This is a genomic window from Streptomyces sp. 142MFCol3.1 (genome assembly GCF_000424945.1).
In the GTDB taxonomy this organism is placed as follows: domain Bacteria; phylum Actinomycetota; class Actinomycetes; order Streptomycetales; family Streptomycetaceae; genus Streptomyces; species Streptomyces siamensis.
In genome coordinates this window covers 1-57,671 of record NZ_AUKV01000017.1, presented here as the reverse complement: position 1 = coordinate 57,671, position 57,671 = coordinate 1, and the positions used below count along the sequence as shown (strand labels likewise).

47 protein-coding genes, 1 tRNA gene and 2 pseudogenes (1 of these 50 running past the window's edge) are annotated in these 57,671 nt (G+C 70.8%); 25 read left to right on the top strand and 25 right to left on the bottom strand.

Annotated elements, in window-relative coordinates; translation table 11 throughout:
• From H305_RS0124705 to H305_RS0124695, 3 genes are all read left to right on the top strand, one after another.
• Window positions 1-125, top strand: partial view of a bifunctional FO biosynthesis protein CofGH gene (locus tag H305_RS0124705; protein ID WP_028802755.1) — the 3' end only. The gene continues 2,491 nt to the left of window position 1, outside the view; only the last 125 of its 2,616 coding nucleotides appear in the window; the start codon falls outside the window, past its left edge; it ends in the stop codon at window positions 123-125.
• 102 nt (window positions 126-227) lie between these two features.
• Window positions 228-3,539, top strand: coding sequence for a tetratricopeptide repeat protein (locus H305_RS0124700; protein ID WP_037765213.1), 3,312 nt, complete (start codon window positions 228-230; stop codon window positions 3,537-3,539).
• Between the two features lie 192 nt (window positions 3,540-3,731).
• Window positions 3,732-4,847, top strand: coding sequence for an ADP-ribosylglycohydrolase family protein (locus H305_RS0124695; protein ID WP_028802753.1), 1,116 nt, complete (start codon window positions 3,732-3,734; stop codon window positions 4,845-4,847).
• A gap of 16 nt (window positions 4,848-4,863) precedes the next feature.
• Here H305_RS0124695 and H305_RS0124690 read toward each other — a convergent pair whose 3' ends face one another.
• Window positions 4,864-6,438 (bottom strand): sodium:solute symporter family protein, encoded by a 1,575-nt coding sequence (locus H305_RS0124690; protein ID WP_028802752.1) that lies wholly within the window; start codon window positions 6,436-6,438, stop codon window positions 4,864-4,866.
• 346 nt (window positions 6,439-6,784) lie between these two features.
• On the bottom strand, window positions 6,785-7,570 hold the full coding sequence (locus H305_RS0124685) for an SDR family oxidoreductase (protein ID WP_028802751.1): 786 nt from the start codon (window positions 7,568-7,570) through the stop codon (window positions 6,785-6,787).
• A gap of 151 nt (window positions 7,571-7,721) precedes the next feature.
• Here H305_RS0124685 and H305_RS0124680 point away from each other — a divergent pair, with 151 nt between their 5' ends.
• On the top strand, window positions 7,722-8,585 hold the full coding sequence (locus H305_RS0124680; RefSeq protein ID WP_028802750.1) for a hypothetical protein: 864 nt from the start codon (window positions 7,722-7,724) through the stop codon (window positions 8,583-8,585).
• 151 nt (window positions 8,586-8,736) lie between these two features.
• On the opposite strand, the gene H305_RS0124675 is transcribed toward H305_RS0124680, so the two are convergent.
• The 3 genes from H305_RS0124675 to H305_RS0124665 form a co-directional block, all read right to left on the bottom strand.
• The gene (locus H305_RS0124675; protein ID WP_028802749.1) at window positions 8,737-8,946 is read right to left on the bottom strand and encodes a DUF397 domain-containing protein; all 210 of its coding nucleotides are present in this window, start codon (window positions 8,944-8,946) and stop codon (window positions 8,737-8,739) included.
• A 292-nt stretch (window positions 8,947-9,238) separates the two neighbouring features.
• The gene (locus tag H305_RS0124670; protein WP_028802748.1) at window positions 9,239-10,096 is read right to left on the bottom strand and encodes a helix-turn-helix domain-containing protein; all 858 of its coding nucleotides are present in this window, start codon (window positions 10,094-10,096) and stop codon (window positions 9,239-9,241) included.
• 335 nt (window positions 10,097-10,431) lie between these two features.
• Complete coding sequence (locus H305_RS0124665) at window positions 10,432-11,187, bottom strand: GOLPH3/VPS74 family protein (RefSeq protein ID WP_028802747.1); 756 nt, start codon at window positions 11,185-11,187, stop codon at window positions 10,432-10,434.
• A gap of 218 nt (window positions 11,188-11,405) precedes the next feature.
• Here H305_RS0124665 and H305_RS0124660 point away from each other — a divergent pair, with 218 nt between their 5' ends.
• Together H305_RS0124660 and H305_RS0124655 are read left to right on the top strand one after the other, a co-directional pair.
• Entirely contained in the window at window positions 11,406-14,147 is a 2,742-nt protein-coding gene (locus H305_RS0124660) for a serine hydrolase (protein WP_078629231.1), read from the top strand.
• Between the two features lie 221 nt (window positions 14,148-14,368).
• Complete coding sequence (locus tag H305_RS0124655) at window positions 14,369-16,210, top strand: membrane protein (RefSeq protein ID WP_028802745.1); 1,842 nt, start codon at window positions 14,369-14,371, stop codon at window positions 16,208-16,210.
• Between the two features lie 37 nt (window positions 16,211-16,247).
• Here the strand turns inward: H305_RS0124655 and H305_RS0124650 are convergent, their stop codons facing one another.
• From H305_RS0124650 to H305_RS0124640, 3 genes are all read right to left on the bottom strand, one after another.
• Entirely contained in the window at window positions 16,248-17,096 is an 849-nt protein-coding gene (locus H305_RS0124650) for a MerR family transcriptional regulator (protein ID WP_028802744.1), read from the bottom strand.
• A 116-nt stretch (window positions 17,097-17,212) separates the two neighbouring features.
• On the bottom strand, window positions 17,213-17,713 hold the full coding sequence (locus H305_RS0124645) for a glutathione peroxidase (RefSeq protein WP_028802743.1): 501 nt from the start codon (window positions 17,711-17,713) through the stop codon (window positions 17,213-17,215).
• Between the two features lie 34 nt (window positions 17,714-17,747).
• On the bottom strand, window positions 17,748-18,713 hold the full coding sequence (locus H305_RS0124640) for an ArsR/SmtB family transcription factor (protein ID WP_028802742.1): 966 nt from the start codon (window positions 18,711-18,713) through the stop codon (window positions 17,748-17,750).
• A gap of 294 nt (window positions 18,714-19,007) precedes the next feature.
• On the opposite strand from H305_RS0124640, the gene H305_RS47005 reads away from it, so the two are divergent.
• Together H305_RS47005 and H305_RS0124630 are read left to right on the top strand one after the other, a co-directional pair.
• Window positions 19,008-20,252: an MFS transporter gene (locus tag H305_RS47005; RefSeq protein ID WP_051370918.1), complete on the top strand. Its 1,245-nt coding sequence runs from the start codon at window positions 19,008-19,010 to the stop codon at window positions 20,250-20,252.
• 138 nt (window positions 20,253-20,390) lie between these two features.
• A complete protein-coding gene (locus tag H305_RS0124630) occupies window positions 20,391-21,896 on the top strand; it encodes a flavin-containing monooxygenase (RefSeq protein ID WP_051370916.1) in 1,506 nt (501 codons plus the stop codon).
• Window positions 21,897-22,145: 249 nt separating this feature from the next.
• On the opposite strand, the gene H305_RS55040 is transcribed toward H305_RS0124630, so the two are convergent.
• Window positions 22,146-22,904 carry a tetratricopeptide repeat protein gene (locus H305_RS55040; protein ID WP_234021039.1) on the bottom strand — a complete coding sequence of 253 codons (759 nt, stop codon included), beginning with the start codon at window positions 22,902-22,904 and terminating at the stop codon, window positions 22,146-22,148.
• A gap of 734 nt (window positions 22,905-23,638) precedes the next feature.
• A pseudogene (locus tag H305_RS55035) lies at window positions 23,639-25,018 on the bottom strand (BTAD domain-containing putative transcriptional regulator); the annotation flags it as partial.
• A 178-nt stretch (window positions 25,019-25,196) separates the two neighbouring features.
• Here H305_RS55035 and H305_RS0124620 point away from each other — a divergent pair.
• The 7 genes from H305_RS0124620 to H305_RS0124595 all read left to right on the top strand — a co-directional run bounded on the left by H305_RS0124620 (window position 25,197) and on the right by H305_RS0124595 (window position 30,819).
• Window positions 25,197-25,748, top strand: a complete 552-nt coding sequence (locus H305_RS0124620; RefSeq protein ID WP_028802740.1) for a hypothetical protein — start codon at window positions 25,197-25,199, stop codon at window positions 25,746-25,748.
• A 177-nt stretch (window positions 25,749-25,925) separates the two neighbouring features.
• Complete coding sequence (locus H305_RS46995) at window positions 25,926-26,405, top strand: SLATT domain-containing protein (RefSeq protein ID WP_037765209.1); 480 nt, start codon at window positions 25,926-25,928, stop codon at window positions 26,403-26,405.
• Window positions 26,406-26,699: 294 nt separating this feature from the next.
• Window positions 26,700-27,467, top strand: a complete 768-nt coding sequence (locus tag H305_RS55030) for a hypothetical protein (protein ID WP_234021038.1) — start codon at window positions 26,700-26,702, stop codon at window positions 27,465-27,467.
• Window positions 27,409-28,575 (top strand): multicopper oxidase family protein, encoded by a 1,167-nt coding sequence (locus tag H305_RS55025; protein WP_234021037.1) that lies wholly within the window; start codon window positions 27,409-27,411, stop codon window positions 28,573-28,575. Before H305_RS55030 ends, H305_RS55025 begins: the two co-directional genes overlap by 59 nt.
• Window positions 28,576-28,933: 358 nt before the next feature.
• On the top strand, window positions 28,934-29,557 hold the full coding sequence (locus H305_RS0124605) for a DUF6230 family protein (protein ID WP_028802739.1): 624 nt from the start codon (window positions 28,934-28,936) through the stop codon (window positions 29,555-29,557).
• A gap of 76 nt (window positions 29,558-29,633) precedes the next feature.
• Complete coding sequence (locus H305_RS53490; RefSeq protein WP_051370913.1) at window positions 29,634-30,113, top strand: DUF6114 domain-containing protein; 480 nt, start codon at window positions 29,634-29,636, stop codon at window positions 30,111-30,113.
• Between the two features lie 61 nt (window positions 30,114-30,174).
• Window positions 30,175-30,819 (top strand): hypothetical protein, encoded by a 645-nt coding sequence (locus H305_RS0124595; RefSeq protein WP_028802738.1) that lies wholly within the window; start codon window positions 30,175-30,177, stop codon window positions 30,817-30,819.
• Between the two features lie 202 nt (window positions 30,820-31,021).
• Here H305_RS0124595 and H305_RS46980 read toward each other — a convergent pair whose 3' ends face one another.
• The 6 genes from H305_RS46980 to H305_RS0124560 all read right to left on the bottom strand — a co-directional run bounded on the left by H305_RS46980 (window position 31,022) and on the right by H305_RS0124560 (window position 36,043).
• Entirely contained in the window at window positions 31,022-31,387 is a 366-nt protein-coding gene (locus H305_RS46980; RefSeq protein WP_158690573.1) for a DUF2502 domain-containing protein, read from the bottom strand.
• Window positions 31,388-32,647: 1,260 nt separating this feature from the next.
• Complete coding sequence (locus H305_RS0124580; protein ID WP_028802737.1) at window positions 32,648-33,226, bottom strand: fasciclin domain-containing protein; 579 nt, start codon at window positions 33,224-33,226, stop codon at window positions 32,648-32,650.
• Between the two features lie 397 nt (window positions 33,227-33,623).
• Window positions 33,624-34,262, bottom strand: a complete 639-nt coding sequence (locus H305_RS46975; protein WP_051370908.1) for a hypothetical protein — start codon at window positions 34,260-34,262, stop codon at window positions 33,624-33,626.
• Between the two features lie 442 nt (window positions 34,263-34,704).
• Window positions 34,705-35,169 carry a hypothetical protein gene (locus tag H305_RS0124570; protein WP_028802736.1) on the bottom strand — a complete coding sequence of 155 codons (465 nt, stop codon included), beginning with the start codon at window positions 35,167-35,169 and terminating at the stop codon, window positions 34,705-34,707.
• Between the two features lie 149 nt (window positions 35,170-35,318).
• A complete protein-coding gene (locus H305_RS56100) occupies window positions 35,319-35,594 on the bottom strand; it encodes a hypothetical protein (protein WP_324608117.1) in 276 nt (91 codons plus the stop codon).
• Between the two features lie 140 nt (window positions 35,595-35,734).
• On the bottom strand, window positions 35,735-36,043 hold the full coding sequence (locus H305_RS0124560; protein WP_028802735.1) for a hypothetical protein: 309 nt from the start codon (window positions 36,041-36,043) through the stop codon (window positions 35,735-35,737).
• A 2,099-nt stretch (window positions 36,044-38,142) separates the two neighbouring features.
• On the opposite strand from H305_RS0124560, the gene H305_RS55015 reads away from it, so the two are divergent.
• The 4 genes from H305_RS55015 to H305_RS0124540 all read left to right on the top strand — a co-directional run bounded on the left by H305_RS55015 (window position 38,143) and on the right by H305_RS0124540 (window position 40,973).
• Entirely contained in the window at window positions 38,143-38,313 is a 171-nt protein-coding gene (locus H305_RS55015) for a helix-turn-helix domain-containing protein (protein WP_028802734.1), read from the top strand.
• Window positions 38,313-39,464 carry a tyrosine-type recombinase/integrase gene (locus tag H305_RS0124550; protein WP_028802733.1) on the top strand — a complete coding sequence of 384 codons (1,152 nt, stop codon included), beginning with the start codon at window positions 38,313-38,315 and terminating at the stop codon, window positions 39,462-39,464. Before H305_RS55015 ends, H305_RS0124550 begins: the two co-directional genes overlap by 1 nt.
• A 235-nt stretch (window positions 39,465-39,699) precedes the next feature.
• Window positions 39,700-40,167, top strand: a complete 468-nt coding sequence (locus tag H305_RS0124545) for a DUF4240 domain-containing protein (protein WP_028802732.1) — start codon at window positions 39,700-39,702, stop codon at window positions 40,165-40,167.
• A 425-nt stretch (window positions 40,168-40,592) separates the two neighbouring features.
• Window positions 40,593-40,973, top strand: a complete 381-nt coding sequence (locus tag H305_RS0124540) for a hypothetical protein (RefSeq protein ID WP_158690572.1) — start codon at window positions 40,593-40,595, stop codon at window positions 40,971-40,973.
• A 156-nt stretch (window positions 40,974-41,129) separates the two neighbouring features.
• Here H305_RS0124540 and H305_RS0124535 read toward each other — a convergent pair whose 3' ends face one another.
• Window positions 41,130-41,387 carry a hypothetical protein gene (locus H305_RS0124535; RefSeq protein ID WP_028802730.1) on the bottom strand — a complete coding sequence of 86 codons (258 nt, stop codon included), beginning with the start codon at window positions 41,385-41,387 and terminating at the stop codon, window positions 41,130-41,132.
• A 1,057-nt stretch (window positions 41,388-42,444) separates the two neighbouring features.
• Between H305_RS0124535 and H305_RS46965 the strand changes: the two are divergent.
• Window positions 42,445-42,660, top strand: a pseudogene (locus H305_RS46965) (tyrosine-type recombinase/integrase); the annotation flags it as partial.
• A gap of 76 nt (window positions 42,661-42,736) precedes the next feature.
• On the opposite strand, the gene H305_RS0124525 reads toward H305_RS46965, so the two are convergent.
• The 5 genes from H305_RS0124525 to H305_RS0124505 all read right to left on the bottom strand — a co-directional run bounded on the left by H305_RS0124525 (window position 42,737) and on the right by H305_RS0124505 (window position 48,100).
• Window positions 42,737-42,812, bottom strand: a tRNA-Arg gene (locus H305_RS0124525).
• A gap of 258 nt (window positions 42,813-43,070) precedes the next feature.
• Window positions 43,071-43,688, bottom strand: coding sequence for a ScbR family autoregulator-binding transcription factor (locus H305_RS46960; RefSeq protein WP_051370906.1), 618 nt, complete (start codon window positions 43,686-43,688; stop codon window positions 43,071-43,073).
• A 459-nt stretch (window positions 43,689-44,147) separates the two neighbouring features.
• Window positions 44,148-44,819: a ScbR family autoregulator-binding transcription factor gene (locus tag H305_RS46955; protein ID WP_051370904.1), complete on the bottom strand. Its 672-nt coding sequence runs from the start codon at window positions 44,817-44,819 to the stop codon at window positions 44,148-44,150.
• A 133-nt stretch (window positions 44,820-44,952) separates the two neighbouring features.
• Window positions 44,953-46,737: an IclR family transcriptional regulator domain-containing protein gene (locus H305_RS0124510; protein ID WP_078629230.1), complete on the bottom strand. Its 1,785-nt coding sequence runs from the start codon at window positions 46,735-46,737 to the stop codon at window positions 44,953-44,955.
• Between the two features lie 85 nt (window positions 46,738-46,822).
• A complete protein-coding gene (locus tag H305_RS0124505) occupies window positions 46,823-48,100 on the bottom strand; it encodes a M6 family metalloprotease domain-containing protein (RefSeq protein WP_028802728.1) in 1,278 nt (425 codons plus the stop codon).
• A gap of 454 nt (window positions 48,101-48,554) precedes the next feature.
• On the opposite strand from H305_RS0124505, the gene H305_RS0124500 reads away from it, so the two are divergent.
• Window positions 48,555-49,199: a TetR/AcrR family transcriptional regulator gene (locus H305_RS0124500; protein WP_028802727.1), complete on the top strand. Its 645-nt coding sequence runs from the start codon at window positions 48,555-48,557 to the stop codon at window positions 49,197-49,199.
• Window positions 49,200-49,441: 242 nt separating this feature from the next.
• Window positions 49,442-50,974, top strand: coding sequence for an MFS transporter (locus tag H305_RS0124495; protein WP_028802726.1), 1,533 nt, complete (start codon window positions 49,442-49,444; stop codon window positions 50,972-50,974).
• Between the two features lie 146 nt (window positions 50,975-51,120).
• On the opposite strand, the gene H305_RS0124490 is transcribed toward H305_RS0124495, so the two are convergent.
• Window positions 51,121-51,624 carry a MarR family winged helix-turn-helix transcriptional regulator gene (locus H305_RS0124490; RefSeq protein ID WP_078629241.1) on the bottom strand — a complete coding sequence of 168 codons (504 nt, stop codon included), beginning with the start codon at window positions 51,622-51,624 and terminating at the stop codon, window positions 51,121-51,123.
• Between the two features lie 171 nt (window positions 51,625-51,795).
• Here H305_RS0124490 and H305_RS0124485 point away from each other — a divergent pair, with 171 nt between their 5' ends.
• On the top strand, window positions 51,796-52,563 hold the full coding sequence (locus H305_RS0124485; protein ID WP_028802724.1) for a dioxygenase: 768 nt from the start codon (window positions 51,796-51,798) through the stop codon (window positions 52,561-52,563).
• 7 nt (window positions 52,564-52,570) lie between these two features.
• On the opposite strand, the gene H305_RS0124480 is transcribed toward H305_RS0124485, so the two are convergent.
• Entirely contained in the window at window positions 52,571-53,095 is a 525-nt protein-coding gene (locus H305_RS0124480) for a GNAT family N-acetyltransferase (RefSeq protein ID WP_028802723.1), read from the bottom strand.
• A gap of 170 nt (window positions 53,096-53,265) precedes the next feature.
• Here H305_RS0124480 and H305_RS0124475 point away from each other — a divergent pair, with 170 nt between their 5' ends.
• The gene (locus H305_RS0124475; RefSeq protein ID WP_028802722.1) at window positions 53,266-54,264 is read left to right on the top strand and encodes a sigma-70 family RNA polymerase sigma factor; all 999 of its coding nucleotides are present in this window, start codon (window positions 53,266-53,268) and stop codon (window positions 54,262-54,264) included.
• Between the two features lie 451 nt (window positions 54,265-54,715).
• Here the strand turns inward: H305_RS0124475 and H305_RS0124470 are convergent, their stop codons facing one another.
• The gene (locus tag H305_RS0124470; protein ID WP_028802721.1) at window positions 54,716-55,717 is read right to left on the bottom strand and encodes a helix-turn-helix transcriptional regulator; all 1,002 of its coding nucleotides are present in this window, start codon (window positions 55,715-55,717) and stop codon (window positions 54,716-54,718) included.
• Window positions 55,718-55,779: 62 nt separating this feature from the next.
• On the opposite strand from H305_RS0124470, the gene H305_RS0124465 reads away from it, so the two are divergent.
• Window positions 55,780-57,330, top strand: a complete 1,551-nt coding sequence (locus tag H305_RS0124465) for an MFS transporter (protein ID WP_028802720.1) — start codon at window positions 55,780-55,782, stop codon at window positions 57,328-57,330.
• The last annotated feature ends 341 nt before the right edge of the window (window positions 57,331-57,671 follow it).

Genomic DNA, 57,671 nt, shown 5'->3' with positions numbered 1-57,671 from the left:
CCGAGGCGGCGGGCCGCCCGGCCAGGCCCCGGACGACGCTGTACGGCGAGGTGCCGGAGGAACGGCAGCGGGCCGCCGCCGCGTCGGACGGGCATCTGCCGGAGTTGTTGCCGGTGCTGGAGTGAGGGCCTGCGGCCGGGCGGACCGACGCGGACGGTGCCCCCGGTCCCCTGAAGGCCGTGCGCCAGAATGAGGGGCGTCGGGCTCGGGGCGAGGGGGCGGCACGGATGGCGCAGACGCGGCGGTCGATGCAGCAGCTGATCGCGCAGCGCAGACGGCAGGGCTTCATCGGACGCGGTGCCGAACGCGCCGCGTTCCGCGAGAACCTGGAACTGCCGCCGGAGGACGAACGGCACCGGTTCCTGTTCCACGTGCACGGCAACGCGGGCGTCGGAAAGACGTTCCTCCTCAGGGAGTTGGAGCAACTCGCCCGGGAACGCGGGGCGCTCACCGCCTACGTCGACGAGTCCGTCGGCAGCGTGCCGGAGGCGATGGCGGCCGTCGCCGAGCACTTCGCACGTCAGGGACACCGCTTCAAGGAACTGGAACGGCTCCTGGCCACTCACCGGGAGCGGCGCCACGAGGCGGCGGCCGCCGCGGACACCGGCCCCGGGCCCGAACCGGCGGACCCCTCGCCCGCCGGCATGGCCGCGGCCCGCGCGACCCTCGTGGGCCTGGGCCTCGTCCCCGGCGTCGGTGCCTTTGCGGGCGCCCTGGACCCGGCCCAGCTGGCGCAGGGCGCCGACCGGTTAAGGGCCGGGCTCAGTGCCCGGTTCCGCAACCAGGAGGACGTGCAACTGGTGCTGTCCCCCGAGCGCGTCCTCACCCCGGTGCTGCTGAAGGAGCTGGCCGAGGCCGCCGCCCACGTCCCCTGGGCGGTCCTGGCCTTCGACACCTACGAGCGCACCGGCCCCTTCCTCGACGGCTGGCTGCACGACGTCATGACCACCGACCGGTACGGCAGCGCCCTGCCCGCGAACATCGTGGTCCTCACCGCCGGCCAGCGGCCCCTCGACCCCGCCCGCTGGAGCGGTCTCGCCGACTTCGTCACGGAGGTGCCGCTCGGCCCGTTCACGGAGACGGAGGCGCGCGGACTGCTCGCCGGCAAGGGCGTGGTGGCCGAGCCGGTCGTCGAGGAGGTGTTGCGGCTCACGGGCGGCCTGCCCGTGCTGGTCTCGACCCTCGCCGAGCAGCGACCCGCCGGGCCCGACGGCATCGGCGACCCCAGCGCCACGGCCGTCGAACGCTTCCTGAAGTGGGAGCAGGACCCGGTGCGCCGGGCCGCGGCCCTCGCCTGCGCACTGCCGCGCCGTCTGGACGCGGACGTGTTCCGCGCCGCGGTGGACTGCCCGGACGAAGAGGCCGACGCGCTGTTCGGCTGGCTGCGGGGGCTGCCCTTCGTCAGCGACCGAGGGGACCGCGTCCAGTACCACGACGTCGTCCGCGCGCCGATGCTGCGGCTGCAACGGCGACGCTCCCCGCGCGGCTGGGCCGACCGCCACGCCCGGCTCGCCGCGGCGTTCGCCGCATGGCGCGGCGAGGTCGCCGCCCGCCTGGAGGAGGACGAGGTCTGGGGCGACGAGGAATGGCGGGAGCTGCGCCTCGCGGAGTCCTACCACCTGCTCTGCGCCGGGCCGCGTGCCGCGGTGCCCGCCGTGCTGCGCGACGTCGTGGACGCCTGTGGCGAGGGCGAGGTGGTGGCACACCGGTGGGCCCGGATGCTCGTCGAGGCGGGCGAGGACACGGACGCGGAAAACCTGGGCCGCTGGGGGCGCGAGCTGCTGGCGGAACTGGAGGACGGCACCCACCGCACGCTGGGACTGCTGCTGAACCGGGGCGGACTCGACGCGCGCGGTCAGGCGGTGGCCAGGATGCTGCGCGGCCTCGGCCACCGCGTGGACCGCGACTTCGCGCGGGCACTCGTCGAGTACGAGGCGGCGATCGAGCTCGATCCCGAACTGGAGCGCGCCTATTACGGCCGCGGCGTCACCCACGCCGAGCTGCACGCGTACGAGGCCGCCCTCGCCGACCTCGACCGTGCCGACGAGCTGCGGCCGGGCAAGGCCCGGATCCTGTTCGTCCGCGGTGACTACCACCGCATCATGGGCCACTTCGAGCAGGCCCTCGAAGACCTGGACCGCGCCGTCGCGATCGACCCCCAACTGGCGGGCGCCTGGGCCTCCCGGGGTGTCACCCGGCACAGCCTCGGCCGTACCGACGCCGCCCTCGCCGATCTGGACCGGGCCGTCGAGCTCGACCCGGAACACGTGTGGGCGCTGGTGCGGCGCGCCCGTGTACGGCGTTCGCGCGAGGAGCACACCGAGCAGCTCGCCGACCTGGACCGGGCGGTCGCACTGGGGCCCGGCCTGGCCTGGGTGGCCTGTGAGCGGGGCGACGCGCTGCGGGTCGCCGGCCGTGCCGAGGAGGCCCTCGCCGACTACGACCGGGCGATCGCCCTCAACGACGCCTACGCGTCCGCCTACGCGAGCCGGGGCGTCGCCCGCAGCGGACTCGGCCGTCACACCGCCGCCCTCGCCGATCTGGACCGCGCCCTGGAGCTCTACCCCTCGTACGCCTGGGCGCTGGTGCAGCGGTCCGCGGTGCACCGTCGGCTCGCCGACCCCGAGCGCTCGTTCGCCGACGCCGACCGGGCCGCGGACCTGTGGCGGAGCAACGCGTGGGTGCTGTGGAACCGCGGGGAGGCACTGCGCTGCCTCGGCCGCTTCGAGGAGGCCCGCACCGACCTGGACCGGGCGCTCGCCCTCGACCCGGACAATCCGTGGGCGGTCGGCTGCCGCGGCGCCGTCCTGCACGAACTGGGGCTCTTCGGTGAGGCGTTGGCCGATCTGGAGCGGGCCGTCGTCCTGGATCCGGACGGTGGCTGGTACCGGATGCGGCGGATCGTCACGCTGCTCGCGGTGGGGCGTGCGGAGGACGCCCGCACGGGTCTGGAGCACTATCTCGGGCGCGGCGACCCGGCCGACGATGCGGCCTGGGCTTATCACACGCTCGCCCGGATCCATCTGCTGGAGGACCGTGCCGGGCGGGCGAGGCAGGCGCTGACGGCGGCCTTCGCGCACGGTCTCGAAGAACCCGGCGGCCTGGAGGAGCTGGCGTGGGCGCAGCGCAGGGCGGGGGAGTGGGCCGCGGCGCGGCGCACGGCCGAGCGGATGGGCGCCGGTCACGCGGCGGGCGGGGCCGTCTGCCTGGCGCTGACAGTGGCCTGCCACGACGGCGCGGACGCGGCGCGGCCGATGTGGCGCGAGGCCGCGCGCCTGGTCCCCGGCCGGGAACAGGCCCCCGGCGCCGCCGAATTCCTGCGCACCGTGATCGACGCGGGTCTGGAGGACTGGCCGGCGCTCGACGACAGTCTGACCCGGCTGCTCCGCGAACCGCGCGAATGGGTCGACCTCGCCTGGCTCGCCGGCCTTCTGCAGGAACTGTCGTCCGCTCCCGGCGCCGCCGTCGCGCGCCTGGCTCCCCGTCTGGCGCGCGTGACGGAGGAACGGGACGCGATCAGGGCGCGGTACGCGGAGTGACGTTCGGGGAGGTGACCGGCACGGCCCGCACGGCCCGGCCGCGTCGGCGGCCGGTGCGTTCATCGCCCAAAGGTGACCAGGAGGGTTCACTCGGCCCACACTTCGCATACCGTTCCGTCCCCTCAACCGACCGTTGGCGTTCGATTACAGTGCTGGACTGTCGGACGTGCGGACGGTGCCTGGGAGGTCTCGGTGGGTGCGACAGCCGGTGCCGTCTGGGGCCGTACCGAGCAGCAGGACTTTCGCAGCAGAGTACGCGGCACGCTGCTGGGGGCGGCCGTGGGCGACGCGCTGGGCGCACCGCTCGACGGGCTCGGCCTGGAGGAGATCCGCGAGGCGTACGGCGCGGAGGGCCTCACCGACCTTGCGTCCGCGTACGGCAGACGCGGCGCCGTCACCCATCTCACGCAACTCACGCTGTTCAGCGTCGACGGGCTGATCCGCGCCCAGGTGCGGCGCGACACGGGTGCCTGGCATCCGCCCACGGACCTGCACCGGGCCTACCGCAGGTGGGCCGCCACCCAGAGCGACTGGGGGCCCGACGAGCGCCGCAAGGACGACGGCTGGCTGGCCCGCGAGGAATGGCTGTACGCGCGCCGTGACCCGGCCAGGTCCTGTCTGCTCGGCCTCGGCGACGACATCATGGGCACACTCGACGCGCCGAAGAACCCCGGTGAGGCCGGACCGGAGGCCGCGGCCCGCTCGGCGCCCTTCGGACTGCTCGTCGGCTGGGAGCCGCAGCTGGTGATGCAGCTGGCCGTGGAGTGCGCCGCGCAGACGCACGGGCATCCGGCGGCCTATCTGGCGGCGGGTGCGTACGCCGTGATCGTGCACGCGCTGGCCCGTGGCGAGAGCCTGGACGCCGGCGTGCAGCGGGCCCTCGGGCTGCTCGGCGCGCGGCCGGGACAACAGCCCGTCACGGACGCGCTCCAGCACGCGCTGGGTGCCGTCCGGCAGGGCATGCCGACTCCGGGGCGGGTGGAGGAACTCGCCGGGAACGCCACCGCGGAGGGGCTGCTCGCGGTCGCCGTGTACTGCGCGCTGGTCGGCGAGGACATCCGCCACGGGCTGCGTCTCGCGGTCAACCACGGGGGCCCGTCCGGTGTCGCCGGGGCGCTCACCGGCGGGCTGCTCGGCGCCCTGCACGGCGAAACGGCCCTCCCCCCGGCCTGGCTGGCCGAGCTGGAGGGCCGTCCCACCGTGCTGGTCCTCGCGGACGACTTCGCGATGGAGATGACCCAGGGGCCCGCGCTGCACGGGCCGGGCGGGTCGTCCCCCGGGTGGCTCGCCCGCTATCCGCGGGGCTGAGCCGCCCCCTGGTCCTTCAGTCCTTCGCCGGGGTGCCCACCACGCCGTCGGCCGCCCCGGCGGGCGCCGGGATCGCCGCCGCCGCGCCGCCGGTGTCGTCGTCCGTGTTGATCTTCTCGATGATCGCGTCCCGCTCCGGGGTGTCCTCGGGCCTCAGGTGGCCGATGAGGATGTACAGGACCAGGGAGATGACCATCGGCACGGCCACCTGGTACTCCAGCTTCACGTCGGTGCGCTGCGAGAAGTCCAGGTTGTAGTTGACGAAGAAGAACGCGAGCAGACCGCAGGCCCAGCTGGTCAGCGCCGCCGTCGGCCCGGACCTACGGAACGGGCGGAGCAGTCCGAGGATGAACGGGATCGCGATCGGGCCCATCAGGCCGGCCACCCACTTGATGACGACCGTGATGATGTCCTTGAAGGTGGGGGAGTTGACCTGGGTGGCCACCGCCATCGAGAGGCCGAGGAAGGCGACGGTGGTGACGCGGCCCGCGATCAGCCCGGCCCGGGTGTCCCAGGCCCGCGCGGCCTTCGACAGCACCGGGACGACGTCCCGGGTGAACACGGCGGCGATCGCGTTGGCGTCCGAGGAGCACATGGCCATCGTGTGCGAGAAGAAGCCGACGACGACCAGGCCCAGCAGGCCGTGGGGCAGGAGCTGTTCGGTCATCAGGCCGTACGCGTCTGAGCCGTCGGGCTTCTGTGCGGTGACGAGCAGCGGCGACAGCCACATGGGGATGAACAGGATGACCGGCCACACGAACCACAGTCCGGCGGACAGGAACGCCGAGCGCGTGGCCTGCTTGGCGCTGCCGGTGGCCATGTAGCGCTGGGCCTGGTTCCACATGCCGCCGTTGTACTCGAACAGCTTGATGAACAGGTACGCGATGAAGAACACGGTGAGGTACGGGCCCGCGAAGCCGTCCGCGTGGCCGTCCAGCTTCGGCGAGTCCAGCGCCTTGGACAGGCCGCCCTGGTCGGAGATCTTGTTCAGCGCGATGACCAGCATGGCGAGGCCCGCCAGCAACTGGATGACGAACTGGCCGAGTTCGGTGAGAGCGTCGGCCCACAGCCCGCCGATCGTGCAGTACACCGCCGTGATGCCGCCGGTGATGATGATGCCCTGGGTGAGCGTGACGCCGGTGAAGACGCTGAGGAGGGTCGCGATGGCGGCCCACTTCGCGCCGACGTCGACGATCTTCAGCAGGATGCCGGACCAGGCGAGTGCCTGCTGCGTCGGTACGTTGTAGCGGTCCTTGAGGTATTCGAGGGGCGAGGCGACGTGCAGGCGCGAGCGCAGCCGGTTGAGCCGGGGTGCGAAGGCCTTGGCGCCTATGGCGACGCCTATGGCGATGGGCAGGGCCCAGGTGACGTACGACGTGATGCCGTACGTGTACGCGATGCCGGCGTAACCGGTGAACATCACCGCGCTGTAGCCCGACATGTGGTGCGAGATGCCCGACAGCCACCACGGCATCTTGCCGCCCGCGGTGAAGAAGTCGCTGACATCGTCCACACGCTTGTGGGACCAGACGCCGATCGCCGTCATCACGCCGAAGTACGCGACCAGGACGGCCCAGTCGAGACCGTTCATGTGCCCCCTCCAGGGGTCCGCCTTGTGAACCTGCTGATACCGGACGGCACTTCGCCAGTACGCGCTGGGGCGGCGCCCCCGTGCGGGAGCGGGGACTTCGGGGATTGAACCGCTGGTCCGACCGGCCGGTCAAGACCTTTCGCGGTCACAGATATGAACGCAGATCAGAAAGCAGAACGATTTTACGTCCACTTTACCCGTCGGGCTGTTGTCGTGCTCGTGACGTGGACCACACGATGAGCGGGCACTTCGCCAGACCGGCGGACCCACGGAGAAGGGCGACCGGACGACAGCCGTACGGGATGCGGGTCCCGTACGCCTGGGAAGGGAGGGTCGACAGCAGTGACTACCGCATGAGTTCGCCGGCGTTCACGAGCAGCGACTGCCCCGTGATCGCCCGCGCCCGGTCGGACGCCAGGAACACCGCGGCGTCCGCCACGTCCCCGTCGGTGGCCAGCTCGGGCAGGGCCATCCGTTCGGTGAGCCGCCGCAGCACGTCCGCCTCGGGCACGCCCTCGGTGTGCGACGTGAACTGCACGTACGCCTCCACGGGCGGCCCCCACATCCATCCGGGCAGTACGGTGTTGACCCGGATCCGGTGCGGTCCGAGTTCCCGCGCGAGCGAGTACATCGCACTCGTCAGCGCGCCCTTCGACGCCGCGTAGGCCGCCTGGCGCACCTGGCTCGGCGCGGCCACCGACGACTGCGTGCCGATGATGACGACCGAGCCGCCCCGCTCCTTCAGTCCGGGCAGGCAGGCCCGGGTCATCCGCAGGGTGCCCAGCAGGTTCACGTCGATGACCGACTGCCAGGTCGCGAAGTCGGCGTCCTGGAGGCCGCCGAAGTAGCTGTCCCAGGCGGCGACATGGACGACCGCGTCGATCCGCCCGAACCGCTCCGTCGCCAGCGCGGCCAGCGCCTCGCACTGGCTCTCGTCCGTGATGTCCGTCGCCCGGTACGCCGTGTGCGAGCCGTCCGGATCGAGCTCCGCCGCCGACTTGGCGAGGTTCGCCTCCGTACGCGCCCCGAGCACCGCGTGGCCCCCGTCGCGCACCACCGCCGCCGCGACCTGATGGCCGAGTCCGGCCCCGACGCCCGACACGACGACGGTCCTGCCCGCGAGCAGTGACATCGCTGCCTCCATGTTCTCCGGATCGGTTCGCCTTCGGGGCGCCCGGGCCCGCGCCCCTTCGGCTCACCCGCCGGCGGTGCCGTGCCTCTGGCGCATTGCCTGACGGAGCGTCAGAGTATGGGCGTCCGGCGGAAGAAGGAAGGGGATCGTCGTGTCGGAGGAGACTCGCAGCGAGACGTACGCCGAACTGGCCGCCCTCGGCCCGTACGGCGTCCGTCCGGGCCATGCCCTGATCACCATGGTCGAACCGCACCCGGGCCACGAGTACGCGTACAACCGCTGGTACGAGGACGACCACTACTACGCCGGAGCGATGGCGATGCCCTGGATGTACGCGGGCCGCCGCTGGGTCGCCACCCGCGACCTCCAACTGCTGCGCTACCCGGAGAAGTCGGCGGTCGCCCAGCCGGTCACCGCGGGCTGCTACCTCTCCACGTACTGGGTCACCGAGGGCCGTTACGACGACCACATGAAGTGGACCGTCGGCATCAACAAGCGGCTCAACCGCGACGGCCGCGTCTACCAGGACCGCACGCACGTCTTCACGGCCTTCCAGGACCACGAGGCCACCGTGTACCGCGACGGCGCCGCGGGACCCCGCGACCATCACGCCCTGGACCACCCGTACGCGGGGCTGGTGCTGGAGGTCGTCGACGCGGAGTGCGCGGAGCGGCGCGCCGAGCTGCTGGAGTGGCTGCGCTCCCGGCACCTGCCCAAGCGTCTCGCGGGCTCACCGGCCGCCATGGTCACCGTCTTCAGCCCGACCCCGCTGCCCGGCGACCGGATGACGTACGTCAAGCAGGTCGAGGGCGTGGACACACGGCTGACGCTGCTGTGGTTCCTGGAGGCGGACCCGCGGGACTGCTGGGAGGAGTACTTCACCGGGCTCGACGCGGAGGTGGCCGCCGCGTCCGCCGACGGCCCGGATCCGGGGGCACTCGGCAGGGTGGAGCTGGTCGCGCCCTTCATCCCCACGGTGCCGGGGACGGACCGGTACGTGGACCGGCTGCGCTAGCCGGCGGGCGGGGTCACCCCACCCGGCGCAGGTGCGGGAGAAAAGAGCCGAGCCCCCTCGGCCAGGACGGCGGGCCGGTCGAGAGGGCTCTGTCGGTGGATCGTATGAAGTTGTGTCGGGTCATGTGTCGGACGTGGCGTGGGGTCGTACCTCAGACGAGGCCGGCGGCCCCACGGCTCACCTCGGCCACGAAGACGTTCCAGGCGTCCGCGGGAAAGGCCAGGGTGGGGCCTGCGGGGACCTTGGAGTCCCGTACCGCCATCGCCGCGGGGACCGGGGACTTGACCTCGACGCAGGCGCCGTTCCCGGTGGAGTAGGAAGACTTGGTCCACGTGTCCGTGGCGCCCTGCTGAATTGCCATGTTCGCTCCAGTAAGCCAGTCGTTCATCTGTGAGTACCTCCGACCACGCGGTACGCGCTGCCACCGCACCACGGGTCCGCTTCGGAATCCGCAGTCCGGTTTGCGCCACGTTGTTGTTCGGTGGCGTGATCGACGCTACTCGCCAACATCGGCTGACGAAGCGACTATTCACTCGACTGGATGGCATATTCCAGTGGGGTCTTCCGCCCCGGCCCGGCGAAGGTGTATCGTCCGGCTCCTTCCCGTCAGGAACCCTCCCCGAGGCCGTCCCCGACGTCCGGAGCCCTCCGCCTCAGCGCGCGTGCTCCTTGGCGATGTCCGCGATGAACTGGCGCGACTGCTCCACGTTCAGGGCCTGGGCCCGCAGGTGCTCGTACATCACGCTGTACTTCTGGACGTCGTTCGCCTTCTCCAGGTACAGGTCGCTCGTCACGCCCTCGATGTACACCACGCTGGAGTCCGCCGCGTCGGGGAACTCCAGGATCGCGTACTGGCCGTTCAGCCCGGGGTGCGCTCCCATGTCGAAGGGGATCACCTGCACCGTGACGTGCGGCAGTTGCGACTGCTCGACGAGGTGCTCCAGCTGGTCGCGCATGAGGGAACGGTTGCCGACGGTACGGCGCAGGGCGGCCTCGTCGAGGACGGTCCACAGACGCAACGGGTTGTCCGGCGCGGAGATTCGTTCCTGCCGTTTCATCCGCACCTGGACCCGCTTGTCGATGTCGCCCGGCGCCGTCTCCGGCAGCGCGCCCGCGATCAGGGCCTCGGCGTACGACCGGGTCTGCAGCAGGCCGGGGACGACCTGCGGGTCGTACACGCGCAGCGAGGCCGCGTCCGTCTCCAGGCCGATGTAGACGCTGTACGGGATGTCGCCGAAGGAGTGCCACCAGCCCTGCTGGCGCGAGTCCTTGGCCATCTGCATCAGCGAGTCGACGATCCGGTGGTCCTCGACCTCGTACACGCCGCACAGGTCACGGACGTCCCGCTGGCTGATGCTGCGCCGTCCGTTCTCCAGCCGGCTGATCTTCGACTGCGACACCAGCAGCCGCTCGGCGACCTCTTCGGCCGTCATGCCCTTCAGCTCGCGGAGCCGGCGCAGTTCCTGACCCAGCCGGCGCCGCCGGACGGTGGGATTGACATTGGACGCCACGGGACGTGCACCTCCGGCTGCAGGCCTGTACTTTGCGTATCTGCTGTTGAGCAGATTGCCACCAAGGTGCTTTCTACCGCTGGGAAACAGCGGATATGCGCTGGGTGCGCGCCAGTTCGGCGGTCCGCCGCGCGGCGGCGCGCCTCCGCGGCCCCGGATGCGGCCGCGCGGGGCGCTGGGGCCGTGTCGTCGTCCGGACGTACGGCCTCATCGCCCCGCGCGAGCCAGCGGCTCCCGAACCGGGTCGTGGGGACTGCGGTGCGGCGCTGAGGTTCTGGCGGTGCTGGTGGTTCCGGCGGTGCTGGTCCTGCTGTGGGGTGCCGTGGGACTGCGGCTCAGTGCACCACGGCGCGCGCCATGGAACCGTGGCGCGGTTGCATCGGAACACCGCGGGCGGGTTCCGGTGCGGACCTGACTCCGGCGGTGGCCGGACGGCCTGCCGGTGCCGGGTTGCGGCGAGGCTGAGCGGCCACGCCGTTCTGGACGTCCATGACCGCGTGGGCCACGAGACCGCCCATGGGGTCATGCCTGATCAGATCCCGCAGCCGGGAGCGGGACGAGCGTCCCTCGTTCCCCGGGTACAGGTGCTTGCCGAGTCCGACCGCGTGGGCCAGCGCGGCGAGCGCCGCGGTCCGCGGGTCCGGCGGTACGCCGGTGCGGATCGCACTGTCCAGCCGGGACCTGATCTCCCGGCTGATCGCCGTGTCCGTCGCCTGGTAGCGAGTCGTCGGCAGCACCCCGCACATCTGGCCGGCCACGGCATGGACCATGCCGCACCTCTCCAGATGCGAGAGGTAGGTCTGGCGCAGCCCCAGCCGGGGTCCGCCAATCCAGTTGACCGCGCGTACGGGTGCTCCGCGGCGGCGAAGCAACTCCAACGCACAGTCCAGTGTCGGATCTCCAGTCGGCCGTGGCGCCACCACGGCGATACGATCCCCGTCTGGGGCTATCCGTCCGGCCAGTGCCAGCTCCACTAGCTGTGCTCCGGCCAGACCGAGGTCGAGCGACTGCGGCTGTGCGGTGGTACCCGTCGTCGGGTCCAACGCCAGCAGCAGAAGCTCCTCCGGAAGTGTTCTGCGGCTCCTGCCCATCCATGCCTCCCCGCGTGGATGAATGACAGGGTGACCCCTCTCACATCGGTCTGTCGAGGGTGCCTGACCGGAATGCAGTGGAACCGGTAGGTATGTCGTTCTCGTCTACCGCAGGGGCCAAGCCCTCACACAGGACACTGGTACATGGTTCGGACAGCGGTGTCCGGGCGGCGGTTCAACGGATGACGGTTCGTTTGGACGCACGGGGCGTGCGTCGCATGGAGGAGGCATCGGTGGCGGGCGAGTCCCCCGACAGGTCGAAGCAGCACGAGTCGTCGGCGCCGTCGGCAGAACCGACGCCGGTGACCCCGGCTGCGGTTCCGGGTCCGGCGCGCGGGGCCGCGTCGAGTCCGTCCACGGCTCCGGCTTCGGCCGACCCACGAGTGGCGATGGCCCGGGAGAGGGCGGCCACGGTACGGGTGGATCAGGCGACGGCGGTGTTCTCCACGAAGGCGGTCACGGCGGAACGGGCGGTGACGGAGGCCGAGTCGTCTCCCGCGCCGGCTCCCGCCTCGGCGGGCACCGTGGACTCCACGGACGCCGCCGACGAGCCCGCCGGGTCCGGCGAGGCCGGGTCCGCGGGTGACGCCCGGCTGCGCGCGGCCGTGGCCGCGTGGGTGGCCGGTACGGACGAGGAGGCGCCGGCGGGAGCCGGTGAGCCCGCCGGGGCCTCGGCCGGTGCGGGGGAGGCGGGGCGTGACACCGCCGACGCCGACGCCGGCGCCGATGACGCCGAGAACGACGGCGCCGACGCGGGCTCCGATGACGCTGCCGCCGCCGGCATTGACGCGGACTCGGGCTCCGGCTCCGAGGCCGACTCCACAGACGCTGACGAAGCGTCAGCGGCGCGTGCCGACGCCGACGCCGACGAGGAGCAGAGCTCCGGGTCCGCCGCCGAGGAGGCCGCGGACACGGCTGCCGACGCCGACACCGCCACCGACGCGTCCGAGGACGAGCCCCGGGACGACGTGGCGTCCGGCACGGCCGCTGCCGACGACACGGCCGAGCCCGAGCCCGAGTCCGAGCCCGAGCCCGAGTCCGAGCCCGAGTCCGAGTCCGAGCCCGAGCCCGAGTCCGAGCCCGAGTCCAAGTCCGGGGCGGACGCCGCCCGCTCGGACGAGACCGTCGCCCCCGGTCGCCCGGTGAGTGGGCCCGAGGACTCCCCGAAGGACTCCGCGGACGCCGAGGACCCCGCGGACGCGAAGCCTGCCGTGGACGCGGAGACCCCGGAGGACGCCAACTCCCCGGCCGACGCCGAGGCTCCCGCCGACTCCACCGAGGCGAAGGCTCCCGCCGACGCGAAGCCTCCCGTCGACCAGCCCACCGCCATCTTCAAGGCGCCGCGGCCGCCCGCCGTGGACCAGCCCACGACGATGCTCAAGCTGGGCGGCGGCACCGACCCGGGCGCCCGCAAGGCCCCCGCGAAGCCCGAGGACGAGCCCGCCGGCAAGGCCCCCGCGAAGCCTGCCGACAAGCCGGCCGCGAAGCCCGCGCCCGCCGCCGAGCGCACCAGCAGGTTCGTCGCGCTCAAGCCCCTGGACGAGCCCGCCCCGACGAAGCCGAAGCCCGCCGAGCCCGGGCCCGGCACCGCCGCCAGGCCCGCCGCGGACGCGACCGCCGCCCTCCCGCAGGTCGGCCCCGAGCGCACCACCCAGCAACCGCTGCCGCCCAAGCCGCCGCTGGACCTCCTGGCGGAGCTGACGAACACGCCGCCACCCCCGCAGACTCCGGTCCGCACGATCGTGCGGCGGGTCAAGATCTGGACCCCGCTGGTCCTGCTCCTCGCGGTGATCTTTGCAGTCGCGCAGGCCGTGCGTCCGCTCCCGGCGCCGTCGCTCGCGCTGACCGCCGACGAGACGTACACCTTCGACGGAGGCTCCCTCGACCTGCCCTGGCCCGGCCAGGGACAGTCGGCGATCGAGGTGGAGGGCGTCGGCAGCCTGGGCACCGACGGCAAGCAGACGCCCGCGCCCATCGCGAGCGTCGCCAAGATCATGACGGCGTACGTGATCCTCCAGGAGCACCCCCTCAAGGGGGACGAGAGCGGCGAGAAGATCACCGTCGACCAGCAGGCCGAGGACGAGTCGAAGCTGCCGGACGAGTCGACCGCCGCGATGTCGAAGGGCCAGCAGTTCACCGAGCGTCAGATGCTCCAGATGCTGATGATCCCGTCGGGCAACAACGCGGCGCGGCTGCTGGCCCGCTGGGACTCCGACAACAAGAGCTTCGTCGCCAAGATGAACGCCGCGGCCGACGAGCTCGGCATGACGAACACGACGTACACCGACCCCAGCGGTCTGCAGAAGACCACGGTGAGCACGGCCACCGACCAGCTCAAGCTGGCCAAGGAGGTCATGCAGAACGACGTGTTCCGCGGCATCGTCGGGATGGCCAGCGCGAAGATCCCCGGCCTCGACAAGCCCATCTACAACAACAACGACCTGCTGGTGCAGCAGGTCGGGGTGATCGGCCTGAAGACCGGCTCGTCCACGCCCGCGGGCGGCAACCTGGTGTGGGCCGCGACCAAGACGGTGAACGGCAAGACCCAGACCGTCTACGGCGCGGTCATGAACCAGAACGCCGGAACCGGCAAGGTCTGGGACAGCCTCCACCTGGCCCTCGTCAACAGCCAGAAGCTGATCGACAAGGTCCAGAAGGGTCTGACCACCGCCAAGGTGGTGAAGAAGGGGCAGATCGTCGGCTATGTGGACGACCAGCTCGGCGGCCGGACCCCGGTCGTCGCCACCAAGGACATGACGGCGATCGGCTGGCCGGGTCTGAAGACCGAGCTGTCGATCGGTGACGGGGGCAAGGCGGTCCCGCACTCCGGCAAGGCCGGCACGGTCGTCGGCGACCTGACGGTCGGCGACGGGTCCAGCCACGCCGTGAAGATCCCCGTGGCGCTCCAGTCGGACCTCGCGGAACCCGGCTTCGGCGCGAAGCTGACGCGCGTCGCCTGAACCGCCGCCGTCACCTGGACGGACGTACCCACCGATGAAGTACCCGCGTACGTGTCGGTGACGTATTCCGGATACGAGCACACGCCCCGCACCCCGCCGACGGCGCCCCACCCGGGCGCCACCCGGCGGGGTGCGTGCTAGCGTCGCGAAGTCGGGGCTGCTCGCCGCGGGCCGCGGGTCCCGGACGAGAACGGAAAACGGGACACGGGGAGTGCCTTGCAGTGGCGACAGCGGAGCCGACACACGCCGACGACGCCGATCCGGGCCCGGGCACGGGTCCGCGAATACCGCTGCGCTCCCGCATATCCGAGGAGGCCCGCGACGACCCCGGCGCCCGGGAGCAGGAGCACGGCACCCGGCTGAGCCGCTTCCTGCGGCACCCCGTCACCCTGGCCACCGTCCTCTCGGGTGTGCTCCACCTCGCCTGGTTCTTCACGTTCGCGAACAGTGGCGGGGATCTGGCGGCGCAGGACGCCTGGGCGGAGTTCGTCGGGCGGCACCCGGACTCCGCTTACAACCTCGCCTGGTACGGCGGGATGCACCCGGTGTCGTACAGCGTGGTGTCGCCGTACCTGATGTCCGTCCTCGGCGTCCGCACGACCATGATGATCGCGGGGACGATATCGGCCGGCCTGCTGATGTTGATCCTGATCCGCAGCCGCGCGGTGCGCAAGCCGCTGTGGCCGGCCCTCGCCGGGATCTTCGCGCTGCTGTGCAACGCCATCTCGGGCCGTGTGACCTACGGCCTCGGCACGGTGTTCGCCCTCGCCGCGACGGCCGTCGTGTTCTGCTGGCCCTACCGCTGGCGCTACAAACGCTGGGCGAAGGCGCTGTGCGCGGCGCCGCTCGCCGCGCTCGCCACCGCCGCCTCCCCGGTGGCCGGCCTGTTCGTGGGCCTGGTCGCGGTCGCACTCTTCCTCCAGAAGCGCCGCCCGGGCGCCTACGCCCTGGGGATCGCCCCGACGATCGTGGTGGCGGTGTCGGCCTGGCTGTTCCCCTTCTCCGGCACCCAGCCGATGACCGTCTACTCGGTCATCCTGCCGTTCCTGTACGCCGGGTTCGTCTTCTTCCTCGTCCCCAAGGAGTGGACGACGGTCCGCATCACTGCGGCCGTGTACGGCACCGCCGTCGTCCTCGTCTGGCTGATCAGCTCGCAGATCGGCTCCAACATCACCCGCCTGGCCATGCTCTTCGCGGGCGTCGCCCTGCTGGCGGCGCTGCCCTTCGCCGTGCCGCGCTCCCGCAAGTGGTACGCGATCGTCGTCGCCTTCGCCGGGTTCACCACCTGGATCGGCGTCAAGTCGGTCGACGACATCGTGCACACGACCCCGGCCGCGTCCTGGGCCCGCGAGCTCGCCCCCCTCGTCAACCAGCTCCAGGTGGTGGGCGCCGAGAAGGGCCGCGTCGAGGTCGTCCCCGCCCGGTCCCACCGCGAGGCGTCCGCCCTCGCCCCCTACGTGAACCTCGCCCGCGGCTGGAACCGCCAGGCCGACATGGAGCGCAACCCGCTCTTCTACGACGACACCCTCAACTCGGCGAACTACCACGAGTGGCTCCAGCGCTGGGCCGTCCACTACGTCGTGCTGCCCAAGGACGAGCCCGACGGCGACGGCGGGGAACGCGAACGCCAGCTCGTCCAGCGGGGCATGCCCTACCTGCGGCAGATCTGGGGCGACGCGAACTGGCAGCTGTTCGCCGTCACCGATCCCGCCCAGCTCGCCGAGCCCGACGCCTTCGTCCAGCGCGCCGAACAGGGCGAGATGACGATCGAGGTGAAGAAGGCGGGCCGCATCCTGATCCGCGTCCCCTACTCGCCGTGGCTGAGCATCGTCGACGACAAGGGCAAGAGCGTGCGGCCCCCGCAGGAGACCGAGGAGTCCAAGCACCGCGAGGACAGCACACCCAAGACGTACGAGAACCTCAACGGCTGCCTGATGCCGACCGAGGAGACCCCGGCGGGCGACAAGTGGACGGAGCTGCTGGCCCCGAAGCCGGGCACCTACCGCCTGGCCGCGCCGTACCAGCTGCCCCGCGGCACGCCCTGCCCGGAGGAAATGCGCTGATCCGGCGGGGTCCCACGCCCCGCCGGCCCGCGCCCCCTCACTTCACGGGGAACGCCACGTCGCACACCGGGTCCTCGGGCCCGGCGGCGTCCCAGTCGGCGAAGTACACCTCCCGGCAGGGGCCGTCGCACGACAGTCCCCGTTCGGCGATCCACGCCTCGACGGCCTCGAAGGCCATGTGGATCTGCGGGTAGGCGACCTGTGCCTTGGGGATCCGGGCGTAGGCCAGACGCTGCGCGGGCTCGACGCGGACCTTGATCTCCCGGATCCGCCCCTGTGCGCGGACCCATGCCCGCGCGGCGTCGGCGTCCGCGACCGGCACACAGGCCTCCACGGGTCCGTCGCTCTCCGTGCTGACCTCGGCGTGGTAGACGACGAAGGGCGGCCCGTCGAACCCTCCGCAGGCGCGGGCGCCCTCCTCCAGCCGCCCCAGCGAGGCGGGAATCCACACCGGCAGCTCGGTGGCCAGCACATGCCGTGTCTCCGCCAGCACCACCCGCTCGGGCACCTCGACGGTCTCGACCACGAACTTCTCGTACATCTGCGAACTCCTCCCGGACAGCCGTCCACGGAGGTACGCGGCGAGCGCCCGCTGAGAGGCGAAGCGTTCCTCGGCCTCGTCCCAGTACGCGCCGAGGAGTGAGGCGGCGGCGGACCCCTCCGCCTCCACCACCTCTGCGATCCGGGCGAGCGGCATGTCGAGCCGGCGCAGCAGCACGACGAGCCGGGCCCGCTCGACCTGACCGACGCGGTAGTAGCGGTAGCCGCTGATCTCGTCGACGTGCGCCGGGGCCAGCAGCCCCAGCCGGTCGTACAGCCTGAGCGCCTTCGCGGACAGCCGGGCCCGAGCGGCGAACGCGCCGATGGTGAGCAGTTCCCCGTCCACGGCGGCACTCCCCCTCTCCCTGGGCCCGGATCGCCCCCTCGTCACCTCCGTCACCGGGCGCCTTTTGCCCGGTGACGAGGACGCTCCCCCCTGCCCCAGGGGCAAGGTCAACGACGTCAGGCAGCGAGCTGCTTCTCCACCGCCGCCACGACCGTTGCCGACTCCGGTTCGGTCTGCGGGGAGAAACGGCCGACGACCGTGCCGTCGCGCCCGATCAGGAACTTCTCGAAGTTCCAGCGGATGTCACCACTGTGGCCCTCGGCGTCCGCGGTGCCCACCAGACCCTCGTAGAGGCCGTGCCGCCCGTCGCCGTTCACCTCGACCTTCTCGGTCATCGGGAAGGTCACGCCGTACGTCGCCGAGCAGAACTCCGCGATCTCCTCGGAGGTGCCGGGCTCCTGGCCCATGAACTGGTTGCAGGGCACGCCGAGCACGGTGAAGCCCTGGTCCGCGTAGCGCTCCTGGAGGCGCTCCAGGCCCGCGTACTGCGGGGTCAGCCCGCACTTGGAGGCGACGTTGACGATGAGCACGGCCTTGCCGCGGTACTGCTTGAGGTCGGCGGAGCCGCCCTGGAGGGCCCCGATCTCGATGTCGAGCACAGAATGGTCAGTAGTCATGAGCGGATGCTAACTCCGCCCGGTGACAGGACCGTCAGTCGCGCTGGGCCGTGACGAGCACCTCGCCGGCCGCCGTCCGCGAGTACAGCACCGACCGCCCCGCACGCCGCCGCTCGACGAGCCGGGCGTTCAGCAGCACCTTCAGATGACGTCCGACCGAACCCAGCCCCTGCCCGGTCACCGCGACCAGCTGGCTCGTCGACATGGGGGAGTCCAGGAGCACGAGCACCCCGGCGCGCGCCGGGCCCAGGAGCGCGCCGAGGCTCTCCGGCACCGCTTCGGCCCGTCCGTCCGCGAGGACGCCCGTGCAGGGGTAGACGACGGCGTACCGGTGCGGATCCTCCCATGACACCCACCCGGTCTTCGGGGTGACGGGCACGAACAGCAGCTGGGCGCCGGAGATCTCCCGCGGCGGATATTCGTGGAGGTTCACCTGGAGCCGGTTGTCGCCGAGCCACCGTGTCCCCGGCCGCAGCGCGTCCAGCGCCGCGGCCCAGCCGCCCTGGCTCAGATGCGCGGTCCGTGCCACGACGTCCGCCTCCAGGACGCGCCGCCGCCGCTCCCAGTCAGGGCGTACGCACCGCTCCCACACGTGCGTGAGGAGATCGGCGGCGCGCCGGGGCAGGTCGTCGCGGTCCGCCAGCGCGGCGGGCAGCGGGCCGCCGAGCGAGACGGCGAGATGCGCGCGGGCCGCCTGCGGCGGGGTCTCCCGCATCCTGGCGATCTCCACCTCGAAGGACTCGTCGCCGTACGGCGTCGGGGTCAGGAAGTCGGCGATCCACTCCCGCCCGAGCCCGGAGCGGATCAGTACGGCGGTGAGCGGGTCGGCGGCCAGCCGCCGCCGGTAGGCGGGCAGATGGGTCCGTAGCCACCGCAGCTCGCCGGGGTGCGAGGCGGTCCCCGACTCCAGCGTCTTCAGGGTCGCGAAGGTCTCGGCGAGCGGGGACAGCACGAAACGGCTGCCGGCGAGGGTGTCGGCGTTGACCTGCCACCAGCCCATGCGTGCACCCTCCGTCCGTGCTCCGGGGCCTGCCCGTGTTTCCGGGGACCGTCCGTCTTCCGGGGCCCGCTCGTCGCGACGCTTGTCTGCCGCGCGGTCCGTTCCCCGTTGCGGGGGCTGTCCGCCGTCGGGTCCGGCCGTGGTCGTTGCGGGTCCTGTCCGCTGTCGGGTCCGGCCGGGTCCGTTGCGGGGCCTGTCCGCCGCGGGGCCGTCCGCCGGCCGCTCCGGGACCGTTGGTTTCGCCCCCGCGCGAAACAATATCGACCGTCCCGCGGCCCGCTCCAGACTCCGCGCATGCGCAGTTACTCGGACCTCTTCCGCACCCGGGAGTTCACCCCCCTCTTCCTCTCCTCCGCCCTCCACGCGGCGGCCTCGACGATCGGTGGCCTGGCCATCGGCACGCTGGTGTACAGGGCGACGGAATCGCCCCTGCTGTCGGCCGTGAGCATGTTCGGCCCGCAGCTGGCCCAGGTGGCCGGCGCGACCACGCTGCTGTCCGCGGCCGACCGGCTGGCGCCGCGCGCCACACTGACCGGCATCGCGCTGTCGTTCGCCGTCGGCACGGCCGTGATGGCGACGCCCGGCCTGCCCGTCTGGTCGGTCTTCGCCCTCATCGCCGTCCTCGGCCTCGTCTCCTCGCTCGGCGGCGGGGTCCGCTGGGGCCTGCTCAACGAGATCCTCCCCAAGGAGGGCTACCTGCTGGGCCGTTCGGTCTTCAACATGGTCAACGGCCTCATGCAGATCACCGGCTACATGACGGGCGCCGCCCTGGTCACGCTGCTCTCCGCGCAGGTGACCCTGGCGACCGCGGCGGCCCTGTACCTCGGGTCGGCCCTGACCGTCCGCCTCGGCATGACCCGCCGGGCACCACGGGCCACCGGCCGCCCCTCGGTCGCGCAGACGTGGCGCACCAACGCGCTCCTGTGGTCCTCGCCCCCGCGCCGGACGACCTATCTGCTCCTGTGGGTCCCCAACGGCCTCGTCGTCGGCTGCGAGTCCCTGTTCGTGTCGTACGCCCCCGACCGGGCGGGCCTGCTCTTCGCGTCCGCGGCGTCCGGCATGTTCGTGGGCGACGTGACGATCGGCCGCTTCGTCCCGCCGGCGGTCCGCCGCCGCCTCGGCATCCCCTGCCTGCTGCTCCTGGCGGCCCCTTACCTGCTGTTCGCGCTGCGTCCGGGCACGGCCGCGGCGGCGGCCTGCGTCGCCGTCGCCTCGGTCGGCTTCGGCGCCAGTCTCATCCAGCAGGAGCAGTTGATGTCGCTGACCCCGGACGAGCTGAGCGGCCACGCCCTTGGCCTGCACTCCTCGGGCATGCTCACCCTCCAGGGCGTCAGCGCGGCGGTGGCGGGGGCGGTCGCCCAGCTGACCTCGCCCGGCGCGGCGATGACGGTGATGGCGCTCGCGTCGCTGGCGACGACGCTGGCACTGGCCGTGGTCCCCGCACGACGACGGCCCGCGCGCCCGGATCCGGAGCCGGGCCCGGTACGTGAGCCGCGGCCGGGGCCGGCCGCGGCACGGGAGCCGGAGCAGGCACCGTAATCGGCGTAGCCACCAGGGCCGGCAGGACGGCCCTGGGCCGCCGGGGTCCCCTGGGCCGCCGGGGTCCCCCGGGCCGCCGGGGTCCCCCGGGCCTGTGGCCGTCTGTCGCACGGCGCGCGGGCGGGCTAGCTTGGCCGCGTGGACGACGGACGCGAACGTGACGGGCGCAGGCCGAGGGTGATCGTCGTGGGTGCGGGCTTCGGCGGCATCGCCGTCGCCGCGGAGCTCCTGCGCCACGGCCTGGACGACGTCATCCTGCTGGAGGCGGCGCCCGGGGCAGGCGGCACCTGGCACCACAACCGCTACCCGGGCGCCGCCTGCGACGTACCGAGTCACCTGTACTCGTACTCGTTCGCCCAACGCCCCGACTGGACCCATCTGTTCTCGTACCAGCCGGAGATCCTCGCCTACCTGAGGCGGACGGCGGACTCGCTCGGCATCACCCCGCGCATCGTCACCGGCACCGAGGTCACCGCCTGCACCTGGGACGACCGCTCCTGCACCTGGACGGTCCGCAGCCGCCGCACGGACACGACCGGGCCGTACGAGGAGCGGGTGGCCGACGCACTGGTGCTGGCGACCGGGCAGCTGGACAAGCCGTCCTTCCCCGCCGTCGAGGGGCTGTCCCGCTTCGCCGGCCGCAGCTTCCACTCCGCGCGCTGGGACGACACGTACGACCTGCGGGGAAAGCGCGTGGCGGTGATCGGGACAGGCGCGAGCGCCGCCCAGCTCGTCCCCGAGATCGCCCCGCAGGCCGCCCGGCTGACGGTCTTCCAGCGGACGGGCAACTGGTTCCTGCCGCGCAGCGACCGCCCCACCCCCGCACTCCTGGCCCGGGTCCTGCGCCGGCTGCCGGTGGCGCGCCGGGCCTGGCGGGGGCTGCTCCACCACGGCATCGAGCTGATCACCCTGTGCGTCCGCCACCCCCGCACCGTGGGCCGGATCGGTGCCGCTGTCTCCGCCGCCCACATGCGCCGCCAGCTCCCCGACCCGGAACTGCGCCGCAAGGCATGGCCCGACCACCCCTTCGGCTGCAAGAGGGTCCTGCTCAGCTCGGACTTCCTGCCGGCCCTGCGGCGCCCGGACACGGAGCTCGTGACGGACCGGATCGTGCGGATGGAACCGGAGGGCCCCGTCACCGCCGACGGCCGCCGCCACGACGTCGACTGCGTGATCTACGCGACCGGCTTCCGCACCAACACCTTCATGCTGCCGATGCGCGTCACGGGCCGCGGCGGCCGCACGGTCGAGGATGCCTGGTCCGACGGCGCCCAGGCCCACCTGGGCATCACCGTCTCCGGCTTCCCGTCGATGTTCCTGATGTACGGCCCGAACACCAACACCTCGGGTGGCTCCATCCTGTTCTTCCTGGAGGCGCAGGCCGCCTACGTCCGCCGGGCCCTGCAACTGACCCTGCGGACCGGCGCGGCGGCCCTCGACGTGCGTCCCGAGGCCCAGGCGCGCGGGCTGGCGCGGCTGCGGGCCCGGTTCGCGGGCACCGCATGGACCGCCTGCACCTCCTGGTACCGCACGGGCGACGGCCGCAACGTCGCCAACTGGCCCGGCTACATGGGCGAGTACGCGGAGCAAACCCGTCGTGTGGACCCGTCGGAGTACCACCTGATCCGCGCGCCGCGCCCCTGACGCGTCGCAAGGAGCCATTGTCCGGACGGGCGTTGACACTCCCCTTGTCCGCCGTCTGACTCCGCGGCGTCGTCGCCGCACCAGGAGCACCAGGCTCCGCCGGGACCAGCGACGTGAAGGACACTCTCCAGTTGACGACTGCGACCGCGGTTTCACCGACCCCGTGGTGACGGACGAGTCCGGCCGGGGCCCGCGGCGCGCGCGGTCCCCGGCCGGTGTGCCGTGCCGCCTCCGCGGGCCCTCCGGGCTTCAGACGCCGCCCGCGCGTCCGGTTCCGTGCGTGTGCGCGGCGTGGACGGCGAGCACGTGCTGGAACTGCTGCCTCGCCTCGTGGACGCGACCCGTCGCCAGATAGGCGTGGCCCAGGCGGGACCGGATGTCCATCTCCAGCCAGTCGTAGCTGGGTTCCGTGAGGGGGGACAGCAACGCGTGCTGACGCAGGGCCTGGTGGTGGAAGGCGATCGCCGCGTCCGGGTCCCCCTGGGCCTGCTCCACCGTGCCCAGCCGGGTCAGGCTGCGTGCGCACAGGAAGACGTCCCCGGCCTGCTCGACCAGGCCGACCGCCCGGCGGAGCATGCGCTTGGCCTCACCGTGGTCGCCGAGCCGGAGGTGGACGTCCGCGGCGCAGCTCAGGGGCCTGCCGAGCATGCGCGGTCTGCCGTCCCGCTCGGCGTGTGCCCGGGCGTCGGCGAAGCAGGCCAGCGCCTCCTCGTCGCGTCGGCCGAAGTAGTGGGTGAGACCGAGGATGACGAGCGCCATCGAGGCGACCCAGTCGCTGCCCAGCCGCCCGGCCAGCTCCGCCCCGGCGGTGGCGTGGCGAACGGCGCCGTCGCCGTCCCCCAGACTCAGGTCGAGAGCCCCCAGCCCGGTGAGGGTACGAGCCTTCTCGTGCGGGTCGGGCTCGCGCCGGCCGATCTCCAGCGCCTCTGTGAAGCAGGCGCGGGCCTGTGCGTACCGGCGCTGGTGGACACAGATGTACCCCAGGCCGTTTCGCAGGGCCTGGGACATGCGCGGATCGCCGGCCTCGTCCACCCGCGCGAGCGCGACCTCCAGCGCCGTCCGGCCCTCCTGGTAGCGGCCCTGCCGCACGAAGTAGTCGCACAACGCCTCCGCGATCCAGCAGGCGAAGTCGGCCTCGCCGTGGGCCGCGGCATGCGCGACGACGTCGGGCAGCTCCCCGCCGGCCGCGTCGAGCCAGGCCTCCGCGTCCTGCCAGGTGCCGAACGGCGCGCCGGAGGGCCGCGGTCCGGTGGGGAAACCGGTGCGGCCCCAGTCGCTGGTGATCCGGCCCGCGTCGAGGAAGAGCCGGTAGGCGGCCCTGCGCGCCGCGACGGCCTCGTCGGGCGCCGCCTCGTGACCCGCCGCGCGTGCACGCGCACCAGGTCGTGCAGCCGGTAGCGGCCCGGCCGCGGCTCCTGCAACAGGCTCGTGTCGACCAGGCTCTCCAGGACCCGCTCGGTGTCGCGGGGCGGCGCGTCGAGCACGGCCGCCACCGTCAGCACGTCGAACTCGACCGTCGGCGCCACACCCAGGGCGCGGAACCCGCGCTGCTGTTCGGGCATGAGCTGGTCGTACGACAGGCGGAAGGCCGCCTCCACGCTGCGGTTTCCGACGCTCAGTTCACCGAGCCGGTGTTCGTCACCCGCCATGCGGCCCACCAGGTATTCCACCGTCCAGGAGCGGCGGTTCTGCAGCCGCGACCCCGCGATGCGCAGCGCCAGCGGCAGTCCGTCGCACAGTCCGACCAGCTGTCGCGTCGCCTCCGGCTCCCCGCTCGCGCGCTCCGCTCCGATGAGGTGGGTGAGCAGCGACACCGCGTCCCCGCTCTCCAGGGGCTCCAGGGTGACCCGGCAGTCGGCGTCCAGTTCCGCGAGCCGCCGCCGGCCGGCCACCAGCACCCTGCTGCCCGCCCCCGCGGGCAGCAGGGGCCGTACCTGGTCGGCGTCGAGGGCGTCGTCCAGTACGAGGAGCAGCCGCAGTGGGCTGGTCGCCGCGCGCCAGGCGGCGGTGAGCTCCTCGAGGTCGCCCGGCAGCTCACCGCTCGCCGCGCCGAGGCTGCGCAGCAGCCGCTGCAGGGCCCGCTCCGGCGCCTGCCGCCGCTGCGCGCTGTGCGCGTGCAGGTCCATGAACAGGCAGCCGTCCGGGTGGTGGCCGCTGAGCTCGCGGGCCGCGCGCACGACGAGCGCGGTCTTGCCGACGCCGGCCGTACCGTCCACCGTGACGACCGACACGGACCCGGGCGCGGCCGGCGCGATCAGCTGCGCCAGCTCCCTGTCCCGGCCGACCAGCCGGCCCGAGTCGCCCGGCAGGTCGTTGACCGTGCGGCGGGGCAAGGAGAGCTGCCGTGCCGCATCGGGTACGTCGGTGGTGTGGGCCACGGCCGGGCCGAGGAGGCGTCCGTCGTCCCGGCGCAGCACCGCTTCGTGCACCCGGCGGAGCTCGTCACCGGGGTCGACGCCGAGCTCCTCGCGCAACCGCTCGCACATGTCCTGGTAGACGCCCAGCGCCTCCGCCTGGCGTTCGCTGCCGTAGAGGGCACGCATGCGCAGCGCCACCAGGGACTCGTCGGCCGGATCGGCCGCGGACAGGGCGGCGAGTTCGTCGAGGGCGTCGGCGAACCGGCCCGTCAGGACGAGGCATTCGAGCCGTTCCAGCCGAACCGTGCGCAGCCGCGCCAGCAGTCGCTGCCGCTCGGCGTCGGCGTAAGGGCCCGGCAGCCCGGCGAGCGGTTCACCGTCGAACAGGGCGAGGGCCGCCGACAGGCGCTCCGCCGCCGTCGCCGGGTCGCCGGACGCCTTCGCCCGCTGCGCCTCGTCGACCCGCTCGGCCAGCTCCGCCACATCGAGCCGGACCCCGTCGACGACGAGGCGGTACCCGCCCCGCTCCCCGCGGATCAGCGAGTCCCCCGGAGCGGTGCCGCTCTCGTCGAGCGTCCGCCGCAACCCGTAGACGTAGCTGGGCAGTACCTTGCGACCGGACTGCGGCGGACTCTCCCCCCAGACCCCGTCGAGCAGCTGCTCGCGGCTCACCAGGAGTCCCGGGCGCAGCGCCAGCGCGGCCAGCACGGCCTGCTGCCGGACGGGCCCGAGGGCCAGCTGTCCGCCGTCGCGCCAGGCCCGCATCGGCCCGAGCACCGCGAGTCGTAACCGTCGACGGGATTCCGAGCCCACCCAGAAGCCTCCGCTCCGCGCATCATCAGAATTTCACCGGCATTGCAGCGTCTTCCGCGAGGGTGTGCAAGTGCGGCGGCCGTGGACCGGGGGAACGGCCGCCGCCTCCCGACGAGGAAGGAACACGAACGTGACCGTCAACGACCGGTCCCTCACGGGTCAGCTGAAGCGGCGGAGGCTGTTCCTCACGCAGGAGCGGAGCGACGTCGCGGAGATCGTGTATGTCTGCGTGGACGACGGGCTCCCGGGAGGGTTCCCGGTCGGCTACGTCATCCCGTCCCGCGTGGGGGCCTGGTCCGCGTACGCCCGGGTCCGCCCCGGTGTCCGCGTCTTCGCCACCGACGAGGTGGGCACGGGCCTGCCGGACGTGGCCGAGGCCGTGCGCGCCGTGCTCGACCACGCCCGTTATGGGGACGTCCTGTTCGCCCTGGAACAGGAGACCGACCGCGACGGGGCGTACACCGCAAAAATACGCCGGGAGCACGCCGCCTGGTTCGCCGCGCTCGACGCACCCGAGGGCATCACGCAGCTCGGCGACGGCAGGATCCGCCTCACCGCCCCCGCCGTCGCCTATCTCCGCGGCCTTCCGGCACGCTCGGGCTGCCACGTGGACGGCGACGACCGGATCCGACTCGCGGGGGAGTCGTACGTGTTGAGCCGGGAGCCCCGGCGTGTGCGGTGACGGCGCGGCCGACGTCCGCGGCGACGGTGCGGCCGGGCGTACGCCGACGGGACGGTGCCCTGACGCGGGAGTCCCGCCGCGTACCCCGACGGTGACGGCGGCCTCGCCGCGGGGTTCCCGCCGCGTGCTGACACGGGGGGTGTTTCCCGTGGGGCGGCGCGAGGACACCATGTACCCATGCGCCGACAGCCGCCAGACGCCACCGCCTGGTCCGAAGCTCCCGATCCGGTACTCGCCCTGGCCCAGGGCGAGTTGGCCTTCTACGAGAAGGTCCGCGACTCGGCGCGCCTGTGGTACCGCGTGTCCGAGCTGGGAGCCCTGGCGACCTCCTCGGCGACGGTGGTCGCGGCGGGCCTGCACGCCCCGGCCTGGCTGACGGCGATCGTCGCGGGCGGCGCCCTGTTCTTCACCGGTTTCCGCCAGGTCTTCGCACACGGCCCGCGCTACGTCCTCGCGGCACAGTCCCGCGAGACCCTCCGCCGGGCCGTCAACCGCTACCGGCTCCTGCCGGAGGCCGACCGGGGCGAGACGGCCCGCCGCGAACTGCTCGCCGCGATCGAGCAGGTGGGCGACGAGGAACTCCGCCGGTGGGTCGAACAACGCAGTCGCACGGCTCCGGGCGGCACGGACCCGACGGGCGGCCCGGCACTGCCCTGACCCGCGGGTGGGTGACGGGCGACCGCCGGCCGATCGGCAGCCGGCCTCCGCCGACAGAAGAAGAAAAATATCCACAGGCTCATACAAAACGCAGATAAATCCGATGAGGACTGTCGATAATCATCAGGTTCCAATCCCAAAATAATCGGTTTCCAATGTCGATGTATATGGAATTGGGGTCGAGATCGGCTCAATGAGGGGCTTTTCCCGGACCGGACCGGTGCGCTTCGGCGGCGTTTCGAACCAGCCCTGTATCCCTTGACCGTCACATGAGGCGAGGGAGAGCTGGAGACGATGATCGAGCGAAGGAAATTCCTCATGGCCGGTGCCATGGGGGCCGCGGCCATGCTTCCACCGGGTGTCCTGGGGGCACGGGCGTACGCGACGTCGGCTCACCCGCCGGCAGGGTGTGACGACCAGGCGACCAACACCCCTTCCCTGACGAAGTTCGTCGACCCGCTGCCCAGACCGTCGACGGCCGTCCCGGATCCTTCCGCCTATCCGGGCGCCGACTACTACGAGTTCACGATGCGGCAGGGTTCGTGGCGCTTCCACCGGGATCTCGATCCGTCACCCGTGTGGGGTTACTGGGCCACGGATCCGCACCGTCCCCACGAGCCGATCGGCATGGGCTATCTCGGGCCGACCTTCGAGACGATCAGGGACCGCCCGACGGTCGTCAAGTACCGCAACGAGCTGCCGACCACCCACATGTTCCAGACTGTGATCGACATGATTCGCGACAAGAAGCCCGTCGTCGCCCCGATCCCTCCGCCTCCCTACGAGTACATGCCGCAGTTCCCCGATGACATCAACGTGTGGAACGTCGTGCACCAGCACGGCGGTTACACGGCACCGCAGTCCGACGGTCTGCCGGAGCAGTCGTTCAGCCCGAAGGGCTTTCACGCCGAGGGCTACACCACCCTGGAGCCGGGCCGGGTCGAGCCCAACGAAGCGATCTACGCCTACACCAACCACGACCATTCGTGCACACGATCACGCCATGGGGATGAGCGCCCTCAACGTCTATGCGGGACTTGCCGGTCTCTACTTCATCCGTGATCCCGCCGACGATCGGCTCGGGCTGCCGCGCGGTGAATTCGAGGTCCCCCTCATCCTGCAGGACCGGACCTTCAACGCGAACGGTTCGCTCGCCTACACCATGGTCGACAGGGAGGGCGAGGACACCCCGATCGTCAACGGGAAGGCGTACCCCTACCTGGACGTCGAGCCGCGACGCTACCGGCTGCGCATCCTCAACGCTTCGAACGAGCGATTCTGGCGGCTGAGGTTCGACACTCCCCGAGGTGTACTTCCCCAGCCGCAACTGCCGTTCTGGCTGGTCGGCACGGACGGCGGCCTCCGTGCTCCGTTGCACATGCTGGACTTCCTGATCAGTCCGGCCGAGCGGTACGACCTGATCGTCGACTTCAGTCAGATTCCCCCGGGCAAGGACGTCACGTTGACGAACTACCCGGGAACGCAGGTCCACTTCCCCGGCATCACCGGCTGCGGACCGGAGATCGCGGACATCATGCGATTCCGGGTCCGCAAGCCACTGTCCGGGAGCCGGGACGGTTCGACGCCGCCCGAGAAGCTCAAGCTGCAGTCGGTCCCGGCCATCAAGCCGAAACCGCACACCCGTCGGCGGCAATGGGTCGTGTACCAGAAGGAGCTCTTCAGGACGATGACGTTCAACGCGGTGCCCTACATGGAGCCGTCGCAGGACTTCATCAAGGAGGGCTCGACCGAGATCTGGGAGTACATCAATCCCAATCACGACGCCCACCCGATGCATGTCCACCTCGTCAACTTCCAGGTGCTGGACAGGCAGCCGTTCGACGCGGCCGCCTACCAGAAGGATTACGACAAGTGGATCGACGGCGGCCGCAAAGCGGAGGACCACCCGGCCGTGGCCGACTACTTCACCGGCCCGCCGATTCCCCCGGACCCGGACGAAGCGCTGTCCTACAAGGACACGGTCAAGGCCCCGGCACAGATGGTGACCAGAATCATCATCCAGGAATTCGTCCCGCCGAGGGACGAGATCGCGTCGATCCCGGGAAGCGGCGCCGAGCTCCCGGCGACGTACATCCACCACTGCCACCTCCTCGAACACGAGGACGACGACCTGATGCGCCCCTGGACGATCGTCCCGGCCGGCCACTGACGCCATCGACACCGCCGGGCGATCGTCGCCCGCGTGGACCCCACCGCCACGCGGGCGACACGCCTGGACACGAAGAAAGGCCGGCCCTGAAGGGAATCCCTCCCGAGCCGGGCCATCCGCCCGCACTCCGGCCGCCCACCCGGCCATGTCCGGCAGCCCGGCGACGTCGACGGCATCACCGTGCCGTGTGTCATCCGGATGGTGCAACAGAAGGCGACTCACCCGTCCGGCCGACCTGACGTACCGTCGGCTGCCCTGTCCGGAAGCCTAGGATCCGCCACTAGAGAGCGGCGTCGCCCACCCCTGTCCGGCATCGGCGAGCCCACGTATGAGCCCACGTACGAGCGGAGGAGACGGGATGCTGCGCAGCGCAGGCAGGACCTCCTGGAAGCGCTTCGCCTGCATTCTCGTCCCGAGTGCCGTGGCTGCCGCGGCCCTCGGTATCGCCATGGCCCAAGGAGCGCTGGCCGCGTCGTTCCTCATCTCCGGCCAGAAGTTCCAGGTGGCCCTGGACACCCTGGACGTCCGAGGTCTGGCCATCTACGGCACGGTGGACGTGACCAAGAAGGGCACCCTCGTGCCGGTCGTCGTCACCGGGGCCGGCCATGCGGAGATCAGCGGGCTGTGCCAGTCCGTGGTGGTCACGATCCCGGTCCTGGGCCCCTACACGCTGAAGATCACCGGCGGCGATCACAGCCGGGTCGAAGCGAGGAACCTGTTCCTCGACGCGACATCCCTGTCGAGCAGCCAGGCGAATTTCGACGACCTCGACATCGGCGTGGCGGCAGGAGCGGTCAGCAAGGGACCGATCAGCCGGGGGGACCGGAACTCCCGGTTCTTCGACCCCAACGGCTTTGCCCAGCAGGCGGATTCGGTCTTCCTGACCGACGTGCACTTCACCACGGTCGCCGTCTCGGCCGCCACGTTCAACATCCCGGACCTCGACGTGCAGCTCAGGCAAGGCCACCACGAGTGCTTCTGATCCGCCGGCACGAAGCACGCGCCTTCCGCCTCCGCTCGCCGCGCACTCCCTCCCGCCGAACATCAGGGAAGCCCACGTGTTCTTCCAGCGAATCGGCAGACGCGAGAACGCGCGCGTCGTCGCCGACGCCCGACGCAGATTCAGGACCTGGCGGGGCGAACGCCCCTTCTGCGCAGGCCTGTTCACCTTCACGGCCGGTCTGCCCATCATCTACTTTCCTTACGCCCGCCTGGACTTCGGCGCCATCCCCCTGGCACTGTCCACCTCGGCCGGCGCGGGGTCGCTGATCATCGGGGTTCTCCTCCTCACCCTCGCCCTCGCCCTCTGGTTCCACCGGCAGGCACGCGTATTCGCGGGGATCACGATCATCCTGCTGGCGCTCATCTCCTTCCCCGTCGCCAATTTCGGGGGCCTGATCATCGGGCTGGTCTCCGGCCTGATCGGCGGATCCCTGGCCTGTGCCTGGATTCCTCCGACGGGCGCCACCGATGCGCAGCCCGCGGCCGACCGTGCGTCGCCCCCCGTCCCGGTCGGTCAGGACCACGGTGGCAAGTGACGTCCTGACCGGCTGTTCGGCAGGCGGGCCGGAGTGCGATCGCCGCCGTCCGAGCAGTGCGGTGAAGCGCCGCTCGGCCGGCCGGCTGCTGCGGCCCCTCGCCTGTGCGTCGGCAGTGGCCGCCCTGTCCTTGGCCCTGCAGCTCGCCACGCCCACGGCCTCGAAGGCGCTGCTCGCCCCTGGCGGCATCCGCACGTCCGAGCCGTCGGCAGCCGGCGCCGCGCCGGCCGCCCGCCCACCGGACCGTGCGGCGGACGTCCCCTGGGTGCTGCGTGCCGACAGACTCGTGCTCCACGGCAGTTCCTTCCGTGGCGTGGTCTTCGTCAGGACCGCGGCCGGGTCCGAGCGGGTACTGAAGTTCACCGCACGGTCGCTGGACCTCGGCGACCTCGACCTGACGGCGGGACGCGGCCGCTCGGCGGTGCGACTGCGGGGCAGGCCCGCGACCACGTCCACGATCAAGGGCAAGGACGTGGTGACTCTGTACATCCAGAAACTGAGCGGCACGCTCGTCGGCCTGGGCGGCGCCCCGCTCCCGGCGGACCGCGGCGTCACCGTCACGCCCGACGCGCTGCCCCCGTGGCTCTCCCACTCCACTGCGCCCACCCGCACCATCACTTTCAAGAACGTGACCGTGTTGCAGGCCGCCCGGCTCAGCGGCGATCTGTCCATCACCGGCCCGACCCTCGGCGTCGTGGCGGGCTGACAGCGCACGCCCGCTGCCTGCGGAACACGGACGCATGACGGACGAGTACCAGCAGCCCGTAGGGCAAGCGGACGTGCCGGAGGGCCGAAGACCGCAAGGAACGGTCTTCGGCCCTCCGGCCGGGTGCAGCGGCCGTGCCGGCTATGACGACGGACGGCAGAGGGAGCGGGCCTCCGCGTCACGGCACAGCCGCCAGGGCGGGCTAGCGGTGGCCGTGGTACTCGCCCCGGTCCCAGCCGTGGTGCCGGCCCCGGTCCCAGCCGTAGTGCCGGCCGCGGTCACGGTCCCAGTCCCGGCGCCGATCCCGGTCCCGGTCCCAGCCGTGGTGCCGGTCCCGGTCCCGGTCCCAGCCGCGGTGCTCGCCCCGGTCCCAGCCCCAGCCCCGGTCCCGGTCGCCGAAGCGACCGTCGTGGCGGTAGTCGCTTCCGTGGCTGTGCGAGTAGCCCCTCCCGTTGTCGCGGTCATGACCGGCTCCGGCCGCCAGAGCCGGCATGGCGGCCGCGCCGACGAGTGCGCCCGTTGCCACAAAGGTGGCGATCAGGCGGACCGCCGTACGAGAAACAGACATGAATCTGTCACCTCACGTTCGTGCACGCCGACCCTGGTCTGAGCCGGGCGCGCTGTCCGAAATTCCCGGCTAGGTGCCGAGGACCCCAAACTGTGGCCCTTTGCGGCGACACCAGAGCAAGGACAGGATTCGCGTTACAAAGCGCAGATATATCGGTAACTGTCCCGTGTATGCGCCATTGATGCCCAAGAGGAGTCTGGGTGTCGGCCCGGCCCCGGCCCGGGAATCATGCCGAGAGCAGGGAAAACAGGGAGCTGACGGTCAGTGGGACGCTTGGCCGTCGCGCTGCCTGAACTCCTCCGAACGGCCCAACGGCTTCGGTAACAACGGGGGTCCTCTGTTCGGGGGACCCTTTGCGGTCCGCGGCGATCCGGTCGATCGGCGGCAGCGCCGTCGTGACCACGGACGTCCGCACGCACGTCGTGCGGAACACCCGGCGCGAGCCCATGAGCCACCTGGACCGGCTGCTCAGGAAGCGCCCCGGACGTCGTTGACCAGCGGCGTTGATGTCGAACAGGGATGCCGAAGCCCCGGACCGTCGGTCCGGGGCCTTTGCGCTGGCGCCCCCGGCAGGATCCGAACCTGCGACGCCCGCTTCAGGGGCGAGTGAGGCGACCACCTGACCTGCGTATTCCTGCCTCGGGCCGAGGTGCCGAACTCCCCCTGCGAACCACGGTTCCCCGTCTGTTCGACGAGCTGGAGAAGGGGTTCACCACCGCCGCAGGACTGAGCGGGCAGGCCCGCCTCTCTCCCATGCTTGGTCCGGCACGCAAACTGAACAACTGGCTCAACGCCCACCCCATTCAATAGACCGACGGGCCCCAGCAGCGGGGGCTTGGCTTCTTGATCCTGCTGTTCCCAGCAGGTTCCCGGCGGAGGTCGTGGGCACTGGCCTTCGAGGGTCGGCAGAAGCGTCTGAGCAGGTCCGTTGCCCGGCTGGGTTCCATTGACCACCGCAGAGGCTCTGGGAGTGCTTCCTGGATGGCTTGTTCGAACTCGGCGGGCGGTGAGGCGACGACTGTCGGGCCGCGGTTCCGGCGGGAGACTGTCGGGCCGCGGTTCCCGACGCGCTTCCGTCCGGAGGCCAGTGGCGGTCACGGTCGGCCTGAGCGTGCTGCGGCACGGCTTCTCCGCCGTCGCCCTCGCCGACCAGTACGGCCCCGGCACGAGAAGAACGCCGCCGGGGCCGGAAACTGCGCGAAGGACCTCCCGTTCCTGCGTTTACACGGGTCACCCCGCGCCCGCAACGGGAGCTGTGACTCAGGACGGGGGCTGTAGGACTGCGTCCACGACGTAAATGGTGGCGTTCGCGGCCTTGATGTTGCCGCAGACGATGTTCGCCTTGCCGTTGACCTTGAAGTCGGTACCCGAGCCCGACGTGGTCAGTTTGCTGCCTTCCACCGTCGTGAAGGAGCCCTTGGAGAGCTGGTCCGGGGTGATCTGCTTGTCCACCACGTGGTAGGTCAGCACCTTCTTCAGCTGCCCCTGGTCGCTGAGCAGCGAGGAGAGCTGCGACGCCGTCACGTTCTGGAACGCCTGCTGATCGGGGGCGAAGAGGGTGACGTCGGGCTTCCCGTCGAGGGTGTCGCCCAGCTGCGCCCTGACCACGGCTGCCACCAGCTGGCTGAGCTGCGGGTAGGCAGACGCGGCCTCTACGACCTTGTCCTTGGCCGTATCGACCTTCTGGGAGAGCGCCGAACAGCCCGAACCGAACGTGCCGGACGGGCTGGGAGACGCATCCTCCGCGTGGCTCTGCGACGTCAGGCCTCCGAGGGCGAGCGGGACGGCGACCACAACTGCTGCGGCGGCTTGTGCTGTACGCGTGCGGGTGAGCCTCATAGCGAACCTTCCTCCCGTGGAGGGGTGAATGCTGCCGAGGTCTGGACTGCGGCTGTCTTCGTCTCCGCGGGGCGGGGCGGGGGCGGCTGCAGCGCCCGGCCGGCGTTGGCGCCCTCACACCCTGCCGCTCAGCGAGCGTATCCAGCATCTGCCCGGGACCGCATCTCGAAGCCGGACGCGGCGAACGTCCCGCTTGCCGCCCTCGGCATGCGGGTTCGCGCCACTGACCTCTCCAGCCCTGGCGCAGCACCTCTGGAGACCACCCGTGCAAAGAACCCAGCTCAGCTGTTGGGAAGGGCCGGGCTCTGAGCCTGGCAACCTCCTTGCCGGCGGGCTGTCGGCAGGTGTGGCCGAGTCTGCCGTCGTCCCGGCTCCCGCCCGGCCGCCGGGGCGAGGTTCATGCGTGACGCTGGTAGTTGTTCTCGTACTCGTCGAAGACGATGTGTGCGTCGCCGTGTGCGCCCACCCTCAGGTCTTCGTCGAGCGTGCGGACGCGGTACTGCCAGCCGTCGGGAAGCCGCAGGCGTTCCCCGAGCGTGGGCAGTTGCTCCACGTCCAGGTCCGGTTCGACGTGCCGGGAGAGGCTCTGCATGACGTACTGGTGTCCCTCGGGGGAGACGAGCTCGTGGATCTCGCTTCCCTTCAGGAAGACCCACTGGGTGGTACGCCCCACGGTGAGCTGCGTATAGGGCGGCCGTTGGGTGCTGAGGAACGTCCGCAGGTCGGGGACATGGATATCGGCCACCGTGTGCATGGCGATGCCCTCCACGGAGGTGACCCGCCCTTCGTCGCGGAGCTCTGCCGTGGCGGTGTCCATGAGCGCCCGGCGCGGCCCGTTCATCCACGCGGCGTCTCCGTGGAACTCCTCTGCCAGGGCGGCGGGGTCCAGGGCGCGAAACTGCTCGTCGGTGAAGTCGACCGGCAGACCCAGGGTGTTGTAGACCATGCCGCCCGCTCCGGGATCGTCAGCATCTTTGGTGAAGACGACGATCTCGGCGTGGGGCACGCCGTGGAGATTCTCGAACGTCCTGGTCACTGGAGCCTGGTCGGCCGGAGTTGACGACATACGGCGACTCGCTTTCTGTGGCACGACGGTCCTGGGCGGCCTGCGGTCCGTTGACGCCGACTGGCTCCGGAAACTCCGAGGGACACCAACTCTGTGGTCGGAACGTACGTGCCTGTCCGGACTCCTGCCCCTGGGCGGCATCGGCCGTTCGGCCGTACGAGTGCGATGGCGCCCGTACGGCGGGAGGCAGCAGCCCGGGCCGTGGTCGCGCTGTTTCGAAGCTGCGACACCCGCTTCAGGCTAGAGGCGGGGCGACAGGACAGGTGGCCTGCGGATACCTCGACCAGGCCAGTCGTCACGGTTCTGCCTGCCGGTCGCCACTACGAACCGTGGCTGACCTCTGTATCCGGCACGACTGTGGCACGCAGCGAGCAGCGGATCAGCACCCTGCCGGCTCGGTCGAGCCGGGTGCTCAGCCACCGTAGCGGCGGCGCAGATCCTCGGTGATACGCGACATGAGCCCGGCCGCGTCTTGCGGAGGCGTCTCTGTCAGGGGACGTTCTGCCTGGGGATCGTAAGCGGAAAGCCCGGTCTCCTTCTCGACGACGGCAGCAAGGGCGAAGACCTTGTCGAGGACGACCGCAGCGTTGTTTCCGGCATGCCAGTAGGGCACGGTGATGCTCACTTCGTCGCCGAACACGGAGAAGTGGATGCCGGTGCCCGAGTGGCTCAGGTCCCGCGACTCCTGCTCGTACTCCGTGATCTCCACTTCGCCCAGCAGAGCCCGGGCTTGCGGCGTTATTCGGTCCCAGGCTTTGAGGAGGCCGGCGGGAATCGGCTCGCTGTCCTCGGCCTGGGCCGCGTCTTCCATCGCCTTCAGGGCCTCGTCCCAGGACAGCCCGTCGCGCCGACTCAGGAAGTAGATGTCATAGCTCACCGCGCGATCGTAGACACTGGCACCTTCCGAGCCCAGGACTCGCGGCCGAATGGCTACGGGTGACAGCAGCGTCATCAGCTTGGGAAGCTGCGAATCATTTGGGACGGGGTCGGGCGCCGACCTGGACGAACGACTGGATGATGGCGTCTTCAGACCGAGTCGTTGTCACCGTGGTTCCCCGCCGTTCCCCGCTCTGTCTGGTGCGCTTGTGGTGCGATAGCAGCATCCCCGCTCAGCGCCGTTGACTCGTCGGCTTCGCCGTACAGGCCGGCGCGGAGGCGTTGCTTGGCCGCTTCGAGGCGCGGGCCGTAGTCAGGCATGAAGATCTCGCTGAGCGTCGTGTCCAGCGTTCCCGAAATGGTGTAGATCGGGGACCAGACGGCTCGGTCGCGCACGATCTCCTGAAGGTCGTCGGACTTGAACATGACTTGGTAGAGTCAGTCCGACAGCACGAATGCCTGATCGTGCGTGAGCCTGATGGTGATCGCGTCTTCGTCCACGACCTCAACCTAGCCGCCTCGACTGTTGGTGTCGCGTGTCCTGACCTGCTACGACGTCGGCTTGCTCACCAATCCCGCCACTGGTCCGTGAGCTCATGCCGCCCGAGTCCGCGCCTGGCGGTCAGGGCCGCGACGTCGACCCCTCGCTCGGTGAGGGCCTCGTCTATGTAGGTGCACAGCTGCTCGCGCTCATCGGTCTCGAACGCGCACTCGTCGTGAGCTTCGTTCACCGCGTTCAGGGCCAGGACGACGCGCTGCGCTATGGCGAAGACGCGTTCGTCGTCTCCTTCGGCGAGTGCGGACAACTCGGCCTCAAAGGTGTCCAGGACGGCATCAGTTGCCGACAGAAGCTCATCGGGGAATAGGTCGACCATGCACGCGCAGTCGGGATCCAGAGTGCCGGCGGCAAGCTCCGCGGCCTCCTGGGCTATGCCCCTGCGTCAATTCGTCGTCGGTCTCTCGGCCATGAGGCCGGACCGTACAGTGCGGCTCTGACATCGAGGTCCGCTCTTCGCGGCTCGCCAAGCAGCTCATGAGGGGCATGAGCTTGGGCGGATTGCTGCAGCCCATCCGGCACTCGGCCTAAGCCTGCGGCGGCCGTATTGCTGCATGACTTCTCGCCCATGCGTGCACGGGTCGCCCGGGACGATGATGTGGGCGTAGTGGCACGCCTGTGGTACGGCCGCTGAAACGCCAAAGAGCCAGCCCGGGAGGAAACCCTCTCTGAGCTGGCCCTTTGTTCTGTGCCCCCGGCAGGATTCGAACCTGCGACACCCGCTTTAAGAGTTCGATTCATGGGGTGCGTGGGCTGCTTGGGCCCGTGCTGGCCGAGTGAAACGGCATCCAGCTTTGGACGCGGGGATCTGGGGTCGTCTGGCAACGTTGATGTCAACTGGTGATGTCAGAACCATTCGAGTCGGACCACCTTGGACGCTCCTGGAGCTCTGCTGCATCCCGTGTATGGGCGGCGCCGTTGCTGAGGTCTGCGCTGCCGGCCAGTCGGTCGCCCGGAGGTGTCGCCGGTCAGGCACGGTCACAGTGGTTGCTGTACTACAGCCACCATGCCGGCTCCCGTGGTCGCTGCGAGGAGTCATGCTCACCAGTAGAACCAACCTGGTGTCGCCGTGTAGTCCTGAGGTATGTAGTCGCACTTGTCACCGACAGGCCGTTGGGCTGCGATCGTTGCAGCGCGGCTCTCCCCGCGAGCATCTACGCCGTCTGCTGCTATGAGCAGTGCGACCACAGTGGTCATGCATGCGAGGTGGAGAAGGGTGCTCCGCGGTTTGTTCCACCAGAGAGCGATTGCGCTGAGGGTCGATATGGCGCCGGCCGACAGCACCAGACCAAGAGCGGTGTATGTCAGACGGTCAACAGCCTCCGAAGCGTGGCAGAAGACGTACTGGCGACCGCCTCTCAAAGCGCTGAGCCGTTCGAACAGCGCGCCTGCGGTCAGTAGCAGCCCGAACAAGGCAACATGCCCAGCTCTCACCACGGGCCGGGCGCCTACCGTGATGTCAGCGGCTTTCAAGATTCCCCCCAGTGGCCACCCTTGATGAGCTAGTCGTGCACAGTAGCGCGCGGTCGGTGGATCCAAGCAGAGGGAGCTTCGCCCGTGGACTGAGGGTGGCGCCCGGCAAGCCCAGCCTTAAGGTCTGGCCTCATCCTCATCAGGTCGGTCACGGCGCCTTCCGTACCCTGCACTTCGCTGGGAAAGCGGCTCGACGCCGGCCGCTGGGGTACGCCGGAATCCGACCGTGTTCGCGGCTGTTGGTGTCAGCCGCTGGTGTCAGACATCAGTGGCTCACTTGACGGTCGCCTGGCCGGGGAGTAGGGGCACTGCTCAATCTACGTCGCCAGCATGATGAGCCTTGGCGAACATTCCAGTCCGGAGCTGAAGCACCGCACCGAGCACGATGACCCCCAGGGCAATGGTGGAAACAACCATCCCCGCTCCGGAAGAGAAACCGAGAAGTCTAGCTCCGCCGTCCAGGACGAAACCGCCACCCATCGCTATCCGACCCCAACCAGCCCTAGGTGACCGCGCGTACTCTGCGATTCCTCGGCTGCCGGTCAAGGTCAACACGCCCAGGACTACGACAAAGCAGCCGGAGCCCAACATGATCCATGCAGACATGGCACCCCTCCGCAGGGAGGCTACTGCACGGGAGTGGCCTGCGGCCTGGTCGTGCCGTAAAGCACTGGTACAGCCCGTGCCAAGCCGCACCCGCTTCCCTCCTCACCTCCTCAACCCACCATCCACCCCGGCTCCCATCCCGTCTGCCGTCGGCCCACACAACGTGGAGCGGGCGTGGTTCATGGCGCCCAGGTGGAGCGCGCCACTGTACGAACGACCTGGACGCCATGGGCCGCGTCTGCTCGGCTCTGCCTGGGTCGATGGCGGACGGGATGGGAGCACCCCGCGCACGCCACTGTCCGCCGGCACTCGCGAACGGCGCCCCGCCCCCGCCGGAGGCTGGTTCTGACCGTGCCGGACGTCATGGCACGGCTCAAGCTCGGACGCTCGAAGGTCTACGACCTGATCCGCTCGCACCGTCTGATCTCGATCAAGATTGACGGCTCCCGCCGTATCCCCGCCGACGCCGTGCGCGACTTCATCCTCGGCCAGATCGAGGAGGCTGCCTGATGGCCGGTCAGCGCAAGCGGAACCCCAACCGCGCGGGAACGATCACCAAGCGCAAGGACGGCCGCCATCAGTGCGCCGTCTACGTCCTCCAGCCGGACGGGACTCGCGCCCGGAAGTTCGCCTACGGCAAGACCTGGCAGGAGTGCGACACCAAGCGCCGAGAGCTGCTCGCCAAGGTCGATCAGGGCGTGCCCGTCCCCACCCGCTCGGCGAAGCTCTCCGAGTGGCTCCCGTACTGGCTGGACAACGTGATCAAGCCTCGGCGGAAGCTCAGCACGTACGACAAGTACGAGGCGCACGTCCGGCTCTACCTGGTGTCGCTGCTCGGCTCGAAGCGGCTCGAATCCGTCGGTGTCGCTGACGTGCGTCGCTTCCTCGTTCGGCTGGAGAAGGAGACCACCCCAGCAACGGCCAAGGAATCCCACCGCGTGCTGCGTCCCGCGCTGTCCTCCGCCTGCCGCGAGGAATTGATCGCGCGCAACGTCGCCAAGCTCGTTGAGGCGCCCCGCACGGACGACAGGGAGCTGAAGCCCTGGACGCTGGACGAGACACTCGACTTTCTCGCCGCCTCTCGCAGAGATCCGCTCTACGCGGCCTTCGTGCTCGCCATCGCCATGGGGCTCCGTCGGGGCGAGATCATCGGTCTCCGTTGGTTGGATCTCGACCTCGATAACCGAGTCCTCTACGTCCGCCAGCAGACTCAGCGCCGTAGTGGCGTCCTCTACGACGATGACCCCAAGAGCCGTCGTCGTCGCGTCGTCCCGCTGCCCGCGCTCTGCATCGCCCCGCTGCGCTGGCACCGGATGCGGCAGTCCGTCGCACGCGCCAAGGCGGGGGAGCAGTGGCACGAGTCGGGCTACGTCTTCACCACCGGCACCGGGCGCCAGGTCGAGCCGCGGAACGTCTACCGGTCCTTCACCCGCATCGCCGACTCCGCCGGCATCCGGGTGGTCCGGCTGCACGACGCCCGGCACGGTACGGCCACTCTCCTTACGGCGGCCGGGGTCGCTCCCCGCGTCGTGATGGAGATCCTCGGGCACAGCCAGATCAGCATCACCATGGACGTGTACACGCACGTCGTGCAGGACACCCAGCGCGAGGCCATGAGCCACATGGATCGGCTGCTCAGGAAGCGCCCCGGTCGTCAGTGACCAGTGCCGTTGCAACGACTCCTAGAACCCAAGATCGGTCCGGGGCCTTTGCCCTTGTGCCCCCGGCAGGATTCGAACCTGCGACACCCGCTTTAGGAGTTCGATCTACACCCGCCCCTGATGCCGTCGTCGGCAGGTCCGGTGGTCGTGCGAGGGTGCTGGCGTATGCCGCCGTCCGGCCTCGTTGATGTCAGCCGTGGATGTCAGACCGCCATGACATCCTGCGTCCGTGCCAATGACATGGGCTGACTTCTGGGCGCTGATAGCGATCTTGGAGGGGCGAGCTACCCAAGCGGACTGCGGGCGTCTCACCGAGGAGTTGAGCCGCCGCTCAGTCCCCGACATCGTCGGCTTCGCGGAACGCCAGGCCGAGGCGCTCTACCGCCTGGACCAGGAGCGGTTCGGCACCCTCCCCGTCGTCGACCTGACCGCCCGGTTCGGTAGCCCCTTCCTGCAGTCGGCCGACGTTTTCCTGTACACACGGTGCGCTGTGGTGGCTGCCGGGCGGGACGTGTGGGAGAGCGTCTTCTTCGACACCGACAAGTTCGTCCCGTACACCGCCAGTGAGTACGACGGTGAATCGCTCCTGTATGTGCCGGGCGAGGCGTACGAGCTGGCCGTCGGCGAGAAGTGGCACCACCTGACCCGGTACTCCTACGAGACCTGCTCCAACCCGGACGGCTGGCCGCACCTTCGGGACTGAGCCGGGCTACCGCTTGACCGGGATTTCGTAAACGATCTCGCTCCGGGCGGCCAGCCCAGAGATGACCCAACTTCAGTCCGATCAACTGACGGCCGGGCCCTTCGACGCACCCCGCTTGGACCTCAGCCGACGACAGTCAGCGCGCCCTGGGTAACTCTCGATTCCCGGCGAGTCCCCGCCCGTTCTGGCACGGATGTGGCACGTCCCGCGGCCTCCTCGATGCGAACTATGGGCACGGTGGTCGCTGAGGTCTGCCGGGCACGTCAGACGGCCGCTCAGGGCCGGTGGCGGTCGGGGCTGGGTGCGATGGTTGCTGTACTTCGCTGCTGTACTCTCCGGCCATCGCGCAAGGAGGGGCAGTGCCGCAAGATCAGAGTGCCGATACGGATGGCCTCACGTCTGAGGGAGCGTCCCTCCGTACCTGGATGGCAAGAGGGAAGTACCTCCTCATCGAGGTGGTCGCGCTGACTCCGCTGCTCGGTATCGGTGGGTTCTTCCTGGCAGTGTTGTCCGCTTTTCCGTGCATGTCGCCCGGCAGTGAACCTGAGGCTTCGGACCACGTTGTCTATCCTGCGGCCTTCGACCCGGTCCCGCCCTTCGCGGGCATGGTGCTTGTGGCACTGGCTGTCGTTGCGGTCTGGGGCGCCTATCACGCGAAACCGATGGTGGTGAAGACCCAGGCGGTGCTTGCGCTGGTCACTGTCGTCACGGCATTTGCCCTTCATGACCCTCACCCGACGTGTACGCGCAGTACCAACGCCAGTGCTCCAACCGGCTTGGTTCCTTACTCGTCCATACAGTCTTGAAATCTGCCGGCTTCGCCTTCCCAGGTTCGAATCCTGGCGCCGCCACCCTTACGGGAATCGGCCCCTGACCAGCAAGTTTGGTCGGGGGGCGTTCTCGTTTCCGGCTGACCTCAGTGCCCGCTGTTCCCCGCCCGACCCTCGGCAGGGGGAGCGCGATCACCACAATAGGAAAGCGGTGATCGGCCATCCTGGTAGCACGAGGAGGAATCCCATGACGGCCAGGCCTATGCCGCGCTGGCTCCGTCGGGCCAGCTGGACGCCGGCGGTGATGCTGAAAGCGAGCGCCAGCGGCGTGAAGACGAGCAACGACACAAGCAGCCCTAGGATGCCGAGGCCGAGAAGCAACAGCAACGACAGCAGCGAGAGGACCAGCGCGGCAATGGCTGCACCGTTCCATGTTGTCGGCGGGTGCACTGGTTCGCCGGGCGAGGGGTAAGGGCGGGACGCAGCGTGCCATTCTTGGCCCCAGTATGGGCCGGGTGGCCTGCCTGGGGTCGGATCGGAATCCGTCATCGAGTGATGCCCTCCCGGCTCTGCGGCTGAGGTAGATCCCTACAGTTGTCGTGACCTGGGGCGAAGGTAGCTCACGTGGTCGAGGGAGTACTGATGCGGGGCGACGTTCATAGGTCGCGGAAGGCCCACCATGCTGGGCACAGGATTTGAACCTGTGGCCTCATCCTTATCAGGTCGATGACGGCGGCCTTGAGACCTTGCTTAACGCCCAATGTGCCCATACGGGCCTGCCGCTGAGGTCCGGCCTCGATCGCCGCGATTCGCGTTCGTTGGTGTCAGACGTTGATGTCACGCCGCGCTGCGTCCTTGACGGGGGGCTTACTCGGCTTCGCCATCGCCCACGGCATCGAGCAATCGCTGTCGTGCTGCATCTACGCGGCCAACATAGTCCGGCATGAACACCTCGGGCAGCGTTGTCTCTAGAGGCCCTGAGATCGCGTAGATCCCGGACCAAACTGCCCGGTCAGGCACGATGGCGTCTCGTAGAGCCAGTCAGACAGGACCAGGGCTTGATCTCGCGTGAGCTTGATGAGCACTGATTCCTCGTCCACGTGATCACCGTACAGCGGCGGCCACGCGAGTCACTCCCCCTGCCCACCACTCAACCCCAGCTCCCATCCCGTCCGCCGTCGGCCCACACATCGTGGAGCGGGCGTGGTTCATGGCGTCCAGGTGGAGCGCCCCACTGGACGAACGACCTGGACGCCATGGGCCGCGTCTGCTCGGCTCTGCCTGGGTCGATGGCGGACGGGTGGGAGCCCACCACGCTCGCCACGATGTGCCCGCGGCCGGGAACGGCGCCCCCTCCATCCCGGTGCCGGCCGATCCCCAGCCGGAGGCACTGTTTTGACCGTAGGCCGCCTACGCGGTGCAGCCACGGCGGGGTTCTCCCCCCTCTCGTGGCAGCGCCCGCTGTCCGGCTGGTGGCCTGGTGCGGGATCAGCGGGCCGTGCGAACGCCAGGCCTTCGCGTGATCCGGCTGCACGACGCTCGGCACGGCACGGCCACCCTGCTCACGGCGGCCGGAGTCGCGCCTCGTGTCGTGATGGAGATCCTCGGGCACTCTCAGATCAGCATCACCATGGACGTGTATACGCACGTCGTGCAGGACACCCAGCGCGAGGCCATGAGTCACATGGACCGGCTGCTCAGGAAGCGTCCCGGTCGTCAGTGACCGTGCTCGTTGATGTCAGCCGTAGATGTCAGAGGCCCGGCAGCTCCCCAATTTGGGAACTGCCGGGCCTCTGAACTGGTGCCCCCGGCAGGATTCGAACCTGCGACACCCGCTTTAGGAGAGCGGTGCTCTATCCCCTGAGCTACGAAGGCGGGGTTCTGGCGGATCATGGTCCGGGAGTCCGGATCTGATTCCGACAGAGCTTTCGGTGGCGCGGCCGGGGTACGGCTGTGCCACCGCCCACAGTGTAGCGGTTGGTGATCCGACGGCCGGGGGGACTTTCGTGGGAGAGGGGTGGGTTCGCTCGGAGGGGGCTGCTGACCTGCGGGGAGGCGTGCTCCGCGGGCGTGGGTCCACGGGTGGGCGGCAGGGTGTTCCGGTGTCGCCCACGGCTCGTCCCGGAGGGGCGCTCAAGAGCCCGACAGGGCCGGGCGGACCAGTTGGATCATGCGGGTCAGGCGCTGTTCGGCCGACTCGCGGGAGCTGAACGGGCTTTTTCCGAAGGCGAGTTCGGTGTGTGTGCGGGTCAGGGACGAGGTGCCGGTGATCAAGGACATCATGAGGGTGGCGGTCGGGCGGACGTCCACGCCGGGTCGCAGCGAGCCGTCGGTCCTGGCTCGGCGCAGGGTCCGGTACAGGCTGCCGAGCCAGTTGAGGTGGCAGTGCACCGCCGGGTCGTCCGGTGTGTCGATCTCCTGGGTGAGCCGGGTGCCGGCGCGCACGACGACGTCGGTCTCCAGGAGGCGTACGAGCGTGTGGGCCATGTCGACGGCGATGTCGAAGCCGGGCCCCCGGCGCTCCGCCTGCTGGGCGAGGAGGGCACCCGATGTGGTGCAGGCCTCGGCCTGGACGGCACGTGCGAGGTCGGACTTGGCGGCGAAGTGGAAGGACAGCGCGCCCTTGGTGACCTGGGCGAGTTCGCTGATCACCAGCAGTGTGGCGCGCTCGTAGCCGACCTGGTCGAAGACCGTGGAGGCCGCTCGGATCAGGTTGCCTCTGGTTCGCCCGGACCTCTCCTGCTTCACCACGACGCAACCACCCGGACGCTCCTTGTCACTTGGCCGCCTCTTGTCCTTCGCAGGCGACGCTAGAAACCAACTTTCCGGTTTGTCAACGGGGCCGGGGTATGGAGATCATCTTCACGACATGGCGCCAACCTGCGGGTTTCGCAGATGAGTTGGGTGGGACGCGTTTGATCGATGTCGGTCGTGAGGTGCCGGGAGGTGAGGGAAAAAACCGCGCGGCCGGTTTTGACGGCCGGGGCACCGCGAGGGGATCGATCCCCGTTGAGAGGCGTCTGCCATCCAGAGGGCGCCAGCCAGCCGGTGGGCCTCGAGGGGACGGCAGGTGCCGGGAGGATGCCGGGCGCCGAGGGGACGGCAGGTGCCGGGAGGATGCCGGACGCCGAGGGGACGACAGGCGCCGGGAGGATGCCGGACGCCGAGAGGTCGTCGGACGCCGCGAGGGTGCCGGGTGCCGAGCCGAGGTCAGGCGCCGGGCGTTCCGGAGGCCCCGGTCCGCAGCGGCCGGTGCGCGCGGCCGAGCGCCGTCGTCGCGGGATCGGTGACCCCCTCCGGACGGACCCGCGCCAGCGCGCCCGGGTGCGCGACGGACGGCAGCAGATGCCGCCAGAGCACGGCGACGCGGTCCCGCAGGTCGGCCCGCCCTGTGAGCGCCTGGGCCACCAGCTGCACGCCGGTGAAGGACGCCACGACGAACTCGGCGGTCTCGACCGGGTCGACCTGCGGAAGGACCTCGCCCGCCGCCTTGCCCTCGGCCAGCAGCCGGGCGGTGAGCTCGAACCAGCCGCCCCACGGATGCGTCCCGTCGACGAGGACCCCCTCGATGGACAGCCGGCTGCCGGCCCGGGCGAGCGGGTCGTGGCGCAGCGCGTACGCGAACTGGTGGGTGATGTCGACGACCGACTGGAGGGGCGAGCCGTGCTCCGGCACGGTCACCAGCGCGGTCTGCTCGTCGATGACCGCCCGCGCGAGATCGGATTTGGCCGCGAAGTGGAAGTACAGGGCGCCCTTGGTGACGTTCGCCCTGTGCAGGATCTCCGAGATCGCCGCGCGCTCGTAGCCGCGGTCGGCGAACACGCACGCGGCGGCTTCCACTATCGAGCGCCGGGTCCGCACCGCGCGAGCTTGTCTGGCCATCTCTCCCCTTCCGGGAGGTGCGTGCGTGCCCGGCGGGCGCCACGCAGGACCGCCGTGCAGCAGAAGGGGGCTCACCCTACCGGCCGGTCTGTTTCTCCGGCACGGAGCCGAGAGCCACGGGTCGCGCCCGGACTCAGCTGAGCGGTACCCGCCGGAAGCGGCTCGCGACGCGCAGTTCCGCCTCGATGCGGCCCGCCGTCGCGTGCAGCTCGGGCAGCACGTCGCGGACACAGGCCTCGGCGCTGCGGCGGCTGCTGTGCATGGCGACGTTCACCGCGGCCACGACCCGCCCGTCCCGTCCGCGCACGGGCACGGCGATGGACCGCAGGCCCTCCTCCAGCTCCTCGTCGACCAGGGCGTATCCGGCGTCCCGTACGCGCGCCAGCTCGGTCTCGATGCGTTCGGGGTCGGTGAGGGTGCGCGCGGTCGGTGGACGCAGTTCGGGCCGGGGGGCCCGGGGGCGGTCGGCCAGCATCACGCGGCCCAGCGAGGTCGGGTAGGCGGGCAGCCGGGTCCCGACGGTGATGTTGACGCTCATGATGCGGCTGGTGGCGACGTGGCCGACGTACTGGATCTCGTCGCCGGTCAGGATCGCCAGCGACACGGAGTCGTGCAGCTGCTGGGAGAGTTCGGTCAGGTGCGGGGCCGCGATGTCGGGCAGCGAGCTCCGTGACAGTGGGGGGAAACCCAGGCCCAGGACGCGCGGGGTGAGCCGGAAGACCCGGCCGTGGGCCGTGACGTGGCCGAGGTGCTCCAGAGTGATCAGGGCGCGGCGGGCTGTCGCGCGGGCGAGGCCGGTGGCCTGGGCGACCTCCGTGAGGGTGAGCTCGGCGCGGCCCTCGCCGAAGGCGGTGATCACGGTCAGGCCGCGGGCCAGCGACTCGACGAACTCCCGCCCCAGCTCCTGCTTGGAGGCGCTGGTCCAGGCGGCGAGCCCCGCGGGGCAGCCCGGCGCGTTCCGGTCGGCGGGCGGCGCCTTCCGCAGCTCCTGCTCCATCGCGGCCACGGCGGCGCGCAGCCGCGGCAGCAGTGTGTCCCGCAGCCCGTCCACGGTGTGCCGGCTGGTGTGGCTGACCACGCTCACCACGCAGGCGATCCGTCCCGACTCCCGCACGGGCATGGCGAGGGCGACGAGTCCGGGCTCGATGAGCTGGTCGTCCAGTGCCCACCCCTGCTCCCGGGCACGAAGGGTGCGGAGCTCGAAGTCGTCCCCGACGGCGGCGGGCCGCGTGGTCGGGGGCGTGGAGTCCGGTTCCCGGCCGGTGTCCTCGATGGGCCGGCTCCGGGCCGGTACGGCGGGGAACCCGCGGTCCTCCGGGTCGGAGGTGCGGCGTTCGCGCCAGCGCGCCCAGTCCGCCTCGTCCCACTCGGTGGCGAACAGCGGCCCGGGCGCGGTGCGTTCGGCGGGCAGCAGGTCGCCGATGCGGAAGCTCAGGGACATGGCGCGGCGCCGGATCGCCTGATGGATGAAGCGGATGCCGTCGCGGTCGCCGACGGCGAGGGAGACCGACTCGTCGAGTGCGTCGGCGAGCGCGTCGGCGTGCGCGTCCAGGAGGCGGGGGAGCCGCAGGGCCGCGAGGTAGGCGTTGCCGAGTTCCATCAGACGGGGGGCGAGCACGGCGTCCCGGCCGTCGAGGCGTACGTATCCCATGCGGGCGAGGGTCGCGGTGATCCGGTCGACGGTGGAGCGGGCCAGTCCGGTGGCCCGTTCCAGTCCGCTCAGGCTGGACGCCCCGTCCGCCTCGGTCAGCCGCCGCAGGACGGCGATGCCGCGGATGAGGGGGGTGACGGCCTCGGCGGGAACGGCCGCAGCCGCGGCGCCGGACACGGGTTTGGCCCCGGCGGGCGACGTCCGGGATCCGGGTCCCGGCCCGGTTGCGTTCCCGGCGCCGGAGGCCGGTGCGGCGTTCGATGGCATGGGCGCTCCGTTGCGGATCTCAGAAGAGACACCGTAGTGCTTGCCGGGCCGTATCAGCAGGTCGGCGACGGGCGCCGCCCGCGGCTCAGCGCCGGGTGACGGCGATGTGGTACTCCCCGGAGAGGTCGGCGGAGGCGACCCGGACCGTGACCCCCGTCTTGGGGTCCTTGAAGGTCTCGCCGGGGACGAACGGTGCGTCGGAGAGTTCCGCGTGCACGTTGGGGGAGCGGGTGCAGCCACCGCTGTCGCGCTGGGAGTCGTACACCGTGACGGGGCCGTTCCCGGTGTCGACGCTCGCGTCGACCTTGTAGATGAGGATGCCGGGGCGGCAGACCTCGGAGTCGTTGCCGCCCCGGGTGCGCAGTTCGAGGGCGTAACCGGTCTTGGGGCTGATGGGGACGAAGACGAGCTTGTTGCCGCCGCGCCGGGCCAGCGGGGTGAGCGTGTACTCCGTGGTGCCGGGTATCGCCGCGCAGCTGACCTGCGAGTCGTCGAGCCAGCCGAGCTTCCACTTGTGCCAGCCGAGCAGGTCGTTGTCGGCGCCCCAGTCCTCGCTCATGATGTCCCAGTGCCCGACCGCGCCCCCGCCGTCCTGGGTGTACAGGTCGGGGAGGCCGAAGGTGTGGCCGTTCTCGTGGGGGAGCACCCGGTAACCGGTGTCGGCGTAGGAGCCGGAGCCGTCGTCCTGGCGGCTGTAGACGAAGGACGCGTTGGAGACGGGGACGCCGTCGGCGACCGGTGCGTCGCCGTTGCCGGCGAAGGTCACGGACAGGACGGTGTCCAGGGCGGAGGGCCCGGCGTTCGGGGTGACCAGGACGTTCAGGATGTCGTAGTCGCGGAAGTCGACGGTGGCGTCGGCGGCGGCGACGATGTCCTGCACCAGCTCCCGGTACCCGGGGTCGAAGGGCGCGCCGCGCTCTATGCCGTAGTCCTTGAAGGTCTTGGGCATCCGCAGCCAGTGCGTGATCGGGGTCTCGGGGCGGTAGTCGAGACGGCCGTACGAAGCGGTGCGGAACCAGTCCCGCGTCTTGGGGAAGAACTCGCCGTAGCGGTCCATCGCGCTGCCCTTGCCGGGCGCGTCGGAGAAGTCGATCATCAGGGTGAGGGCTCGGACGGTGCCGGTGGAGCGGGCGTAGCCGGTCGTGGTGGGGACGCCTTCCCCCATCTGTACTCTCATCGCTCCGTTGATCATGCAGGGGCCGAGCGCCGTGGAGCGCGCCAGAGCGATGGATCCCGCCGCTGTGGATCCCGCTGTGAGGTGCCCGGTGCCGGCGGAGGTGCTCACCGCCAGCGTGAGGACGGTCACCGTGGCGAGTGCGGCCGCGCGGCGCGGGCGTATGCGGCGGCGGCTGGTCGGCTGCATGCATGGGCCTCTCGCTCCACGGCAGCCGCCGGTTTTTGGCTGCACCCTTGCGATCACCCTGTGCCGACCACCCGGCGGGCGCGCGCTGGATGAGCCCGATCGGGTCGTCGGCCCGGGATGCCGGGGGTGTCCGCGGATCCTCGGAACGTCCCTCTTCAGAGGCGGTGCGGCGCGCGCGGCGCAAGGCCCCCGCGAGACACACGCCGGCAGCGGCCGGGGGGCCGGCGCGCCGAGCGGCAGAGGTCGCGTGGAGGGCTCGGGCGAGGCGGCGGCGGCAGCGGGCCGCGGTCCGCGCGAGGACCCGGTGACCGGCCCGACGGAGATGTGAGGCAGGTCACATCGAGGCGGGGAAATAACCGGGGATCGTTTCCCCGTTTAGCTCTGTGTCCGAGCGAAACGGGGAGCGAATCCCCGGATCGCAATCCGAACTTCCAGCGACTCCGAGGAGCACACCGTGGACACCGCCACCCCCGTGCGGCGCCGAGTGGCCCGGCCGCGCGCCGATGCCCTGCGCAACCGGGAGCGGATCGTCGCCGCCGCCCGCGAGATGTTCGTCGAGTTCGGCCCCGAGGTGCCGTTCGACGAGATCGCGCGCCGGGCCGGCGTCGGCAACGCCACGGTGTACCGCAACTTCCCTGACCGCGACGCCCTCGCGCGCGAGGTCGTCTGCGCGGTGATGGACCGCACCTCGGAGTGGGTCGAGCGGGCGCTCGCCGAAGGCGGCGACGCCTTCGCGACGCTCAGCGGCTTCGTGCACTTCGCCGCCGACGAGCGGATCGGCGCGCTGTGCCCGATGCTCTCCGAGAGCTTCGACCAGCATCACCCCGACCTGGTCGCCGCGCGCGATCGGGTCACCGAACTCATCACGGAACTGATGTCGCGCGCCCGCGAGGCCGGACAGCTGCGCCCCGACGTCGAGTTCGGCGACCTGATGATCGCGCTCAGCCAGCTCACCCGGCCGCTGCCCGGCACCGCCTGCCGTGGCATCGACCGCTTCGTACACCGCCATCTACAGCTGTTCCTGGACGGCATGCGGGCCCCGGCCCGCTCCGTACTGCCCGGAGTGGCCGCCACCGTGGAGGACATGCGCCGAGCGTGACCGACGATTCCACCCTCGCATCGACGATTCCACCCTCGCATCGACGAATCGACCATCGCATCGATGAGTTCGGCGCACCGCGCCGGTCCGTACTGACAGCCGGTAGTTCCCTCCGGAACTTCCTGTAGTTCCTCCCGGAACGTCCCGTCAGTCCCCTGCCAAGCTTCCCGGCCGTCAACGATGACGAGCCGTCCCTTTCTCTCGACCTCTTTTCGACACGAAGTCCCGGAGTGGGTATCCCCATGTCAGAAACAGGAACGCCGGCGCTCGCCGCCGACGCCGATTCCAACCGCTGGAAGGCGCTCGCGTTCATCGCGCTCGCCCAGCTGATGGTCGTCCTCGACGCGACCATCGTGAACATCGCCCTGCCCTCCGCCCAGCAGGACCTGGGGATATCGGACGGCAACCGTCAGTGGGTCATCACCGCCTACGCCCTCGCATTCGGCGGTCTGCTGCTCTTCGGCGGCCGCATCGCCGACCTGTGGGGCCGCAAGCGCACCTTCGTCACCGGCCTGATCGGGTTCGCCGGCGCCTCCGCCCTCGGCGGTGCCGCCCAGGGCGAGGCCCTGCTGCTCGGGGCCCGCGCCCTCCAGGGCGCGTTCGGCGCGCTGCTCGCGCCCGCCGCGCTCTCGCTGCTCGCCGTGATGTTCACCGACGCCAAGGAGCGCGCCAAGGCGTTCGGCATCTACGGTGCGATCGCCGGTGGCGGTGGCGCCGTCGGCCTCATCCTCGGCGGCTTCCTCACCGAGTACCTGAACTGGCGCTGGACCTTCTACGTGAACATCCCGTTCGCGATCGTCGCCGCCGCCGGTGCGTACTTCGTCATCCGTGAGCCGGCCGGTGGCCGCAACCGCTCGCCGCTCGACATCCCCGGCGTCGTCCTGTCCACCCTGGGTCTGGTCTCCCTCGTCTACGGCTTCACCCGCGCCGAGTCCGAGGGCTGGAGCGACTCGGTGACGGTCGGCCTGTTCGTCGCCTCGGCGGTGCTGCTCGCGGCCTTCGTGCTCGTCGAGTCCAAGGTCAAGGCCCCGCTGCTGCCCCTGCGCGTGGTCACCGAGCGCAACCGTGGTGGTGTCTACCTCTCCCTGGGTCTCGCGGTCATCGCGATGTTCGGCCTGTTCCTCTTCCTGACCTACTACCTCCAGATCGTGAAGGGCTACTCGCCGGTCAAGACCGGCTTCGCCTTCCTGCCGATGATCGCGGGCATGATCACGGGCTCCACCCAGATCGGCGCCCGGCTGATGACCCGCGTCCCGGCGCGGCTGCTGATGGGCCCCGGCTTCCTGACCGCCGCGGTCGGCATGCTGCTGCTGACGCAGCTGGAGATCGGTTCCTCGTACGCGGGACTGCTGCTCCCGGCGCAGCTGCTGCTCGGCCTCGGCATGGGCAGCGCCTTCATGCCGGCCATGTCCCTGGCCACGACGGGCGTCGAGCCCCGTGACGCCGGTGTCGCCTCCGCGATGGTCAACACCTCGCAGCAGGTGGGCGGCGCCATCGGTACGGCCCTGCTGAACACGATCGCCGCCTCGGCGACCACCTCGTACGTCGCGGACCACATCGGCGGTGCCACCTCCAAGCCGCAGCAGCAGCTCGTCCACCTGCAGGGTCTGGTGAACGGCTACACCAACGCGATCTGGTTCGCCGTCGGCATCCTCGTGGTCGCCGCGGCGATCGCCCTCACCTTCGTCAACGCCGGTCGCCCGGACATCTCCTCGGCCGCCGGTCAGGGTGAGGGCGTCGAGGACGAGGTGAAGATCCCGGTCGTCGCACACTGACGGCCACGCACTCCGGCTGCTTCGCGTACGGACAAGGGGTGGGGACGCCTCGTCCGTACGAACCCCAGGGTCCGCCCCGGCTCCCGAGCACGACGGAGCCGGGGCGGACCCGTGTCCGGCAGGAGCGGCGGGGCCGCTTCCGGCGGTCAGCGCAGCCAGGGCAGGTCCGCGCCCGCGTCCTTCGGCTGGAGCCCCTCGGCGATGACGAGCATGGCCTCGCCGAGGGCTTTGTGCTGTTCGGGGGTGAGCCGGTCGAACATGGCCTGACGCACGGCGGCCACATGGCCGGGCGCGGCCTTGCTCAGCGTCTCCTGCCCCGCGTCGGTGAGGACCGCGAACTGGCCCCGCTTGTCGGAGGGGCAGTCCTCGCGGCGCACCCAGCCGTTCTTCTCCAGGCGGGCGATCGCGTGCGACAGGCGGGAGCGGGTGATCTTCGCGTTCATGGCCAGTTCGGTCATCCGCAGCCGCCTGCGCGGAGCCTCGGCGAGCTGCACGAGCAGCCCGTAGTAGACGTGCGGCATCCCCGCGTCGCGCTGCAGCTGCCGGTCGAGATGGTCCTCGAGGAGAGTGGCTGCGTGCATGTACGCGCGCCAGGTGCGCTGTTCCTCGTCGGTGAGCCAGCGCGGCTCTTCAGCGGGTGCCGTGTTCATGTACTCCACTGTACGAGCCCCTTCTTGAATATTAAACAAACCAGGGGTATCGTGCGCCGTAGAGATTGAGAGTTCAAGTATCCAGTCCTACGGTGAAAGCCTCCGGAGGGAGCCGCAGTCATGTCTGCCGCCACGTCTTTCGCAGCCGGGGAGCGTGCCCCGCGGCAGCGCATGCCCGCCCTCTATCTCAGCCACGGCGCACCGCCCCTCGCCGACGACCCCGTCTGGCCCGGCCAGCTCGCGGCCTGGTCCGCCGGCCTCCCCCGCCCGACGGCGATCCTGATGGTGTCCGCCCACTGGGAGGAGGCCCCGCTCGCCGTCGGCGCCGTCGAGACCGTGCCCCTCGTGTACGACTTCTGGGGTTTCCCCGAGCACTACTACCGGGTCGAGTACGCGGCCCCCGGCGCCCCCGCGCTCGCCGAGTCGGTACGGAAGCTGCTGCGCGCCCCCGGCGCGCCGGTCCAGGACGTCCCGGACCGCGGGCTGGACCACGGCGCCTACGTACCGCTGGTGGAGATGTACCCCGAGGCCGACATCCCGGTCCTCCAGGTCTCGCTGCCGACCCTCGACCCGGTCCGCCTGTTCGAGATCGGCCGCAAGCTGGCGCCGCTGCGCGACGAGGGCGTCCTGATCGTCGGGTCCGGCTTCTTCACCCACAACCTGGCGGCGCTGCGGCACACCGGCGGTGGAGTGCCGTCCTGGTCCAGCGAGTTCGACGACTGGGGCCACCGGGCCCTCGACGCCGGCGACGTGGACGCGCTGCTCGACTTCGAGCGCAAGTCCCCGGCCGGCCGCCTCGCCCACCCGCGTACCGAGCACTTCGCCCCCCTGTTCGTGACCATGGGCGCGGCCGACGAGTTCGGAGAGCTGGAGGGGCAGAGGTCCGTCATCGACGGGTTCTGGATGGGTATGGCGAAGCGGTCGGTGCAGTTCGGCTGACCCGCCTCTAGTCGTTCAGTTTCCTCTCGTACCAGGCGACGTCCCAGTACCGGCCGAACTTGCGGCCGACCTCCCGGTAGGTGCCCACGTGCCGGAACCCGAAGCGTTCGTGCAGCCGCACGGACGCTTCGTTGGGCAGCGCGATGCCCGCGTAGGCCCGGTGCAGGTCCTCTCCCGCGAGCGCGTCGAAGAGGCTCTCGTACAGCAGGGTGCCGATGCCGCGCCCGCCGGCGTCCGGGGCGACGTACACGGTGACCTCGACCGAGGTCGCGTAGGCGGGCTTCGGCCGGAACGCGCTGGACGTCGCGTAGCCCAGAAGCCGCTGTGAGTCCACGTCCGTGGCAACCATCAGGCGGTGCGGTCCGTCTTCAGGGTGGGAGAGCAGCCACGAGCGACGCGCTTCCGGCGTGAACACGGCGGTGTCGAATGTGATGGACGTCTCACGCACGTAGTGGTTGTAGAGGTCCGTCAGTGCGCCGAGATCGGCCTCGACTCCGGGCCTGACCTGCGCCTCTGTATGTCCGACAGGCATCTGTCCTCCCTGGGTGGCCGGACAGGGTACTGCATGATCAGAAAAATCGAGGGGCGGGTTGGGAATTCTGTCCTGATTCCAGTCGTTGTTTCCATCGGATGCCGGGCACCCGGGAGGGTGGCCCCGAAGTCCAGGACCACCCGCAAGCCCACCATCGCAAGGGAGCACGCATGGCAACCCGTGCCGTCGCCCGTCGTCAGTCCGCCGCCGGCGAGACCGCCGACGCGGCACGCAGTGTTCGCGCCGTAGGCGGCGAGATCGCCGACCGCGACCTGGTCGGCATGTACCTCGACGAGATCGCGCGTACGCCCCTGCTCGACGCCGCCAAGGAAGTCGAGCTGTCCCAGATCATCGAGGCGGGTGTGTTCGCGCGGCAGATCCTCGACGGGGAGGAGGAGGCCCAGGCCGACGCCACCCGTGAGGAGCTCGAGGCGCTCGTCGCGGAGGCGGAGCGCGCGAAGGACATATTCATCCGTTCGAACCTCCGCCTGGTCGTGGCTGTGGCGCGACGCTACCCGCGCAGCGGCCTGCCCCTGCTCGACCTGATCCAGGAGGGCAACGCGGGTCTGGTCCGCGCCGTCGAGAAGTTCGACTACCGCAAGGGCTTCAAGTTCTCGACGTACGCCACATGGTGGATCCGCCAGGCCATCACCCGCTCGATCGCCGACCAGTCGCGCACGATCCGCCTCCCCGTGCACCTGGTCGAGGAGCTGGGCCGCATCCGCCGCGTACAGCGCGAGTTCAACCGCGAGCACGGGCGGGAGCCGGAGCACGCGGAGATCGCCGCCGAGCTCGGTTCGACCCCGGAGCGCGTGGGCGACGTCCTGGACTGGGCCCGCGACCCGGTCTCGCTGAACATGTCGGTGGACGACGAGGGCGAGACCCAGTTCGGCGACCTGCTGGAGGACACCTCGGCCGTGTCGCCCGAGCAGTCGGTGCTGACACTCCTGCGCAGCGAGGGGCTGGACGACCTGATCGGCCGCCTCGACCAGCGCACGGCCTCCATCATCAAGATGCGGTACGGCATCGAGGACGGCCGGGAGCGCACGCTCACCGAGGTCGGCAAGGAGCACGGGCTGACGCGCGAGCGCATCCGTCAGATCGAGAAGCACGCCCTTCTCGAACTGAAGAAGCTGGCCCGCGACACCGGGTTCGACGCGGCGGCGTGAGCACCGGAGTCGACCAGTCCGCCCGCGTCGCGCCCGACCGCGCGCGCACGTTGGCCACAAGTCGACCAGACATGGCCATGTAAGGCCGCTTCAACCTGCTGGGCTCTGGGAACAAGACTTCAGAGCCCAGGGTTGAAGGGCTCAGCCCAGGGCAGACGCACCATCGACCCCCAAGAGCCGAGTCCCGACGCACCCCCCCTCGCGACGGGACTCTTCCGAGCCGAGCCTCGGCGCCTCACCCCCCCCTGGCGCCGAGGCTCGGCTCCGTTCCGAGAGGGCCGCGCGGGCTTTCGGGCAGAACGCTGACGGGCCACCCCGGACCTGAACCCCGGGGTGACCCGAAGGGCAGATTCTGCCACAGCGACACGACGGCACCCGGCCCCGACGAGGCTGAGCCCGCAGGCCCGGTGAGCGGGCAGGCCGCGCGGCGGGCAGGCCCGGGGGCCGAGGCTCATCCGCGGGGCGCGGCGAGCGTTCCGGAGTCCGCCGGGTCGCCGCCCGCCCGGGTCAGGCGAGCGCCCAAGTCCCGCACGCAGCCGACCAGTTCGGGCGGCTCGTGCACGACGAACTCGCAGTCGACCATCGCGAGCCGCACCGCCAGCCACTCCACGGAGTCGCCGGCCGAGGCCCGCAGCCGGCACCTGTGGTCGTCGACCGGTTCGGGCGCACCGAGCCAGGCGGGCAGCCGCGCCGCGACGAATTCGGCGGGAGCGGCGAAGGCGACCTCGAAGGTGTACGTCTCCTGGCGCCGGTACATGGACTGCCGCAGGTAGTCGGCGGCGTTCCCGGCGGGCAGCTCGCGCGCAGCGAACCGGCTCCCCGTGGCGAACGGCTCGGAGACCCGGTCGACGCGGAACGTACGCCAGTCCTCGCGGTCGACGTCGTAGGCGACGAGGTACCACCGGCGGCCGGTGGAGACGAGCCGGTACGGCTCCGTCAGCCGCCGTGACGGCGTCCCGTCCCCCGAGCGGTACGCGAACCGCAGCCGCTCCCGGCCCGCGACGCACGACGCCATCACGGTCAGCGTCTCGGGCGCGATGCTCGCACCGTCCCCGCTGGTCAGCGGAGTGGTGGCGGCCTGCAGCGTGGACACGCGGTGGCGCAGCCGGGACGGCAGCACCTGCTCCAGCTTGGCCAGGGCCCGTACCGAGGCCTCCTCCACGCCCTCGACGGCGTGCCCGGCGCCGGCCCGCAGCCCCACCGCGATCGCGACGGCCTCCTCGTCGTCGAGCACGAGCGGCGGCATCGCCTTGCCCGCGACCAGCCGGTACCCGCCGTCGGCCCCCTTGGTCGCCTGCACGGGATAGCCGAGCTCCCGCAGGCGGTCGATGTCGCGCCGGACGGTACGGCGGGACACCCCGAGCCGCTCGGAGAGCTCGCCGCCAGGCCATTCGCGGGGCGTCTGGAGGAGGGAGAGGAGCTGGAGGAGACGTGCCGGAGTGTCCGTTGTCATGTTGCCCAGAGTGCCGCAGATCTAGGACACGATCTGACCTAGTGGCGTTCTACCTTCTTTCCATGACCTCCACCGAGACCACTCTCAGCAGCACGGCCGAGCCGGCCGACGCCCCGGACGGGGCGGCCGACCGGCGGCGCTGGTTCGCCCTCGCCATCGTGATGACCGCGGCCTTCATGGACCTGGTCGACGTCACGATCGTCAACATCGCGATCCCGTCGATCAAGCGGGACGCCGGCGCCTCGTTCAGCCAGATCCAGTGGATCACCGCGGGCTACGCGCTGGCCTTCGCCGCCGGACTGATCACGGGTGGACGGCTCGGCGACATCCACGGCCGCAAGCGGCTCTTCCTCATCGGCATAGCGGGATTCACCGTGGCCTCGGCCCTGTGCGGCTTCGCCGCCAACCCGGAGATGCTCGTCGCCTCGCGCATCCTGCAGGGCGCCATGGCGGCGATGATGGTGCCGCAGGTGCTGTCGATCGTGCACGCCACCTTCCCGGCGCACGAGCGGGGCAAGGTCTTCGGCCTCTTCGGCGCGATCGTCGGTCTCGGCGCCGTGTCGGGCCCGCTGCTAGGCGCTCTGCTCACCGAGTGGAACCTGTTCGGCCTGGAGTGGCGGCCGATCTTCCTGATCAACCTGCCGGTGGGTGTGGTCGCGCTGTTCCTGGGCCGCCGTTTCATCAGCGAGTCCAAGGCCCCGCGGGCCCTCAGGCTCGACCTCGTCGGCGTCGCCCTCGTCACGCTCGGCCTGCTGATGCTGCTCTACCCGCTGACCCGTGGCCGCGAGCTGGGCTGGCCGGTGTGGGGATACGTGTCGATGGCCGGCGCCCTGGTCGTCTTCGCGGTACTGGTGGCATACGAGAGGCGGAAGGCGGAGCGGGACGGTTCGCCGCTGGTGGAGCTGTCGCTGTTCAAGGTGAAGAGCTTCGCGGCGGGCATCGCCGTCCAGACGGTCTTCGGTGTCGGCCTCGGCGTCTTCTTCCTGGTCTGGACCCTGTACATGCAGGTCGGCCTCGGCTGGAGCCCGCTGCGGGCCGGTCTGACCGGGGTTCCGTTCTCCATCGCGGTGTCGGCGGCGGCGGGCATGTCGGTGCAGCTGCTGGTCCCCCGGTTCGGCCGCAAGGTCCTCCAGACGGGCGCCCTGACCATGGCGCTCGGTGTGCTCCTCTACATCTGGGAGTCCGACCGGTACGGCATGTCCATCGCCTCCTGGCAGATGGCCCTCCCGCTGGTGGTCATGGGTGCGGGCATGGGCTTCATCGTGGCCCCGCTGACGGACGCGGTGCTCTCGGAGGTCCCGCGCGAGCACTCCGGCTCGGCCTCCGGACTCATCAACACCGTGCAGCAGATGGGCAACGCCCTCGGACTCGGGCTGGTGTCCGTCCTCTTCTTCGGCGAGATCGGCGACCGGCTGACCCCGGCCCAGGTGGGCCCCGCCTTCGTGAACGCCTTCCAGCACGCGCTGGGCTGGGTCGCGGCGGTGATGGCGGCCATCTTCGTGCTGATGTTCGCCCTGCCGAAGCGGCCGGCCCAGCACGTCGAGGGCGCGGACGCCGAGGACGCGGGCGTCGGCACGGCCGCGGGGGAGCGGGAGCCCGAGCTCGTCGGCTGAGACCCGTTGGGAGGGGGGCGGGCCCGGCACCTCAGGTGCCGGGCCCGCCCCCGTTCCCACACCGCGCACCCGTCCCTGCCCGCACCCGTCCCCTCACCGCTGGGGCCATGCCACCGCAACCCCCTCCGGCCCGCACCCGGCCTCCCACGGAAGGGGCGAAGAGCGGGCCCATGCCACCGCAACTCCCTCCGGCCCGCACCCGGCCTCCCACGGAAGGGGCCGTGCCGGTGAATCACATGCCCGTTGCGGACGGCAACACGAACCCACCGCACCGACACACCGGACCACACGACGGCTGCAACGGGCGGATCACCGGCACGGACCCGACCCACCCACCGGAC

Coding starts and splice junctions, on each gene's coding strand:
- H305_RS0124700 (WP_037765213.1), top strand. CDS start 228: ATGGCGCAGACGCGGCGGTCGATGCAGCAGCTGATCGCGCAGCGCAGA.
- H305_RS0124690 (WP_028802752.1), bottom strand. CDS start 6,438: ATGAACGGTCTCGACTGGGCCGTCCTGGTCGCGTACTTCGGCGTGATG.
- H305_RS0124685 (WP_028802751.1), bottom strand. CDS start 7,570: ATGTCACTGCTCGCGGGCAGGACCGTCGTCGTGTCGGGCGTCGGGGCC.
- H305_RS0124675 (WP_028802749.1), bottom strand. CDS start 8,946: ATGGCAATTCAGCAGGGCGCCACGGACACGTGGACCAAGTCTTCCTAC.
- H305_RS0124665 (WP_028802747.1), bottom strand. CDS start 11,187: ATGGGCAGGAGCCGCAGAACACTTCCGGAGGAGCTTCTGCTGCTGGCG.
- H305_RS0124660 (WP_078629231.1), top strand. CDS start 11,406: ATGGAGGAGGCATCGGTGGCGGGCGAGTCCCCCGACAGGTCGAAGCAG.
- H305_RS0124645 (WP_028802743.1), bottom strand. CDS start 17,713: ATGACTACTGACCATTCTGTGCTCGACATCGAGATCGGGGCCCTCCAG.
- H305_RS0124640 (WP_028802742.1), bottom strand. CDS start 18,713: ATGGGCTGGTGGCAGGTCAACGCCGACACCCTCGCCGGCAGCCGTTTC.
- H305_RS47005 (WP_051370918.1), top strand. CDS start 19,008: ATGCGCAGTTACTCGGACCTCTTCCGCACCCGGGAGTTCACCCCCCTC.
- H305_RS55040 (WP_234021039.1), bottom strand. CDS start 22,904: ATGTCCCAGGCCCTGCGAAACGGCCTGGGGTACATCTGTGTCCACCAG.
- H305_RS46995 (WP_037765209.1), top strand. CDS start 25,926: ATGCGCCGACAGCCGCCAGACGCCACCGCCTGGTCCGAAGCTCCCGAT.
- H305_RS55030 (WP_234021038.1), top strand. CDS start 26,700: ATGATCGAGCGAAGGAAATTCCTCATGGCCGGTGCCATGGGGGCCGCG.
- H305_RS55025 (WP_234021037.1), top strand. CDS start 27,409: ATGGGGATGAGCGCCCTCAACGTCTATGCGGGACTTGCCGGTCTCTAC.
- H305_RS0124605 (WP_028802739.1), top strand. CDS start 28,934: ATGCTGCGCAGCGCAGGCAGGACCTCCTGGAAGCGCTTCGCCTGCATT.
- H305_RS46980 (WP_158690573.1), bottom strand. CDS start 31,387: ATGTCTGTTTCTCGTACGGCGGTCCGCCTGATCGCCACCTTTGTGGCA.
- H305_RS0124580 (WP_028802737.1), bottom strand. CDS start 33,226: ATGAGGCTCACCCGCACGCGTACAGCACAAGCCGCCGCAGCAGTTGTG.
- H305_RS56100 (WP_324608117.1), bottom strand. CDS start 35,594: ATGTTCAAGTCCGACGACCTTCAGGAGATCGTGCGCGACCGAGCCGTC.
- H305_RS0124560 (WP_028802735.1), bottom strand. CDS start 36,043: ATGGTCGACCTATTCCCCGATGAGCTTCTGTCGGCAACTGATGCCGTC.
- H305_RS0124550 (WP_028802733.1), top strand. CDS start 38,313: ATGGCCGGTCAGCGCAAGCGGAACCCCAACCGCGCGGGAACGATCACC.
- H305_RS0124545 (WP_028802732.1), top strand. CDS start 39,700: ATGACATGGGCTGACTTCTGGGCGCTGATAGCGATCTTGGAGGGGCGA.
- H305_RS0124540 (WP_158690572.1), top strand. CDS start 40,593: ATGGCAAGAGGGAAGTACCTCCTCATCGAGGTGGTCGCGCTGACTCCG.
- H305_RS46955 (WP_051370904.1), bottom strand. CDS start 44,819: ATGGCCAGACAAGCTCGCGCGGTGCGGACCCGGCGCTCGATAGTGGAA.
- H305_RS0124510 (WP_078629230.1), bottom strand. CDS start 46,737: ATGCCATCGAACGCCGCACCGGCCTCCGGCGCCGGGAACGCAACCGGG.
- H305_RS0124505 (WP_028802728.1), bottom strand. CDS start 48,100: ATGCAGCCGACCAGCCGCCGCCGCATACGCCCGCGCCGCGCGGCCGCA.
- H305_RS0124495 (WP_028802726.1), top strand. CDS start 49,442: ATGTCAGAAACAGGAACGCCGGCGCTCGCCGCCGACGCCGATTCCAAC.
- H305_RS0124490 (WP_078629241.1), bottom strand. CDS start 51,624: ATGAACACGGCACCCGCTGAAGAGCCGCGCTGGCTCACCGACGAGGAA.
- H305_RS0124485 (WP_028802724.1), top strand. CDS start 51,796: ATGCCCGCCCTCTATCTCAGCCACGGCGCACCGCCCCTCGCCGACGAC.
- H305_RS0124480 (WP_028802723.1), bottom strand. CDS start 53,095: ATGCCTGTCGGACATACAGAGGCGCAGGTCAGGCCCGGAGTCGAGGCC.
- H305_RS0124475 (WP_028802722.1), top strand. CDS start 53,266: ATGGCAACCCGTGCCGTCGCCCGTCGTCAGTCCGCCGCCGGCGAGACC.
- H305_RS0124470 (WP_028802721.1), bottom strand. CDS start 55,717: ATGACAACGGACACTCCGGCACGTCTCCTCCAGCTCCTCTCCCTCCTC.
- H305_RS0124465 (WP_028802720.1), top strand. CDS start 55,780: ATGACCTCCACCGAGACCACTCTCAGCAGCACGGCCGAGCCGGCCGAC.